Origin of the sequence: Roseibium aggregatum IAM 12614 (genome assembly GCF_000168975.1) — a bacterium.
In the GTDB taxonomy this organism is placed as follows: Bacteria; Pseudomonadota; Alphaproteobacteria; order Rhizobiales; family Stappiaceae; genus Roseibium; species Roseibium aggregatum.
Window position 1 is genome coordinate 229,486 of sequence record NZ_AAUW01000008.1, and the last position, 57,223, is coordinate 286,708.

38 protein-coding genes and 1 pseudogene (1 of these 39 cut by a window edge) are annotated in these 57,223 nt (G+C 57.7%); 18 read left to right on the forward strand and 21 right to left on the reverse strand.

Going from position 1 to position 57,223, the window contains the following annotated elements:
- The 5 genes from SIAM614_RS13000 to SIAM614_RS13020 all read right to left on the reverse strand — a co-directional run.
- A protein-coding gene (locus SIAM614_RS13000; protein ID WP_006935106.1) for a L,D-transpeptidase crosses the window boundary here: on the reverse strand, positions 1-430 show its 5' portion. It extends 164 nt beyond the left edge of the window; 430 of the gene's 594 nt are visible here — the first part of the coding sequence; it begins with the start codon at positions 428-430; its stop codon lies beyond the left edge, outside the window.
- A gap of 439 nt (positions 431-869) precedes the next feature.
- Positions 870-2,507, reverse strand: a complete 1,638-nt coding sequence (locus SIAM614_RS13005) for a fumarate hydratase (RefSeq protein ID WP_006935107.1) — start codon at positions 2,505-2,507, stop codon at positions 870-872.
- A 151-nt stretch (positions 2,508-2,658) separates the two neighbouring features.
- A complete protein-coding gene (locus SIAM614_RS13010) occupies positions 2,659-3,216 on the reverse strand; it encodes a YceI family protein (protein WP_006935109.1) in 558 nt (185 codons plus the stop codon).
- Positions 3,217-3,239: 23 nt separating this feature from the next.
- The gene (locus SIAM614_RS13015; protein ID WP_006935111.1) at positions 3,240-3,824 is read right to left on the reverse strand and encodes a cytochrome b; all 585 of its coding nucleotides are present in this window, start codon (positions 3,822-3,824) and stop codon (positions 3,240-3,242) included.
- A 52-nt stretch (positions 3,825-3,876) separates the two neighbouring features.
- Positions 3,877-4,461, reverse strand: a complete 585-nt coding sequence (locus SIAM614_RS13020) for a YceI family protein (protein WP_006935113.1) — start codon at positions 4,459-4,461, stop codon at positions 3,877-3,879.
- A 423-nt stretch (positions 4,462-4,884) separates the two neighbouring features.
- Between SIAM614_RS13020 and SIAM614_RS13025 the strand changes: the two genes are divergently transcribed.
- The 4 genes from SIAM614_RS13025 (at position 4,885) to SIAM614_RS13040 (ending at position 11,390) form a co-directional block, all read left to right on the forward strand.
- Positions 4,885-5,604 carry a glycerophosphodiester phosphodiesterase family protein gene (locus SIAM614_RS13025; RefSeq protein WP_006935115.1) on the forward strand — a complete coding sequence of 240 codons (720 nt, stop codon included), beginning with the start codon at positions 4,885-4,887 and terminating at the stop codon, positions 5,602-5,604.
- A gap of 462 nt (positions 5,605-6,066) precedes the next feature.
- Positions 6,067-7,086 carry a FecR domain-containing protein gene (locus SIAM614_RS13030; RefSeq protein WP_006935117.1) on the forward strand — a complete coding sequence of 340 codons (1,020 nt, stop codon included), beginning with the start codon at positions 6,067-6,069 and terminating at the stop codon, positions 7,084-7,086.
- Between the two features lie 391 nt (positions 7,087-7,477).
- Entirely contained in the window at positions 7,478-8,545 is a 1,068-nt protein-coding gene (locus tag SIAM614_RS13035) for a FecR family protein (RefSeq protein ID WP_006935119.1), read from the forward strand.
- Between the two features lie 79 nt (positions 8,546-8,624).
- Positions 8,625-11,390: an EAL domain-containing protein gene (locus tag SIAM614_RS13040; RefSeq protein ID WP_208983975.1), complete on the forward strand. Its 2,766-nt coding sequence runs from the start codon at positions 8,625-8,627 to the stop codon at positions 11,388-11,390.
- A 36-nt stretch (positions 11,391-11,426) separates the two neighbouring features.
- Here SIAM614_RS13040 and SIAM614_RS13045 read toward each other — a convergent pair whose 3' ends face one another.
- The 6 genes from SIAM614_RS13045 to SIAM614_RS13070 all read right to left on the reverse strand — a co-directional run bounded on the left by SIAM614_RS13045 (position 11,427) and on the right by SIAM614_RS13070 (position 22,684).
- Positions 11,427-12,884: an NAD-dependent succinate-semialdehyde dehydrogenase gene (locus SIAM614_RS13045; protein ID WP_006935125.1), complete on the reverse strand. Its 1,458-nt coding sequence runs from the start codon at positions 12,882-12,884 to the stop codon at positions 11,427-11,429.
- Between the two features lie 428 nt (positions 12,885-13,312).
- Complete coding sequence (locus SIAM614_RS13050; RefSeq protein WP_040440160.1) at positions 13,313-13,663, reverse strand: helix-turn-helix domain-containing protein; 351 nt, start codon at positions 13,661-13,663, stop codon at positions 13,313-13,315.
- A gap of 214 nt (positions 13,664-13,877) precedes the next feature.
- Entirely contained in the window at positions 13,878-18,224 is a 4,347-nt protein-coding gene (locus tag SIAM614_RS13055; RefSeq protein WP_006935129.1) for a translocation/assembly module TamB domain-containing protein, read from the reverse strand.
- A gap of 5 nt (positions 18,225-18,229) precedes the next feature.
- On the reverse strand, positions 18,230-20,212 hold the full coding sequence (locus SIAM614_RS13060; protein WP_157139836.1) for an autotransporter assembly complex protein TamA: 1,983 nt from the start codon (positions 20,210-20,212) through the stop codon (positions 18,230-18,232).
- Between the two features lie 239 nt (positions 20,213-20,451).
- Entirely contained in the window at positions 20,452-21,363 is a 912-nt protein-coding gene (gene folD / locus SIAM614_RS13065) for a bifunctional methylenetetrahydrofolate dehydrogenase/methenyltetrahydrofolate cyclohydrolase FolD (RefSeq protein WP_006935132.1), read from the reverse strand.
- A gap of 136 nt (positions 21,364-21,499) precedes the next feature.
- Entirely contained in the window at positions 21,500-22,684 is a 1,185-nt protein-coding gene (locus SIAM614_RS13070; protein WP_006935133.1) for an AGE family epimerase/isomerase, read from the reverse strand.
- Positions 22,685-22,852: 168 nt separating this feature from the next.
- On the opposite strand from SIAM614_RS13070, the gene SIAM614_RS13075 reads away from it, so the two are divergent.
- From SIAM614_RS13075 to SIAM614_RS13095, 5 genes are all read left to right on the forward strand, one after another.
- Complete coding sequence (locus SIAM614_RS13075) at positions 22,853-24,052, forward strand: SLBB domain-containing protein (protein ID WP_198137315.1); 1,200 nt, start codon at positions 22,853-22,855, stop codon at positions 24,050-24,052.
- A gap of 73 nt (positions 24,053-24,125) precedes the next feature.
- Complete coding sequence (locus SIAM614_RS13080) at positions 24,126-25,475, forward strand: capsule biosynthesis protein (RefSeq protein WP_040440078.1); 1,350 nt, start codon at positions 24,126-24,128, stop codon at positions 25,473-25,475.
- A complete protein-coding gene (locus SIAM614_RS13085; RefSeq protein WP_006935137.1) occupies positions 25,459-26,781 on the forward strand; it encodes a capsule biosynthesis protein in 1,323 nt (440 codons plus the stop codon). The genes SIAM614_RS13080 and SIAM614_RS13085 overlap by 17 nt, the downstream gene beginning before the upstream one ends.
- The gene (locus tag SIAM614_RS30555) at positions 26,778-28,517 is read left to right on the forward strand and encodes a capsular polysaccharide export protein, LipB/KpsS family (protein ID WP_081455245.1); all 1,740 of its coding nucleotides are present in this window, start codon (positions 26,778-26,780) and stop codon (positions 28,515-28,517) included. The genes SIAM614_RS13085 and SIAM614_RS30555 overlap by 4 nt, the downstream gene beginning before the upstream one ends.
- A 20-nt stretch (positions 28,518-28,537) precedes the next feature.
- Positions 28,538-29,347: an SDR family NAD(P)-dependent oxidoreductase gene (locus tag SIAM614_RS13095; protein ID WP_006935140.1), complete on the forward strand. Its 810-nt coding sequence runs from the start codon at positions 28,538-28,540 to the stop codon at positions 29,345-29,347.
- Positions 29,348-29,420: 73 nt separating this feature from the next.
- Here the strand turns inward: SIAM614_RS13095 and SIAM614_RS13100 are convergent, their stop codons facing one another.
- From SIAM614_RS13100 to SIAM614_RS13110, 3 genes are all read right to left on the reverse strand, one after another.
- Entirely contained in the window at positions 29,421-30,776 is a 1,356-nt protein-coding gene (locus tag SIAM614_RS13100) for an aminotransferase class I/II-fold pyridoxal phosphate-dependent enzyme (RefSeq protein ID WP_006935142.1), read from the reverse strand.
- Between the two features lie 26 nt (positions 30,777-30,802).
- Positions 30,803-38,413, reverse strand: a complete 7,611-nt coding sequence (locus SIAM614_RS13105; protein ID WP_040440080.1) for a type I polyketide synthase — start codon at positions 38,411-38,413, stop codon at positions 30,803-30,805.
- A 370-nt stretch (positions 38,414-38,783) separates the two neighbouring features.
- Entirely contained in the window at positions 38,784-40,322 is a 1,539-nt protein-coding gene (locus tag SIAM614_RS13110) for a trimethylamine methyltransferase family protein (protein ID WP_006935144.1), read from the reverse strand.
- A 380-nt stretch (positions 40,323-40,702) separates the two neighbouring features.
- On the opposite strand from SIAM614_RS13110, the gene bmt reads away from it, so the two are divergent.
- Entirely contained in the window at positions 40,703-41,731 is a 1,029-nt protein-coding gene (gene bmt / locus SIAM614_RS13115; RefSeq protein WP_006935147.1) for a betaine--homocysteine S-methyltransferase, read from the forward strand.
- 115 nt (positions 41,732-41,846) lie between these two features.
- Here bmt and SIAM614_RS13120 read toward each other — a convergent pair whose 3' ends face one another.
- Entirely contained in the window at positions 41,847-42,845 is a 999-nt protein-coding gene (locus SIAM614_RS13120; protein ID WP_006935149.1) for a hypothetical protein, read from the reverse strand.
- 159 nt (positions 42,846-43,004) lie between these two features.
- Between SIAM614_RS13120 and SIAM614_RS13125 the strand changes: the two genes are divergently transcribed.
- From SIAM614_RS13125 to SIAM614_RS13140, 4 genes are all read left to right on the forward strand, one after another.
- A complete protein-coding gene (locus tag SIAM614_RS13125) occupies positions 43,005-43,430 on the forward strand; it encodes a PaaI family thioesterase (RefSeq protein ID WP_040440082.1) in 426 nt (141 codons plus the stop codon).
- Between the two features lie 476 nt (positions 43,431-43,906).
- Positions 43,907-44,374, forward strand: a complete 468-nt coding sequence (rplM, locus tag SIAM614_RS13130; protein WP_006935155.1) for a 50S ribosomal protein L13 — start codon at positions 43,907-43,909, stop codon at positions 44,372-44,374.
- Between the two features lie 2 nt (positions 44,375-44,376).
- Positions 44,377-44,853: a 30S ribosomal protein S9 gene (rpsI, locus tag SIAM614_RS13135; RefSeq protein WP_006935156.1), complete on the forward strand. Its 477-nt coding sequence runs from the start codon at positions 44,377-44,379 to the stop codon at positions 44,851-44,853.
- 135 nt (positions 44,854-44,988) lie between these two features.
- Positions 44,989-46,404, forward strand: coding sequence for an MATE family efflux transporter (locus SIAM614_RS13140; RefSeq protein WP_006935162.1), 1,416 nt, complete (start codon positions 44,989-44,991; stop codon positions 46,402-46,404).
- Here SIAM614_RS13140 and SIAM614_RS13145 read toward each other — a convergent pair.
- On the reverse strand, positions 46,393-46,860 hold the full coding sequence (locus SIAM614_RS13145) for a helix-turn-helix domain-containing protein (protein ID WP_006935164.1): 468 nt from the start codon (positions 46,858-46,860) through the stop codon (positions 46,393-46,395). The two genes, SIAM614_RS13140 and SIAM614_RS13145, sit on opposite strands and share 12 nt — an antisense overlap.
- A 70-nt stretch (positions 46,861-46,930) precedes the next feature.
- On the opposite strand from SIAM614_RS13145, the gene SIAM614_RS13150 reads away from it, so the two are divergent.
- Positions 46,931-48,154, forward strand: a complete 1,224-nt coding sequence (locus tag SIAM614_RS13150) for an MFS transporter (RefSeq protein WP_006935166.1) — start codon at positions 46,931-46,933, stop codon at positions 48,152-48,154.
- Between the two features lie 43 nt (positions 48,155-48,197).
- Here SIAM614_RS13150 and guaD read toward each other — a convergent pair whose 3' ends face one another.
- The 3 genes from guaD to SIAM614_RS13165 form a co-directional block, all read right to left on the reverse strand.
- The gene (guaD, locus tag SIAM614_RS13155) at positions 48,198-49,502 is read right to left on the reverse strand and encodes a guanine deaminase (RefSeq protein ID WP_006935169.1); all 1,305 of its coding nucleotides are present in this window, start codon (positions 49,500-49,502) and stop codon (positions 48,198-48,200) included.
- Between the two features lie 172 nt (positions 49,503-49,674).
- Entirely contained in the window at positions 49,675-49,860 is a 186-nt protein-coding gene (locus SIAM614_RS13160; protein WP_006935171.1) for a hypothetical protein, read from the reverse strand.
- 96 nt (positions 49,861-49,956) lie between these two features.
- The gene (locus SIAM614_RS13165; protein WP_006935173.1) at positions 49,957-50,928 is read right to left on the reverse strand and encodes a cation diffusion facilitator family transporter; all 972 of its coding nucleotides are present in this window, start codon (positions 50,926-50,928) and stop codon (positions 49,957-49,959) included.
- Positions 50,929-51,211: 283 nt separating this feature from the next.
- Here SIAM614_RS13165 and speB point away from each other — a divergent pair, with 283 nt between their 5' ends.
- Both speB and SIAM614_RS13175 read left to right on the forward strand, forming a co-directional pair.
- Positions 51,212-52,174, forward strand: coding sequence for an agmatinase (gene speB, locus SIAM614_RS13170; protein ID WP_040440084.1), 963 nt, complete (start codon positions 51,212-51,214; stop codon positions 52,172-52,174).
- Between the two features lie 37 nt (positions 52,175-52,211).
- Positions 52,212-52,838 (forward strand): hypothetical protein, encoded by a 627-nt coding sequence (locus SIAM614_RS13175; protein ID WP_040440086.1) that lies wholly within the window; start codon positions 52,212-52,214, stop codon positions 52,836-52,838.
- Between the two features lie 44 nt (positions 52,839-52,882).
- Here the strand turns inward: SIAM614_RS13175 and SIAM614_RS13180 are convergent, their stop codons facing one another.
- Positions 52,883-53,467, reverse strand: a complete 585-nt coding sequence (locus SIAM614_RS13180; protein WP_006935177.1) for a DUF6653 family protein — start codon at positions 53,465-53,467, stop codon at positions 52,883-52,885.
- A 380-nt stretch (positions 53,468-53,847) separates the two neighbouring features.
- Here SIAM614_RS13180 and SIAM614_RS13185 point away from each other — a divergent pair, with 380 nt between their 5' ends.
- Positions 53,848-56,136, forward strand: coding sequence for a sensor domain-containing protein (locus SIAM614_RS13185; protein ID WP_208983976.1), 2,289 nt, complete (start codon positions 53,848-53,850; stop codon positions 56,134-56,136).
- A gap of 728 nt (positions 56,137-56,864) precedes the next feature.
- On the opposite strand, the pseudogene SIAM614_RS13195 reads toward SIAM614_RS13185, so the two are convergent.
- A pseudogene (locus SIAM614_RS13195) lies at positions 56,865-57,223 on the reverse strand (class I poly(R)-hydroxyalkanoic acid synthase); the annotation flags it as partial.

Here is a 57,223-nt window from a genome sequence, read left to right on the forward strand (position 1 = left end):
GTGCCCCCATCGGATTGTTCGGACCACCAGGCATGTAAGCCGGCAGGATGCGACCCTTAGCACGCTCGCGAGCACGCATCTGTGAGGGCGGGGTCCAGCTCGGCCATTCAGCCTTGCGGGTGATACGGTGCGTACCGGCCCACTGGAAACCTTCCTTGCCGACGCCCACGCCGTATTTCATCGCCTTGCCGCCAGGCAGGACATGGTACAGCCGACGCTCGGAGGTATCGATGATGATCGTGCCTGCAGGGTAGGGGCCGTCATATTTCACGCGCTTGCGCTTCACCGGAGACGGTCCGCCCGGGTGATATTTCGGTGTGACCCAGGTGTTCGTGCTGTGGTCGAAGTAGCCATATCGCGGAGCAGCCTGGGCAGTCAGCGCAAATGCGCCTGCCAGAACCGCAACCATTACAAAAAGAAGTTTCTTCATTCCGATCCCCCATCAGCATCGGGCTCGTGCCTCGGCGATGCGATTTTCAATCAAAGTGACGTTACGAAAATGTCCTTGCTTCACTCTTAATGATTATGTCGCAAAACCGAGTTTGGGAAAATCTCACGTTGATGTGAGCATGGTTCATGTCTTGTTTATGTGCTGAAATTGCAACGAATTCTTCGTGAAAAACGCGTTGGTTGCAAAGCTACTCGCTGAGATTGTGGAATTTTCCGGCCATGGCAAAAGTCGCCTGTTATTTTTGATCGGATTTTTGAATGTGCTGCCTTCAGATTCGATTCGAATTGATGCCAGACGCGTTGCACCGAGGCAGGCTGGCCGGAGACAGCTGACTGTCTGCAAATGACGACCGAAAGACAGGCAAAAAAAGAACCCGCAGCGAAGCCGCGGGTCTGTCTTTCCCGGCAGGAGAAGTCACTCAGCCGAGGTTCAGTTCCTTGAAGAAATCATTGCCCTTGTCATCAACGACGATGAAGGCCGGGAAATCCACGACTTCGATCCGCCACACGGCTTCCATGCCGAGTTCCTCGAATTCGACGACTTCCACCTTTTTGATGCAGTCCTGCGCCAGGCGCGCGGCAGGGCCGCCGATGGAACCGAGATAGAAACCGCCATGGGCCTGACAGGCGCGGCGCACCTGTGCGGACCGGTTACCTTTCGCCAGCATGACCATTGACCCGCCAGCCGCCTGAAACTGGTCGACATAAGCATCCATGCGTCCGGCTGTTGTCGGACCGAAGGATCCGGAGGGCATGCCCTCCGGCGTCTTGGCAGGGCCTGCATAATAGATCGGGTGGTTCTTGAAATAGTCGGGCAGGGGCTCGCCGCTTTCCAGCCGGTCGCGCAACTTGGAATGGGCAAGGTCGCGGGCGACGATCAGCGGACCGGTAAGCGACAGGCGGGTCTTGATCGGGTGTTTGGACAGTTCACCCAGGATTTCAGACATCGGGCGCGTGAGATCGATCTTGACCACATTGTCGGACAGATGCTCATCGGTCACCTCGGGCAGGTATTTTTCCGGGTGCATTTCGAGCTGTTCCAGGAAGATGCCGTCTTTCGTGATCTTGCCGACGGCCTGCCGGTCTGCCGAGCAGGAGACAGCAAGGCCGATGGGCAGCGAGGCGCCGTGACGTGGCAGACGGATGACGCGCACGTCGTGGCAGAAATATTTGCCGCCGAACTGGGCACCGACACCTGTCGCCTGGGTCAGTTTGTGGATCTCTTCTTCCATTTCAAGATCGCGGAAGGCATGTCCCAGTTCCGAGCCTTGTGTCGGCAGTCCGTCGAGATAGCGCGCGGACGCCAGCTTGGCTGTCTTCAGGTTCATTTCCGCAGATGTACCGCCGATGACGATGGCAAGGTGATAGGGCGGACAGGCCGCGGTGCCGAGCGTGAGGATCTTTTCCTTCAGGAACTCCACTAGCCGGTCATGGGTCAGCAGCGAAGGCGTGCCCTGGAACAGGAACGTCTTGTTGGCCGACCCGCCACCCTTGGCCATGAACAGGAACTTGTAGGCATCTTCACCTTCGGCATAGAGCTCGATCTGCGCCGGCATGTTGTTGCTGGTGTTCTTTTCCTCGAACATGGAAAGAGGCGCGAGCTGGGAATACCGCAGGTTCTTCTTGAAATAGGCGTCGCGGGAGCCTTCGCCGAGGGCAGCTTCGTCGGACCCGTCAGTCCAGACCCTGCGGCCTTTCTTGCCCATGATGATCGCGGTGCCCGTGTCCTGGCACATCGGCAGAACGCCATGAGAAGCGATATTCGCGTTCTTCAGAAGATCGAAGGCCACAAACTTGTCGTTTTCCGTTGCCTCCGGATCTTCTAGGATTTTCTTCAGTTGCTCGAGGTGGCCGGGGCGCAGGAAATGGTTGATGTCCTTGAAAGCCTCTTCGGCAAGCAGGCGGAGGCCTTCAGCCTCAACCACCAGCACCTCTTCGCCATTGAACTCGGCCGTCTTGACGTGGTCCGACGTTAGTTTGCGGTACGGGGTTTTGTCTTCTCCCTGGGGAAAAAGTGCGCTGTGCTGGTAGGCGGGAGGTGTGAGCGGAGCGTTCATAGGAGGCTTTCCTGATCTGGCTGCTTCCCGTTACATCCGGAAGCGCTGGAACGTTGAGTGCTGTTCTCATACGGCAAAAAGGCTGCGGACGCCAAGTGCCGCAGCCTGATCAAATGGTCGGAACCGAAAGTCTTGATTGCCTGGCAGAATGTCAGCGGATCGCCGTGAGATCCAGGGTCACGGTAACGATGTCGCCTACAGTGTCCGTGCCGACGCCGCTGCCAAGCTGATAGTCGAGCCTGTTGACGATCGCCGTGCCCTTGGCCGTTGCAGTATCGCCCGCTATGTCCAGGGTGAAATCCATTTCAACCGGCTGGGATATTCCCTTGATGGAAAGCGTTCCCTCTGCCCGGTAGCCGTTGCCTTCGACAAGTTCGACTGTATCTGACTTGAATCCGGCAGTCGGGAAGGCTCCCGTATTGAACCAGTCCTTGCCCGGCAGCGTTCCGTCGAACTGGGCATTGCCGGTCGTTGCGCTCATCGGCTTGATTTCAGCGCTGATTTTTGCAGTTTCCGGTGCTGCCGGATCAAAATCGATGTCAGCTTCCCAGGAAGCAAACACGCCCGTCAGCGTGCCGCCACCCTGCTTGACTTCAAAACCGAGCTTGCTCTTGTCCGGGTCGACTTTCCAGGTGTCGGCAAAGGCCGGTGCGGTAAAGGTCGTCGCCGACAGCACAGCAACGGCGTAGGTGAAATGCTTCAATGTCATCTTCGGATTTCCAGTTCGTTTTGTCAGCTCTCGGCTCTGGCGGGAGCCGTTGAAATCATGCGCTTCAAGGTAGAGTCACGCGCGATGAAATGGTGTTTCAGCGCTGCAGCGACATGAACCACGATCAACGCGATCAGCAGATAGGCGCCGTATTCATGCAGAAGCTTGAAGAAGCTTTCCGCTTGCTCCTGCGAGCCAAGCACACCCGGCACTGGAAGATGCGGCACAGGCAAGACATTGAACAGGACGGTCGGGATACCCCAGGGCGACGCAGACACCATGAACCAGCCGGTCAGTGGCAGCGCGAACAGGAGCGCGTATAGGCCGGCATGCCCCAGATGTGCCCCTGCTTTTTCAATCGGGTGCATGTTATCAGGCAGTCTCGGTGACGGGTTGAGAAGGCGCCAGACAAGACGGAAGACGGCGAGGGCCAGCACGACAAAGCCAATGGATTTGTGTAGCTGGTAGAGTTCAAACGTCGCCTGCTCGGTCTGGGGCAACTGCTGCATGTAGAGGCCGAGGCCCAGCATGCCGATGATCAAAAAGGCCATCGTCCAGTGGAACGCGATTGCGATCCTTCCATACCCGGTTGAGGTGTTGCGCAGCATGGCAGCTCCTGGAAAGCGGAGGCCGGTCAGCCCGGCCTCCGTTGGTGTTTTATCAGTTGGTCGCGTCAGCCTTGAGCGCTTCGGAATGGAAGGTCACGGTAACTTCGTCCCCTACATAGGGAACATACATGTCCATTCCATAGTCAGAGCGCTTCAGCACTGTGGATACGGCAAAACCGGCAGCTTCTTTCTTGGCCATCGGGTGCTCGCCGAATGCGGTCACATCAACGGTCAGGGTCACCGGTTTGGTGATGTCCTTGATGGTCAGGTCGCCGGTGACTTCCAGTTGGTTTTCACCGGTCTTCTCGACCTTGGTGCTCTTGAAGGTCGCTTTCGGGAAATTTTCTGCGTCAAAGAAATCCGCGCTCAGGAAGTGCTGGTTGCGCTCTGCCCAGAAGGTGTCGAGGCTGTCGACATCGATCGTGAATTCGATGGAGGAATTCTCAGGCTTGTCCTTGTCGATCAGCAGCGTGCCTTCCCATTCACCGAACCGGCCTTCGGTCGTGGAGTAACCGAGGTGGTTATAAGAGAACGACAGGTTGGCGTGGGACTTGTCGAAGTCGTAGGCAACAGGTTCGGCGAGGGCGGTGCCCGCAACGAGGGACAGGGCAAGTGCAGAAGCTGCAAGACGGATCATGATCAAACCTCATGGCTGTTTTCAGGGGCGTTCGCTCATGAACGCTGCAGCAGAAACATAGGTCTAAAATTGTGCGGTGCAACTTGACTGACTGTTCGGTAATGCTGAACAATAATTCAGTTGATTTCTTCGTTGTTAACCCCTCCAATTCTTGGAGAACGTCAGTTGAAGAGGTTTCCGCTCGGCTGCCCTGCTGCATTTCGGCAGAATCGGGATAACATCAGATGCCTGAGGCGAATGAAGACGCTGCGCAATTAATGGTTGTTCTTGCCGGTAAGCGTATGAAATCGCGGTGGAAGTTGAACTGTCATCATTTCATCAAGAATTTCAGGCACCTATCACGTCAACTTCCCTCTTAAAATTGGGGCCCGTCAGCCCCATTCAAGCTCCGGACACCGGTCTGGAGACACAGGAGATTTAAACGTGAAACAAGCCGTCGTTGTGTGTCATCGCGGAGCCAGCCTTCAGGCGCCGGAAAACACGATCGCTTCTCTGGAAGGAGCGATTGCACTCGGAGCCGAGGTTGTCGAGTTCGATGTGCGGCCGTCGAAGGATGGCGTGCTTTATGTGATGCACGACGCTACCGTCGACCGGACGACGGATGGCTCCGGACGCATTTCGGACATGACCTCCGAAGAGATCGACTGTCTTGACGCTGGTTCCTGGTTCGATGAGGCGTTCTCAGGGCAGCGTGTTCCGAGGCTGGATGCCTTTCTGGACGCTTGCAAGGGCCGTATCGGTACCTATGTCGAAATCAAGGAAGGCGATCCTGCTGAAATCCGCGATATGCTGGCCGTCCGGGGCATGCTGGCCGATGCCTGGACTTTTTCTTTCGACCAGGCGATCCGCGCCGAAGCGCGCGCAAAGGTGCCTGACCTGAGGCGGATGGTCCTTTATGCTCATGTCGGGTCTGTTGAACGCGCCGTTGCGCTTGATGCGCATATTCTGGAATTCCACGAAGATGATCTTGAAGAAGGTTTGATCAAAGAGGCAAAGCAGGCCGGTTTGATTACGCAGATGTTTTATGCCGGTTCTGACCGAACCGTATTCGAAAAAGCCGTCCGTTGCGGCATTGAGCAAATGAACATCGATCAGGTGGAAATCTTCAGAGCCGTTGAAAGAGAATTGCTGACACCCGTCTGACGTCGGAACTTGATCGGATTTGCACAAATTTGTCCGTCACGGACTGCTGTAGCCCGGAACTTTAGGGTTCCGGGCCAATTATAGGCGACATGACTGAAAAAAAATTTGTCAATACAGAACACCGTTCTGACAGAGGCGAGCAGGTATCTGTGATTGAGGAAGCGAGCTAGAAGTGCCAAAAAACAATCCTGAATAGTTTTGAAATTAAAATTTTATCTAATACGTGAAATTGTTGGAAACGTTAGAAGAAAGAGCAATTTTTACTAAAAGAATGAAGAAACAAGGTTTTCCATTATAATTCAAGTCTTGTTAACGGGCCCAGAATAGCGTGCCGGAGTTAGAAATCCGGGCCAAAAGGGGGCTCTTATGTCCAGCCGCAAGATCGTCAATCACTCAAATCAGTCAGGTTGCTCTGCGGCAATTGCTGAACGTGCTGGACATTTCTGGGAAATTAAGCTCCGCTTGGCTGCCTCATTTCTGCTTGCAGCCCTCGCAATCTTCTGGTTCTCGCAAAAGGCACTTTCTCAAGATACGGACGCCAATAGCGCTCAATGGCACTGGTCCGTGGAGCGCGTGAGTGGGCGCGTGATGGTTGAGACACGTGAAGGCGAAACCTTTGCCCTCAAGCGCGGTATGACAGTCCGAAAAGGTTGGAAGCTGAAGACCGGTGGTGGACGTGTTGTCGTTAGCCGGGGCAAGGAGTCCTTTGTCGTTTCGCCAAACTCGGTCGTAACGCTTGAACCCAAGGGCGTGCTGATCAAACGGATGGTCGTCTATCAGGACCGCGGTCAGGTGGATGTTGACGTCCAGCGCCGGTGGTACAGGCATTTCAAGGTGGAAACGCCGTTTCTGGCTGCGGTCGTGAAAGGGACCCGTTTCTCCGTTCAGGTCGGAAACACGACGGCGTCGGTCAAGGTTGGCCGGGGTGTCGTCGGTGTTCACGACTTTGCCTCAGGGGAGCGTGCGAACGTTGGCGCAGGTCAAGCTGCTGCCACCAACCCTTCGCGCCGCGTCGGACTGTCCGTCAGTGGGAAAACCAAACCGGAGGTCGAATCCGGACCCAAGCGGGCACCGGCCTTTGAAACACGTGCCGTGAAGAACGTTCCGGCATCTAACGCGCAGGCAAGAGCCGCCAACGGTATCAACCGTGGCAACGCCGCCAATGCCCGCTCAGGCAACAATGGCAATTCGGGCAATAAAGGCAACTCGGGCGGCAACGGCAATTCGGGTGGTCACGGCAACTCCGGCAATAACGGTAACTCCGGTGGTCATGGCAACGGCAATGGTAACTCCGGCAATAGCAATTCCGGCGGCAACGGCAATGGTAACTCCGGCAACAACAATGCCGGAGGCAACGGAAACGGTCATTCCGGTAACAACGGCAACTCCGGCGGCAATTCCAGCCATGGCAATAGCAATGCTGGCGGCAATGGAAATGGCAACGGCAATGCGGGTGGAAACGGCAAGGGTAAGGGGCGCTAACAGACCACGGCCCTTGATTGGTTTGCAACACGCGCTCGTTTGAACCGCTTCTTCGGTGGGATCCCGAGCCGAGTACCCAAGGTAAACTTATCGGTTTCCTTTAGGGTGTGGAGCGAGCCGTGTAGTTCCATGAATTACAAAAGAATACTTAGTTCCTTTCTACTTTCAAGATTGTGGTTATCCCTAATAGTGACGAGCATAGATAATATTTGCTGCCTGTATTCACGTTAGGTTAAGCGATAAGATGCTACACGATTTGTGTGGCGTTTGAAAATGTCCGCGGGCGTGCCGCACGACATTCATGGTCAGTCGCAACGTGTAGAAGAGTACGATGAAAAAAGACGGTATGTATTCGGCAAAGGGAAGAGCGGCTTCACTGCTGTGTATACTCTTGCTTGCAGCTCTGGTTCTGCATCCTGCTTCTGCGAATGCATCAGACTGGGTCGTGAAACGTGTATCAGGCATCGTTTATTTTGTCGCTCCCGGCGTGGAAGCCTTCCGCGTCAAACAGGGCATGGTGTTCAAAAAAGGCTACACCATTGGAACACGAGCCGGTGCCCGCGCGCTGATAGCCCGAGGCGGTGAAACCATCGCCGTCGGACCCAACACCACGTTCGCCATGTCAACCTTTCGCAGTACGGGGGTGAAGACCACCTTGCTGCAGCGAAAAGGGACGATTGAAGTCGATGTTCAAAAGCGGCAGCAACCACATTTCACCGTTGAAACCCCGTTCTTCGCCGCTGTCGTCAAAGGCACGCGCTTTGAAATCACTGTTCAGGCAAAGCAGGCCCGCGTTTCCGTCGATCGCGGCGTGGTCGCGGTGGAGGATTTCGCCTCCGGCGACAGGGTGGACCTGACTGCAGGCCAATCAGCCGCCAGTGCCCCGTCGAGCCGGGTTGGTCTATCAGTTGGTGGACGCACCAAGCCATCTGTGAAACCAGGTGCAAAGCGCGCGCCTGCTTTTGAAACACCTGCGGTCAAGAACGTGCCGCCAAATGCAGCGGCAGCGAAATCGGCCAATTCCGACAGGAACGCCCGCAAAAGCAACCGCAATGCCATTGGCAATAGCAGAGGAAACGCCAACGGCAACGCTGGCGGCAACGGCAATGGCAACTCCGGTGGCAATGGCAACGGAAACTCCGGTGGCAACGGAAACGGCAATTCCGGTGGCAACGGCAATGGCAATTCCGGTGGCAATGGCAATGGCAACGGAAACTCCGGCGGCAACGGCAATGGCAACTCCGGTGGCAACGGCAACGGCAATTCCGGTGGCAACGGAAACGGAAACGTCGGTGGCAACGGCAATGGCAATTCCGGCAGCGGCAACAGCAACGCAGGCGGGAATGGCAACGGCAATTCGGGTGGCAACGGAAAGGGCAACTCGGGTAGCAGCAATAGTAATGCCGGTGGGAATGGCAACGGTAATTCTGGCAACGGAAACGGAAAAAACAGGAATTGACGATATTCAGGAAGCACCCAGGCGGCGCAGCGCTGTTGTCACCTGAGTGAGTACTGAATGAGAAAGTGGGGCGGTGAGTGTGCTGATCGTTAGCTCGGAGCAGCGAAAAAGGATTGCGAGCGCGATTTTTATCGTGATCGGCGTCATCGCTGCCGTCGCTGTTCTGCGATCCGTCGCTCTGACGACTGCCTTTGACCGGTTTCTCTGGGAAGTCCGCTTTCAAACCATCCAGCGGCCGGTCACCGGTGATCTGGTGGTCGTCGATATTGACGCAAAAAGCTTGAACGAACTTGGTGTATGGCCGCTGCCCCGCCGCCTTTACGCAGAGCTCACGGACCATCTGGCCGAAGCCGGCGTCCGCGACATCGTCTTCGATATCGACTTCAGTTCTGCCTCCAATCCGGAAGACGACGCACTGTTCGCGGACGCCATCGAGCGCGCCGGTAACGTCAGCCTTGCCATGTTTCAGCAACCTGCTTCAGCCGAGCAAAATGCCGGTGAGGTCGTCAACCAGCCCATCGATGAACTGCTGAAGGGTGCCTGGCCGGTCGTCGTCATGGTGCCGATGGAAACCGACAGTCGTATCTGGCGAAACCTCTACGGTTATGAGATCAACGGAAATTCGGAAATTTCCGCAGCCGCGCTCCTGGGTGAACACACCGGCAAGGCGTCCGGAAGTTTTGGCCTCGACTACAGTATCTCCCTGGATGGCCTGGATCGGGTTTCCCTTGTTGATGTGCTCAAAGGCACCGCAGCCCCGGGTCTTTTTCTCGACAAGAAGGTAATCGTCGGCGCAAGCGCGCAGGAGCTTCGCGACCTCTTTCCCGTGCCTGTCTACGATGTGCTGCCTGGCAGCGTTATTCAGGCCCTTGGGGTCGAAACGCTTTTACAGAACAGGGCCATTGAGATTCGGGGCGAGGGGATTGCGGTCTTCCTCGCTGTTTTTGTCTTTTTCGTCCTGCTGTTGACCAAGGTCGAAGGGTGGGCGCTCAAGATCAGCATTCTTTCGCTGTGCGCGATCATGTTCGAAATCGCGGCCATTGCCATCCAGAAGTCGGCTCCCATTCTTTTGCCGACTGCAAGCGCACATCTGATCCTTTTTCTGGCGGCCGCCAGCATCGTTTTGCGGGAACTCGGCTTTCACAAGTTTCTCTCGCATATTGCCAACGTCAGACGCCGCAACAGCGAGCGTATGCTTGGTCTGGTGTTCGACGATAGCTTCGATGCAATCGTCGTCCTGCAGAGTGATGGCCGTGTGTCCGCTGCCAGCCAGATGGCGCGCAAGCTGTTTCAAAGCGAAAGTCTGGTCGGCAAGGCGGCAAGGACCGTCCTGCCGCTGGAACTGGTTGAAGAGGCCCTCTCTGTGCTTGCCAGCTCGGGGAGCCGGCAGCCGGTAACCAAGGTCCTGGATATGCGCCTGGATGACGGACGCCGCCGGTTCATCGAATATGTCGTCACACGCTCGGAGCACACCATCGCGAAAACGAAGAAGCTGAGCGATGTGGAAACGGAAGCGGTGGCCTGCCTCACGTGCCGGGATGTGACGGAAGAAAAGGAATCCGCCGAGCGGCTGGCCTATCTTGCGCGGTTCGACCCGAGCACTGGACTGTTCAACCGGAACGGTTTTGAAGAAGAGGTTGCCGCAACACTCAACCTTGCGCGCGGGACAGACGAGGATGTCTGTCTGGTGCAGTTCGCGATTGCCAATTTTGACCAGATCGTTGCATCGCTCGGGTTTTCCTACGGTGACCAGCTTCGTGAAACTGTCGCGATGCGGCTGAAAAGCCACCTTTCGGCACGGGCGACATGGGGCGCCATGACCGCAGACGTATTCGCCGGCGTGTTTCGATGTGAGCCGGACCAGGATCTGGCCCTGATCGAGGCGCTTCAGGAGGTCATCGGCGACGACTACAAGATTGAGGGCGCCAGGATCTCGGTACAGCTGAAGTTCGGTTACATTGTCTCCAGCCGAGATATCGCGCCCGAACATCTGATGAAGAAGTCCGGCAACGCGTTGGCCAAGGTTCGTCGCGACAACCGTTCGCCTGTCTTGCGCTTTCTTCCGGAAATGGATGTGGCACTGCAACGCCGCCGCCAACTGGAAACCGAACTCTTCAAGGCGATTGCCCGTGACGAACTTCACATGGTCTATCAGCCGTTGACCAATCTCTCCGACGGGTCAATCTTCGGCGTCGAGGCCTTGCTGAGATGGGATCATCGGGAACTCGGACCGATCTCACCCGTCGAATTCGTGCCCATTGCCGAGGAAAACGGATACATCGTCGAACTTGGCGCCTGGGCCCTGAACAGGGGAATGAAAGAGGCGCTGACCTGGTCGAACCATCTCAGGCTGTCCATCAATGTGTCCGCGGTTCAGTTCAGTCGCGGCAATCTCGTTGCCACCGTCGGGGAAGCCTTGCAGAGAACGGGTTTTCCGTCCGAACGTCTGGATCTTGAGATCACGGAATCCCTGTTCATCGATGAAACCCTCGATCTGAAATTCGCGATGGAGGAAATGCGGGCGTTTGGCTGCAATTTCTCGCTCGACGATTTCGGAACCGGCTATTCCTCGCTCGGGTATTTGCCGAAATATCCGTTTTCAAAAATCAAGCTCGACAAGACATTCGTGCGCGAGTCCATCGCCAACAAGCAGGACGTCTCGGTGATTGAGGCCGTGCTCCATATGGCGAAAGGCCATGGAATGTCTGTCATCGTTGAAGGCATCGAAACTGCCGAGCAGGCAGAAAAGCTTCGCGAAATGGGCTGCAAATTCGGTCAGGGGTATTACTTCGGACGTCCCATGAGCTCCGCCCAGCTTCAGTCGTTGCTCCTCAAAGCCGCGTAGTGATACGTCCCGGCGAGAGGCCGGGACGCTGAAGAATTATAGGCCGAGGCCGCCGATGCAGCTGTACTTCACGTTCAGATAGTCATCCAGCCCGTATTTTGAGCCTTCGTTGCCCATGCCACTGTCCTTGACGCCGCCGAACGGTGCGACCTCTGTTGTGATGACACCTTCGTTCACCCCGACTAGTCCATATTGAAGCTGCTCCATGACGCGGAAGGTGCGGCCAAGATCCTTGGAGTAGAAATAGCAGGCGAGACCGAATTCGGTGTCGTTGGCAAGTCGGATGGCTTCTTCTTCCGTTTCGAACTTGAAGAGGACGGCAAGCGGGCCGAAGGTTTCTTCACGCGCAACTTTCATGTCGGAGCTTGCATTGGTGATCAGTGTCGGCTCGAAGAACGTGCCCGGGCCATTAGGGCGACGTCCACCCGTCACCAGGTCTCCCCCCTTGGACAGCGCATCCTCGACATGGCTGGCAACCTTGTCCACCGCGGCTTCGTTGATCAGAGGCCCCTGTGTGACCCCGTCATCGAGACCGTTGCCAACCTTCAACTGCGCGTCCATCGCTGCCTTGAGCTTCTGCGCGAATGCATCGTAGACGCCGGCCTGCACATACAGCCTGTTGGCACAGACGCACGTCTGCCCGGAGTTGCGGAACTTGCTGGCAATTGCTCCCTCGACTGCCCGGTCGAGATCGGCGTCATCGAAAACAATAAAGGGCGCGTTGCCGCCCAGCTCCATTGAGATCTTCTTCATGTTCCGGCCGGCATTGCCTGCCAGCAACTTGCCGACACGGGTCGAGCCGGTGAAGGTCAGTTTGCGCAGCGAAGGGTTCTCGCACATTTCCTCGCCGATTGCTGGCGCATCGCCGGTGACGATGTTGATCACACCCTTGGGGAGACCGGCCTTTTCCGCCATAACGCCGTAGACCAGTGCCGAGAACGGCGTAAACTCGGCGGGCTTCATTACCATGGTGCAGCCTGCAGCAAGAGCTGCGCCAAGCTTGCGGGCAATCATGGAATTTGGAAAGTTCCACGGCGTGATCGAGCCGACGACACCAACCGGTTCCTTGGTAACGAGAATACGGCGATCTGCCCAGGGCGAGGGAATGGTATCGCCGTAGATCCGCTTGCCTTCCTCGGCAAAGAAACGGATGTATTTCACACCTAGCGTGATTTCACCCTTGGCCTCGGCCAGCGGCTTGCCCATTTCAGTGGTCAGCAGGACAGCCAGATCATCCAGGTCGGCCATGATGGCATCGCACAGCGCGTGCATGTGGTTGGCACGGGCCTCTGCGGTGAGCGCCTTCCAGGCGGGAAGGGCGGCTTCGGCAGCTACAATCGCTCTGGCGGTTTCAGGCCGGCCGCAGAAGGGCACGGTACCGATTGTCTCTCCGGTCGCCGGGTTGGTTACGGCAACGGTCTGGCCGCTGTCCGCGTCGCTCCATGTTCCGCCGATAAACACTTTTTCTTTCAAGAGAGCAGCATTCAATGACATGGTAGGTTCCTGAACCGTGATAGGGGCAGACGCATGCGGTCTGAGAAATCTTCCGGCTGGTGCTGCGTCCGGTCGAACACAGAAAGCGGAGCCAGAAAGTCTGATGGAGCCAGATTTCGGACAGTCACTCGAGCCCGCCAGGAGATCGTTGACCATAGAGATAGGGGGGAGGCGCGAGGTCTGGCAAGCGCTTTTCCCGGCTATGTGTACGGGTCTGCAAAAAATGAAAGACAAGACAGGAAGCTGACATCTGCACTGTCATCAAATGTCTGATCGCGTGCGGGCAGGGCACCTTCGGCTGATGGATGCTGAAGGGCTGCTGTCTCGAGGCTCTCGCAGGCTTACCGAGCGTGCAAACGCGAGCCTTCATCCGCTCACATGAGAGGTTGCGAGCGGAAGCCTAAGAAATGAACGGCCAGGAGAAAGGATCAGCCGTCGAGCCGATCCTGAAGCGCGGCGATCTCATCGGCAAGCGCCTGAGCCTGGCGTTGCACCCGGTCGAGGGCGACGCGCATGCTGTCGAGATCGGATGTCGTGTTGGTTTCCGAAAAGGGAGGTGTGCCTCGGCCCACAAGCAGCCAGGTAGGGCTGACATTCAGGACGCCGGCAAGCAGCACAAGCTTGTTGGAACGCGGCTCCGAACGGTCGCTTTCCCAGCTCTGCAAAGTGGAGGTCTTGATGCCCAGGCGACGCGCAAGCTGGGCTGTCGAAAGACTGGAGGCGTCTCGCGCCTTGCAGATCCGCTCTCCCAGAGTGTAGTCACTGCTGTTCACCGACATGATGTCACCCCCGTCATTCCCGGCTGTCTCCGTCACCGAAAAAACGGTTTCCTCCGGATGGGACGGAGTGTTTCTTCCATTTTGTTTGATCATGGGGCCACACTCGCACGAGACGCGAGGCAACCGCAACCGCTGGCAGGCAATTTGTCGCAATAGCGGTTTGCTGCGGCGGCTACACGCTCGGGCACTGTCAGAATTGCAGGGACTGGTGGCTTCAGTATTCGCGTTCAAAAAAGATGCCGGCTTTTGAAGAGCCGTCCGCACCGACCTCACCGCGCACCTTCAATCCCCGATCGAGATCAATATCCACCTTCACCCGGCTGGAGCCGGTTCCCGTTCCCTGTTCGACGCCGACATAAATGTTGTCGTTTATGTATTTGCCGACCGCGACCGAGGGACCGTTTTCTCCGTCTGTGTTGATGTCGATAGCATCCAGACCAAGGGATTTCCGGATCGTGGCGAGCGGGCCGTTGTCACTGCCACCCGTGAGCGTGGCGATGGCCGCAGCAAGGCGGGCCACTTGTGTGGGTGACAGGTTGCCGACGCTTTTGCCAAACAGAAGCAGTGCAAGCACTTCGTCCTGTGGCAGCTCGGGCGACGATGAGAACGCGATCTGAGGATCGTCTGCCTGACCGGCTACGGTGACGGTGATGGTTGTGTCGCTGACCACGGTCGCCGCCGCAAAATCCAGGATGGGGGTCAGCGAGCCCTCGAACGTGGCGTTGCCGCGCGAGAAAATCAGTCGGCGCGTGAGGATTTCGAGTTGACCGCGTTTCAGGCCGAAAGCGCCGATGGCCTGAGGAGAGGCCGTCGTGCCGACGATCTTCAGATCCCCCTGCAGCTCCGCATCGAGGCCGCGGCCGCGAATGAAGATCCGTCCGGGCGCGGACAGGACGACGTCCAGACGCGGTGGGAAAGTCTTTTGCTGGGTCTGCGTTTGCGGCACGTCCCCGCCCAGTTCGGCAACCTGTTGCTGGACGGCCTTCGAGGCATTGATATGCCGGACATCGACAGGAGGGATCGCCCCGGGCAGATATTCAGGAATGGAGACGTCTGCCTTCTTGATAGATACCTGTCCGCTAATGAGGGCGGACGCACTGGTGGACGCAAGCGGACCCGCAACCTTGAGGTCTGCATCGACTTCTGCCGTCACCAGGCCGGGATCGACATAGCGTCCATTGTCCAGTTTGAGGCTGAGGTCAGCCGGAAACCCGTCCTTCATGCCCACGGTTCCGGCAGCCGACATGGAACCGCCCGTCGCAAGGTCACCGGCAATACCGTTGAGCGATGCCTCGTTCTGGGTAAGAGAGGCAGTGCCGCGGAAATTTTGCACCGTGATACCCGTCGACAGGCTGGTGATCTTCAACCCGTTTGGCGTCGCCGTCACCTGATAGGTGGGCGCTGCCGCTGTGCCGCCGACGCTACCGTTCAAGGCAATTGTGCCGTCGCCGCGCAGCCCGGCATCAAGCATCGGGCGTCTGATAGCTGCGGTTGGAATGGTCCCGTTGAGAGTGATCGAGATCGGATTGGGTTTCTGCACCCCGACTGTGCCAGCAGCAGTCAGGTTCAGGCCATTGGGATCGCTGACGTTTGTCGTCTGGTTGATCTTGTTGTCTTTCAGGGTTCCGGACGTTGAGAGGCTGAGTGCTGCCAGGCCGTTTCTGCGCAACTCGTTTGCAGTCAAACCGGTGCCGGAAATCGACCATTTCGCTTCGGGAGCAGAAGAGCTGCCGGTGGCGGACACGTTGCCTGAAAGTGACCCGCCAAGCCCCAGCGATGGCACAAAGGCGTTGGCCAGATTGAGCGGGATGGACTTCAGGTTCGCAGTCAGGTCAAGCGTTTCACCCGCCTTGCCGGAAACCGCAAGCGACCCGTTGCCAAGCTGAAGTTCCAGAGGTTCGATCGTCGCTTCGCCGTCCGCATAGGATATCGTCGTCGGGTGTTTCAACTGGCTGGCAATACCCTGATAGCGCATGGCAAGGTCTGACAGGGCAACGACGTAAGAACCAGCTTCCGGTTCGTTCACCTGCGCGGCCAGCGTCAAACCATCCTTGCCGTTCTTGTCCAGCTTCACGTCCGCCGTGAACGCCGTCCCGCCATCTTGCGGCTGAACCTGAAGCTTCACGGCATGGACTGGCGAGGCATCTGTCAGGATATCGGACAGCTCGATATCCGCTGTGACGGTTTTCGGTGCGTAGGGTGCCTTGAGGTTTGCTTTCAGCTTTACGCTGCCAACGCTGACCGAAGGAACACTGATGTCTTTGCCGAATATATCGAATGCAAGTTGCTGTGTTTCCGGGGTTGCTGTCACCGTTCCCTGAATTTGTCCGGCAATTTCCGTCAGGAGCAGCGGAGAAAGCGACGCAAGATCCGGCGCGTCAATGTTCAAGGTGCCTTTGAGCGTTTCAACCGGCTTGTTGAGGTCTGCAAGGGAGAGGGAGCCGGTCACGGTATTGCCGGCCAGCTTGACGGAAAGGGGGCTGACACTTGCCCCCCCGTCCTTGCTGGTAAGCTCTACATCGACTGCAATGGGCTGCCCGTTCAGGCTGGCGCTACTGATAATCTTGGCCGTTGGAGCAGCAGGGTTGGCGACGGCCTCGGCAGAAAGGTCAAGGTCGTCCAAAGGCGTACCGGCAAGCATGATCTGCTTCGAAGAGGCAGCGGCCTGCACTTCGAGTGCGCTGAGCGGCCCGGCCGTGCTGGCTTCAAGCTCGAGCGCGCCTGCAAGCTGTGGATCGACCCTGGATAGATCGGCAAGGCTGGCCGTCAGGCTGGAGCTGAGTTCGTTCTGCTGGTAGCGGGCGTCGCCTTTGGCTTCCAGCGCCTTGTTGGAAACGGAAAGGCTGGTCACGGAAATATCGTCCGTACCTTGAAGATCGACGGAAACGTCGATGCGTGTTTCCCCTTCCAGAAGGGCGTCGGCCTGTGGGATTGCCGTGGTGATGTTATTGGTGACGATGGCACTGGTGATCGTGCCTGACAGTTGCGAGGGATCAAGATCCACCGAGAAGGTGCCGTCCAAGGCGCCTGTTAGGTCGCGGCCAGCCAGGCCGGACAGACGGGAAAGGTCGGCAACGGAAAGCCTGCCGGATCCGGCAACGCTTTCGGCCGAAAGGCGTGTGTCCGACAGAGCAAGCCTGCCGACTGCGGTCGACAGGGTCAGGTCCTTGATGTCAGCCGACTGGGCTGCGCCATCCAGGGTTCCATTGGTTTTCAATTCGAGTGAGCCCGACAATGGCTCTGTCTGCGGCGTGATGCCTTCCAGTTTGTCGATGGCGAGCGTCAGCGAAAAGGGCGAGGTCAGCACCTCTTCGGACAGGTCTGCACCGTTTCCGAAAGCCGTCAGCGTGAGAGCTCCCGTCCTGGCTTCCGTGGTCTGGAGAGACTTCAGATCGACCTTCGTCTGCCAGTCGACGGCGGAACGTTGCCCCGAAACACGGACAGATCCTTCCAGCGGGCCAAACGCAATGCGCCTTTCGCCCAGATCAAGCGCGATCAGCGCCTCGTTCCCGGCACTGACGGAAAGATCTGCAGTCGCGTTTACGGCTTCGTTTTCCAGATCCGCCTTTGCGTCCAGGGAAACGGTCTGCGTTTTCAATGTCAGGTTTGCCGCCAGAGGCGCAAACTCCGTTGAGAACCTGGCAGAACCTTTCGCATTCGTCGTACCGAGAAGAAAGGCTTGCGCCGCGGGCGGGGCAAGGGGAGCGAGATCTCCGTCCAGATCGAAGGCCAGATGCCGTTCGGACGCGCTTTCCTCGATCCGGGCAGAGCCGGTCACCGTGGTTCTGCCGTCGAGGGCAAGACTCAGCTTTGCCGCCCAGTCGGTCAGCGGTCCATCGCCTTTGAGAGAGAGGTCCAGCGCCGGAAGGTCAGGCACCTCAAGCAGTCGTGCCGCCAGGCCTCCACGCGGCTCGGAAACTTCGATATCGAAGGCAAGCGTTTCAGCGGCAGGCTCAAACTGCGCCTTGGCCATGAGACCGGCTTCGATACCGTCGATCCGGTGGACGTCAAGATCTGCAGTCACCAGGGCCGGATCGAGGGCGAACGAGCCTGACCCGGCAGCGGTAAGGGATACCGGGACACCCAGAAGCGGAGCGCCGAGATTGATTTCGTCGAGGCTCAGTCGGTCGAAGGTGACGTTGAAGGGCAGTGATAAACCAGCAGACGCACTGCTATCCTCCGCTGTTTCGGATTCTTCAGCCGTTGGAGGGACGGGTGTTCTCTCCAGGTCGATCCGGTGTGCGGTAAGAGAAGAGATGTCGAGGTTGCCGGAAAGGAGACGCAACGGATGCCAGTCGGCTGCAATAGTCTCGGCATTCAGCCAGGTGCCTTCCTGGTCCGCCAGCGTGACCTTGCCGACTTCGGCCTTCAGTCCGAAACTGATGTATAGACCTTCAATTGTGATGGTCTGACTGTCGGAAGAGGCAAGCGAGCTGACGACATTCGACACGAAGGTACGGCCCGCCGGAACCTGAAGGGCAGAGAGGGCGAGAACGGGAACAGCAATCGCAAGCGCGATCAGGAATCCGAAGATCCGTAAGGAAAGTTTTAGAAAACGCATGTGCGTTAGAACGCCTGGCTCAAACCGACATAAAGGGCAAAATCCGGATCGTCCTGTTCCGGATCCAGAGGCACCGCAGCATCGACTCGAAGCGGGCCTATTGGTGTAAAGTAGCGCAGACCGGCGCCGACGCCCACCTTAAGGCTCTCGGAAAAATCGGGAATGCTGTCTTCATACGCATTGCCTGCGTCGACAAATCCAACAATTCCAATGGTTTCGGTCACCATAACCCGAACTTCGCCGGAAAGCTCGATGATCGAGCGACCGCCGGTAATTTCGCCGTCCTTGCGTGGACCAACGTTGCGATAGGCGTAGCCCCTGATGGAACCACCACCACCTGCGATGAAACGCCGGCTGGCAGGGACGGATTCCACGGACGGCGCCAGGATGGTGCCGGTGGAGACGCGGCCTGCAAGAATAAAGCGTTTGGCCTCATCGAGCGCGTAGTAACTGGAGACAGTGCCTTTGATGAAACCCATCGCGTTGCTGTTCAGGGCATCATAGGCAGGCTCCGCAAACAGCGCTGCGTAGACGCCCTTGGACGGATTGAGCTTGTCATCGCGATTGTCGAACGTCAGTTCAGCAGGCAGACCAACCAGCAGATAATCCTCATTGCCGAAGGCATCTTCCTCGTTGGCGTAGTAGATTTCCGCTCCAGCTCGTCCCTTCAACTGCTCGGAGAATTCCCGGTTGAGAAAGGCGTCATACGTGATTGACCGGCTCTTGTAGGCGTCGGGATGTTCCTGGCGTGCCTGCAGGCTGGTCGAAAAACTCGTAAGCGGGCCGAAGACGCCCGGTTTTTCAAAGGCAATTCTGACGGAATACTCCATGTCGAGGACGCTCTCGTTGCCGATTCTGCCTACAGAGCCTTCTACAGAGAGCAGTTCGCCTCTTCCGAACAGGTTACGTCTCCGCCAATAGGATTCGACACCGAACCCTTCTGTGCTGGACCAGGAAGCGCCGGCACCAATGACATGGCGCTTGCGTTCGCTCACCTCGATAGTGACCGGCATGGTTCCGTCGGGGCCTTCGATTTCTCCTTCCACGAGACGGATGGACGAGAAGATACCAAGTTCGTTCAGGCGCTTGCGTGCCCGCGCGAGATCTTCAGGCGAATAGACGCTTCCGACCGGCAGCATCGCTTGCTGGACGACGAAGTCCGGCTTGGTAACTTCCGTACCTTTGACGGTGACTGGACCGAACCGGGCCTGGTAGCCCGCGTCGGCAATGAGCGTAACGGCAAGTGTTTTGGTGCTGTGATCCGCGGTGATCCTGCGTTCGGCAATCCGAGCTTTCGGATATCCGCGATCCCGCAGAACCCCGATCATGCGCTTTTCCGCCGTGAGGATCTTGCCGGAGGCCGCAACGTCGCCCTTGGTCAGTCCCCAATAGGCCGGGTCGGTCGAAAGGTCACCGTCCTCGGAAGACACATCGATGTTGCCGAAGGTGAACACCGGGCCTGGATTGACCAGAATTTCTACCTTTACGGGGCGGGCATCCGGAAGGTCGCTCTGTTCAAGAGCGGTTTCCAACGGAATACCCGCAAGGGTGATGTCGACAGTTCCACCGTATCGGCCATCGGCATAGAGTTGGGCAACAAGACGTTCCCGATCGGAAAGGGAGCGTGCAAGCAGACCAGCTTCGCCGGAGGGGGGCTTTTTCTGCTGCTGAATCAGCAGCGAGGCGCCTTTCAACTCCTCTGTGAGGTCATCTGCACCATCGGAAATTGAAAGGTCTGCTTCATAGGGCAGGGGATCGGGAACCGCGTTGGCTTCGTCTTCGTCCGATTCGAAGAACTTCCAGCCGAAAATTTCAAAGGAATTTGCGGGAAGGGGGGCAGACAGAAGAAAGGCGCAGGCCAAACCCGCACCCACCGGGCGCAAGGCAACAAAAGAAACACCGCCAGCCAACCAGGCTGCCAATGAAGACAATGCGTTGAAACGCGTGCCGACGACTTTGCCGGACTTGCAAGACGGTAGACCCTTCACTCACTGCCGCCTGTTGAATTGGCCTGTTGAATTGCGTCTGGTCACTGAGCAATTCAACAATCTGCTTTTGCAGCCCCTACGTTCCACACCTTAAGGGGCCATGGTTAAACGAATGCAAACACGATAGACCATGGCACCGGAGCGAGTTCAAGAGAGAAGGTGGCACAACACTTTAGAGGGCGAGTCTAATGGCTGCGCGGAAATTTCTTGTCCGTGCCTCTTTGTTTGCCAGTGATTACTCAAAAAAGCGCTTCTTCCTCTGGAAGACCAAGAAGACGTCGGGCAGCCGTCAAGGTGTTGACCATCAGCATGGCAATGGTCATCGGGCCGACACCGCCAGGAACTGGTGTGATGGCTCCGGCAACGTCGACAGCTTCAGAGAAAGCGACGTCGCCCACAAGCCGCGCCTTGCCTTCGCCCAGTTCCGGGGCCGGAATTCTGTTGATACCGACATCGATAACGGTCGCCCCCGGCTTGATCCAGTCGCCCTTGATCATTTCCGGCCGGCCCACCGCTGCAACGACGATGTCCGCCGAGCGGACTACATCCGGGAGATCTCTGGTGCGGCTATGGGCGATCGTCACGGTGCAGCTTTCCTGAAGCAGAAGGCTGGCCATGGGTTTTCCAACGATGTTGGAGCGGCCCACCACCACAGCGTTGAGGCCGGAGAGCGTGCCGCCGAGGGTGCGCTTCAGCAGGATGAGGCTGCCGGCCGGGGTGCAGGGTACCAGAGCGCTGTCCAGCTCACCGGCCGTCAGCAGGCCGACATTGATCGGATGGAAGCCGTCAACATCCTTCTCCGGGCGGATCAGCCGCAACACCTTGCTTTCATCGATATGGTCCGGCAAAGGCAACTGCACCAGAATGCCATGAATGTCGGCGTCATTGTTGAGCTGGTCGACAAGCGCCAGCACATCGGCTTCGCTGGTATCGGCCGCAAGCGTGTGTTTTACCGAATGAAAGCCGCAAGCCTCCGCCGCCCGGTCCTTGTTGCGAACGTAGACCTGACTCGCGGGGTCTTCCCCGACGAGGACGACCGCCAAACCGGGGCGTTTGCCGCTGGTTTCCAGCAGCTTGGCTGCCCGGTTGGTGATTTCTTGCCTGACACTTTCCGCGATAGCCTTGCCATCGATGATCTGAGCCTTGGGCATTCGGCCTCCTCATTGGTCGCGCACTTTTCTTAAACCGGCGACAAGCTATAGAGGTCTGTCTCGAAATGAAAAAGACCGAATGCGTCTTTTCCTGCTCTGGTTTCGCCATGTGTGTTGTTAAAGGCGACCGGTCAGGTCAAAGCGTTTCCGAGAAGTTGTGGAGTTCAGCAATCGCGCAGACGATATGATAGAGCGAACTTGCCGGTGCCGCCTCATCGGTAAAGGTTCCGTCAGGTGCCAGTTTGTCCCGCCAGAGACCGGCTGGAACGCCCGCAAAGTAGATCTGCAGTGCCTGGACGGCTTCCGGGATATCGGCAAGATACGCATCCCGCTCCGTGCCGGTGGAAACCTCTGCCAGTGCGATCGCCGCCTTGATCCATTCCGTCTGGCCCCAGAGGCGGGCCATCGGATCACGGACGGAAAAGTCGTCGTTCAGAGCCATGAAGGCAACGCCGCGGCTTTCGTCTATCCCGTAAGTCCAGGCGATATCGTAGAGGCGCCGTGCCGCGATCAAGGCACCTGCGTCCTTTCGCGACTGCCCCCATCTCGCCAGAAGCCAGGCCCATTCAAACTGATGGCCAGGCTCCATGACGCGGCCCTTGTCCCCATCAAACGGCGTCCAGTCGCCGTTGAAGAATTCCCGTAGCCCTCCGGAAACCGGATCAATGAAGCGTGTCAGGGCGAGTTCGGCAATTTCGTCGGCCAGGTCTGCCCAACCGGCGTTTTCCGAAACGGTTTCCCACGCAAGGCATGCTTCGAACATGTGCATGTGGGGATTTGAACACAGAGGTACCTGGCTCGGCGAGGCTTCCTGAAAACCTGCTTCCGGATGGCGATAGGTCGTCATCAGGTGGCGCAGCAAATTATCCGCATGTTCTGTAGCGCTCTCTGTGCATGCCGGTACATTCGCAGCAATCTGCGAGAAGCCGAAAAGAGAGAATGACTGATTGTAGAGGTCGAAGCTCGGATCGGTGACCTTGTTGTCGATGTCGACACAGGCGGCGTAATGTCCTTCCGGCATCAGAAACGTGTTAGTGTACCAATCGAAAAGCGCAGTCGCTGTTTCTTCTGCCGGGCCGGTCCATCCGAGTTTTCTGCCTTCCAGAAACGAATAGATCTGCCTGTTCACGACCCTTGCGCGCCGTGGAACGGGAAGTCCGGCCAGAGACTTTGGGTCGATGACGTCGAGAGTGGTGTTGGTTTGCTGGTCGAGGCCTGCGGTTGACCAGAGTGGCAGGGCCGAATCTCGGAGCCAGATTGTCAATTCTGACGAGAGTTTTTTTATGTTTTGAATGTCGTCGTGCCGGTTGCTTGCGGTCATTAGATACCCCGAAAAGAGAAGGTGGAAGCTCGGACGGTGATTTCGATTATCGACGCTCACATGCCGAACAGAAGACGATAAATTGGAATTTTATCAATTCACTAGGAAAAGCCGGTGTAGTGTTACAGCAAAGTCACAGGTGGGAGGTTTCTCCCGGGGAAAGCTGCGATGCGTCTTGGACATCCTCGCAAGAGGGTGTTACCAGACTTGGCAGCAATTTGGGTGGATTGGGTACTAATGCGTTTTTTGTCAGTATTGGCGGCTGCCGGAGTTCTGTTTGGGTGCTCCGCCCTGCCGGGCGAAGGTCCGGCTGCAATAAATATTTCGTCGCAAGACGTCGAGAACAACGCGCAGGCCGGTGATTATACTGTCGTCGTTGTTGACCCCGCCAATATTGACACTATCAAGAGTTATCGCCCGCTCGCGTTCGCCAATCAGTTCCACGGTGTGGGGAGTGGTGGTTCTTCAACCCTTCTTGGCGTTGGCGATACGTTGAACGTCACAATCTGGGAAGCGTCGCCCGACGGCCTTTTCAGCAGTGGCGGTGGCGGATCGAGCAACATTCCCTCCGTCGTTGACGAGAGCGGCTATATCTTCGTTCCCTACGCCGGTCGTATCCGGGCTGCCGGTCTGAGTATCGAAGGTCTGCGCCAGTCGGTGCAGCAGAAACTCGTCGGCAAGGCCGTTGAACCTCAGGTTCTCATTTCGTTGCGGGACAAGTTGAGTTCCACGGCTGTTGTCGTAGGAGATGTCGCAAAGCCGGGCGTTTATCCGCTGCCACTGAGAAATACGCGCCTGCTCGACCTCGTCGCCCAAGCAGGCGGCGCGCGTGATGCGACCTACGAAACCGTGGTGACCCTGAAGCGTGGCAACCGTTCTGGCACCACCCGCCTGGAAGACCTGATCGATTATCCGGAAAACAACGTTCTGATCGCGCCGAACGACAATATTTTGTTGTCGCACCGCCCGCGCACCTTCTCTGCATTCGGAGCTCTCAAGGCGAACCAGCTTGTTCCGTTCAAAACAAAGACGGTGACGATGGCCGAAGCCCTGGCAACGGTGGGTGGTCTGCGGGATGACCGTGCGGATGCCAACGGTGTCTTCCTGTTCCGCTTCGAGGACGCGGCACTGGTTCGGAAGCTCAAGCCGCTTGTTGCCGACAAGTTGACAGGCACGCAAAGCGTACCGGTTGTCTACAAGTTGAGCCTTCGTGACCCAAGGGGCTTCTTCATGTCGCAGAAATTCGAAATGAGGGACAAGGACATCCTGTTCGTTTCGAACCATCCGACTGCTGAGCTTGGCAAGTTCCTGCAAATCATCGCACCGCTCATCAGCAACTACTCTGTGGTAAGTAACATCACGGATTAACAGTTGCCGTACGAAGATTTAACGGCTCAGATAAACAACATGGGCCGTTAAAGCCGGTAGGTTGGCAGATTGCATGGTTTCAGTCAGTTCAATGGTGGTGCTGTTTCTGCAAGGGCCGCCTGGTGTTTTTGCGCGAACCATTGCCGACAGTCTTGAAAAGGCGGGAGCGTCGACACGCCGAGTCAACCTGTGTGCAGGTGACTGGATCGCTTGGCACGACCGCAGGTGTACGTCCTATAGAGGGTCGTTGCGCAACTGGCCCGACTGGCTGCGAGCCTACTGCCAGGAACAGAAGATCACCCACATCGTTTATTACGCGGACCGCGTGCCCTATCACGTGGCCGCGGCGGAAGTGGGGGGCGAACTCGGAATTACCTGCCTGACCTTCGAAAACGGGTATCTGCGCCCGGACTGGATAACGCTGGAACATTGCGGAATGTCCGCGCATTCCAGGTTCCCGGACGATCCGGACCACATCATGCATGTGGGCAGTAGTCTTCCGGACATCGACCGTCAGCCACTCTACAAATACCCGTTCATCAACGAAGCGGTGAACGAGGTAACCTACAATATGGCCAACGTGATCTTTGCGTTGTCATATCCGAGATATGTCCGGGACAAGCTTTACCACCCGCTGATCGATTACCTGAGCAACATTCCGCGGTTCGCACGGGCGAAGAGCCGGAACAGGCATGCCCACCACGTAATTGACGACATCATCGCAACCGGCTTGCCCTATTACGTCTTTCCCCTTCAGCTCCAGAGCGACTATCAGCTTCGCTACAATTCCCAGTACGACCATATCGCCGATGCCGCGGAAGAAGTGATCAAGTCCTTTGCCGGAAACGCTCCGTCCTCGGCACGCCTGGTTTTCAAGGTGCACCCTCTGGACAATGGCATTGAGCCTTGGGGACGTATCCTGCGGACGCTTGCCAAAAAGTACCGGGTGAAAAAGCGTGTGTTGCTCGTGGATGGGGGCAACCTGAACCGACTTCTGGAACACGCATCAGGTTCTCTGACAATCAACAGCACCACAGGTCTGCACGCTCTCAGAGCGAATTGCCCCACGAAGGTCCTCGGGATCGCGCTTTACGACATCGCAGGCCTGACGTGTCAGAACCCTCTCGATGAGTTCTGGCGGAACCCGACGATGCCGAATCAGGAGCTGCTGGATGCGCTTGAGCGGCTGCTCGCAGCGTCCATTCAGGTCAAGGGGTGTTTCTACACCAAGGAAGGAAGGGAAGCGGCTGCCGATCTTATGGCAGAGCGGATGATTGCCGATACGGTGAATCTGCCGCAAGCCTTCTGCGAAACACCGCCGCGCTTGCAAAAAGCACAGGCGAGAGGGATCGCGACAACTTTTTCCGAACAGTTGGAGCGGCGCGGAAAAACCGAAAGGTGGACGCATGTCTGGCGTGGCTGAGCACTCTCCGGCAACGGAAATTCGCTCGAACGCTGAAAGACAGGTCCTTTTTCTGCAAGGACCTTTATCTCCACTCTACAAGCTGACAGGGGATCGCCTCGAAGCCTTGGGCTTCGGTGTTCACCGGATCAACTTCTGCGCCGGTGACTGGCTGCATTGGCATGGAAAGGGTTGCGTCAGCTTCAAGAGGCGGCCGACCGAATGGCCGGCCTTCATAGAAGACTATCTGCGCACTCACGGAATAACCGATCTCGTCCTTCACGGAGATCAGCGCCTTTACCATCGCGTCGCAATCGAAAAAGCGATCCAGCAGGATGTCTATGTCGCCGTCACGGAGCTCGGGGCTTTGCGGCCCGGTTGGATGACGCTCGAGCGCAATGGGCTTTCCACCCTCAGTCACTTCCCCTCCGATCCGGTTTCAATAATGCGCATTGCCGAAGCCGCAGGTCAGGTGGATCTCACACCTAAGTATCCTTCCAGCTTTTGGCTGCAGACAGCACCTGATGTTGTCTACAATCTGACCAATGTTTTTCTGAAGCCTCTGTTTCCTGCCTATCAGCGCCATACGATCTATCCGCCCATTCAGGAATATTTGAGGGGGGCGGTGAGGCTGTTAAAGGAAAAACGGAGAAACCAGGCTGCGGAACACTTGCTTGCAAGTTTGCGGGAAAAGGCGGTTCGTTATTATGTGCTGCCATTGCAGCTTGAAGGAGATTTTCAGCTTCGCAGACATTCGCCATTCGACAGTTTCGAGCAGGTCCTCGAGATCGTGTTCCAATCCTTGGCCGAAGAGGCGCCGGAAGACGTCCATATTGTTCTGAAAAGCCACCCGCTCGACGTCGGCTTTGAAGACTGGCCGGGCGTTTCAAAAAGGTTGGCGGACCGCTTTGGCGTCGGGGACAGGGTTCATTTTCTCGATGGTGGAGGCCTCGCGAAGCCATTTGAAGAAGCATTGGGTGTCGTGACGCTGAATTCAACCGCCGGACTTGAAGCCTTGCAGGCAGGCCTGCCGGTGAAGACACTGGTGCCTGCCCACTACGATATAGCCGACCTGACCCACCAGGGCGATCTTGCAACCTTCTGGCATGACCCGGTCTATCCGGATACCGATCTGCTTTCCGCATACATTCAGGCCCTCGCTGCCTCGACGCAGGTTCGTGGGTCGATCCACAATGCCGAAGGTGTGGTGGTTGCTGCGGACAACATTGCCCGCAAGGTTGCCATAAGGGACTTGAATTCCTTCGGTTCCTATGTCGATCCTCCACCGAGGCTTGCAAGGGCGCGTGCGCTCGGGGTGCCGTTATGATCGGTTGGTTGAAACGGCAAGGATCGATGGTCAGGATCGTCGACCCTGACCTTCGTCCATTGGCAGACCGACTGCAGGCGGCTGTAGAGGCTCGACTTGTGGAGAGCATCGGCAGCAAACCGTTCGAAGCCAGGTGGCTGAGGAATGTTCATCTGCCCGGCAAGGCGAATTCTGATGCCGGCGGCGCTCTTCTGATCCTGGAGGGGCCGACACCGCATCAAGCCCGTCGCCTGCCGTCCAGCCTCATCCTATTGCCGCTGAACGATTCAGACCAGGAAGGCCGGTCTCTGACGAGCATTGCCTGTGATGAATTGCTTCGGCAGTTCAATAAATCAGACGAGAACAACACGTCGGTCTGCGATTTCACTGGGACTTGGCGCGAGCGTTCGCTTTCCTGCGCTGCGGCGGGCGAAACCGGCAGGCTAGGAGGCGATGGTGTAATTCTGGAGAAGATACTGGCTGGCGGAGAAGGGCAATCAGAGGGGGGGACGTTCTGGACCGAACTTCTGGAGAAGGCAGCTCGTGAGCAGATAACCATCGACAGGCTGTTGAACTGGGTTCTCTCGTGCCGGACCGCCTGGTTCTCTCCTTATACCAACGATCTTCTGCGCCCTGATGAAGCGATAGAGATCTTCACGCTGATGCAGGAGCACTGGCAGGACAATTCTGTGCCCGGGCATTGCTACGGCGCGCAGTATTGGAACCATCCCTCCATCAATGCCACCTTTTCCGGAAAAGGCGGTGCTGTCACATTTCATGATACCCAAGAGGCCGCCGTCTCAGCTGCCCGAACCGACGGTGGGCGCATATACTCCTGGGCTGGCCGAACCGATACGACCTTCGAGGCGCTTTGCAAACGCAATGCAGTGCCGCTGTCTCGCATAGAGGATGGTTTCTTGCGATCTGTCGGTCTTGGAGCAGGCCTTGCGAGGGGCGCAATGCTGGCGGTCGACGACCTCGGGATCTATTATGACCCCTCACGGCCCAGCCGGCTGGAAGGTCTGCTGAAGGAATACGAGCTTTCGCCTGCCGAGCGACGGCGGGGCGAAGCACTGATCGACCTCATCATTCGCGCTCGGGTTTCGAAATACAACTTCGGCAAATCGCAGAAGTTTGCCTATCCGGCTGGCAGGGAAAAGATCCTGGTGCCGGGTCAGGTAGCTGACGATGCGGCTATCAGGAAATCCAGGTCAGCAACAATCGACTGCGCCAACACGCCGAACGTCAATCTTGACCTGTTGCGTCTTGCGCGAGACCGTCACCCGGACGCGTTTCTGGTATTCAAGCCACATCCCGATGTCGAAACAGGTTTGCGCAAGGGGCGGGTGCCCCGCGAGACCGCCTTGCAATACGCCGATGACATCGCCGAAGATGCAAATATCATCGATCTCATCGAGGCTGTGGACACCCTTGAAACCTTTTCGTCTTTATCCGGCTTCGAAGCCCTTTTGAGAGGCAAGAAGGTGTGCGTTCATGGAGCGCCCTTTTATGCAGGTTGGGGGCTTTGCCAAGACCTGACGGAAATTGAGGGCAGAGGCAGGAGCCGCACCTTGCCTGAACTCGTCTATCTGGCGCTTGTAAAATACGCCCGCACAATCGATCCGGTGTCCTTGTTGCCTTGCACCCCTGAATTTCTGGTAACGAGACTTGCTGAGCAGAGGACGGACAAGCGGCATCTTCTTGTGACCTCGATCAAGCGGCATTCGTCTTGGCTGGGCAGAAAACTTGGAATCTAACCCTTACGGGAGAGGCGAGAATGGCAGGCGAAACGCAGAAGGTCATCGTGTTGACCGGTGCCAGCGGAGGCATAGGACAGGCGCTTGCGCGTGAATTCGCTGGCCCTGGCATATATTTCGCCCTGATTGCACGTGACCAAACCCGGCTTGAAGCGCTTCTGAAGGAAATCCGGACGCTTGGAGCCGACGGAGAGATCAACGCTGTCGACATTCGTGATCGCGACGCACTTCACGGCTACCTGAGCGATCTGGAAAAACGGCATCCACTGGATCTGGTCATTGCAAATGCCGGCGTTACGGCAGGGCTTGGTCCGGACCGGACGCGGGAATCGGACGCAGACAGCGATCGGCAGATCGATGTGAACTATCGCGGCGTGGTCAACACCATCTCCGGGGTCGTCGATGGGATGCAGAAACGCCGCAAGGGACAGCTGGTGCTCATTTCCTCACTTGCCGGAATGCGTGCCTTGCCGGATATGCCAAGCTACAGTGCCTCCAAGGCGGCGCTTATTGGCTACGGCCATTCCCTGCGCGGCTGGTTGAAGCCCTTCGGTGTCTCCGTGACGATCATCTGCCCCGGTTTTGTGACGTCACCAATGTCCGCCCGCCACAAGGGCGCAAAACCTTTTGAAATGCCGGCCTCGAAAGCTGCAACTTTGATGCGGCGGGCCATTGACTGTCGCAAGCCATTTTACGCATTTCCGTTTTTGCTTGCCTGGGGAATCCGGCTTCAAAACCTGCTGCCGACGAAGATCGGCGATCTGTTCATGGGCGGTTTTGACGTGACGATTGATCAGGACCCGCGCTACCGGGAAGGTTCGGACAAGTAGTCTCCGGATCCGTCCGGACACGACAAAGACGCCGTGTCCGGGAATTGCGCCAGGAGTTCTAACTCCTGCAAGATTAGCGTGTCGCCTTGATCAGCCTGTCGACGGCCGTTCCGTCTGCACGCATCGCGTCCAGTTCCGAAGCAGTGGTTTCAACGGCACGACGGATCTGGTCTTCCGTGTGTTCGCTCGTGATGAAGAACCGAATTCGCGCGGATTTCTCCGGAACCGCCGGGAAAATGATCGGAAGAGCGTTGATTCCCTTTGCGAGCAAACGATTGGAAAGCGTTGCCGCACTTGCAGAATCGCCAACGATAACCGGAACGACCGCATAGCCTGCACTGGGGCCGGTGTTCAGTCCGGCTTCCTTGGCGAGCTTCAGAAAGAGTGCACCATTCTTCTGCAGTTTTTCCACCCTCTCAGGCTCCTGCTCAAGCAGTTCGGCAGAGGCAATGGCCGCCCCGGCGAGCGCGGCGGAAAGGCCGACGGAAAATACGAAGCCCGGAGCCGACACCTTGAGATAGTCGCACAGGACCTTTGACCCGGCGATATAGCCGCCACAGGACGAGAAAGTCTTGGAGAGGGTGCCCATCCAGATCTCGACTTCCGTCGGGTCTATTCCGAAATGTTCGGCAATGCCCTTGCCGGTCTTGCCGAGAACGCCGATGGAATGTGCTTCATCGACCATCAGCCAGGCGTCATACGCCTGTTTGAGCTTCACCACACGTTTCAGATCCGGGAAATCTCCATCCATCGAATAGAGACCTTCCACGACGACCAGCACCTTGTCGAACTTGTGCCGATGATCTGCGAGCATCTTTTCCAATGCATCGAGGTCATCATGCGGAAAATTCATGCGGGTGGCGCCGGACAGGCGAACGCCTTCGGCGATGGAATTGTGGACAAAGGAATCGGTCAGAACCAGATCGCCTTTGTTTACCAGATGGCCAATTGTCGTGACGTTGGTGGCATGCCCGGACACCATCACGATCGCTGATTCAACACCGTGGATTTTGGCCAGTGTTGCTTCAAGCTCTGCATGGAAGGGCCGCTCGCCAGCAACGATCCGGCTTGCGGAAACGCTTGTGCCGAACTTATCGACATAGGCTTTTGCAGCTTCGTTGACTTTGGGATGCCCGTTAAGGCCAAGATAGTTGTAGGACGCGAAATTGTCGTAGTTGCTGCCGTTTATGAAACTGGTTCCCGCAGCAAGCCCGTCGTGGGGGCGGAAGAACGGGTTTTCAATTCCCATCATGTCTGCCGCAGCCCGGTGCATTTGCAACTGCTTGACCTGCGGAAGCTCCTTGAAGTCATAGACCTTGCGCTTCGGCGCTGGTTGCGGGCGCGACGTCGAAGACGCCGTCCGTCCGCGCGCTGAACGGCGGTTGGCTTTCAAGCTGTCCATCAGCTTGGCGCGATCATCAGCGGCCATACCAGTTTATCCTTTTATGAGGCCGCTTACAGGAAAGAACCAAGTTCGCGGCTCTTGTTCTCAACTTCAGTGGCGATATCGGAAAGGTCTTCCGTTTCCTGACGCTGGTCATCCACATGCAGGCTGGCAAGCTGCTGTGCCTCATCCGAAATTCCGGAGGCATTTTCTTCGCCCAGAACCCGGTTGGCAACTCGGCCAGACAAGTCGATCAGAGTTGCGCCGTTCGCCAGAGACATCAACGGAATGTCGATCCCAAGCTGCCGTTCCGCACTCATGCGCAGTTCGAGAGCCATCAGCGAATCCATGCCGATATCGGACAGCGGCTTGTGCGGATCAATTTCCTCGGGAGCAATCCGCAGGATCTTGCCGATTTCTGCAGCCAGAAGCTTTGCAACTGTCTGAGCGGCGGTGACCTGATCCATGCCTTCGAGCATGGCTGCCAGGTTGATCGCTCCGTCCGCACCGGTCTCGTCCTCGTCGCCAAGACCAAGCAGGCCGACAAGAGGCGTTCCTACGAGAGCCAGATCTTTCCGCGCTGCCTGCCAATCGATACGTGCATAGCCCAGGGCGGCAAGGCCGGTGTCTTCCTGTGACGGCTGCACCATAAGCGCCATCAGGCCATCGAGCGCTTCCTTGGCGGTCAGGGCGTGGCGTCCGAGCTTGCGGGACAGCATCTCGTTGACATCTTCGTTGCGGGCAAGATAGCCGGCGTCGGAGATCGCTCCCCAGGCAACGGCAAGCGCTGGTCGGCCTTCGGCGCGGCGTTTGCGTGCAAGCCCTTCCAGGTAGCCGTTGGCGGCAACATAGTTGGCCTGACCAGGATTGCCGACAAGCGTCGTAGCGGAGGAATACAGCACGAAGTGGTCGAGCGGATCGTCGGCCGTCAGCCTGTCCAGAAGCTCCGCACCACGCACCTTGGGTGCCAGCACTCTCGTCAGGCCATCGTGATCCATGTTGGCGATCAAAACGTCATTCAGCACCATTGCGGTGTGGAACACGCCTTTGATCGGGCGTCCTTCTGTCCGGATTTCCGAAAGCGCTTTCTTGACGGCAGCTTCGTCCGTGATGTCGCAAGCGTACCCCTTGATGGAGACACCGCGCTTGGACAGTTGCCCAATGACTTCTTGAGCCTCTTCGCTGGAAGCGCCGCGGCGGCTGAGAACCGCAAGCGACTTGGCGCCGTGATCGGCAAGGCGATGAAGCAGTGCGGCACCGAAGCCACCGAAACCACCGGCAACGAGATAGACAGCGTCACCGTCAAACGAGATTTCACGCTTGGTCGGAACGTTTTCGGGAACTGCCGGCGGGCGGATGACGATCTTGCCGATATGTCCGGCCTGCTGCATCAGGCGGAACGCATCGACCACATCTGCAGCTTCAAAGAGGCGATGCGGCAAGGGCCGCAGCGTTCCGGCTTCGAAGAGCTCGACAAGCTTGACGAACAGATCGACGGCCAGCTTCGGTTGGCGCGTCAGAAGCTGGTCGGCGTCGATACCGAAGTAAGTCAGGTTCTGACGGAACGGACGCAGACCGATCCGGGTGTTGCCGTAATAGTCGCGTTTGCCCAGTTCCAGGAAGCGGCCGAACGGTTTCAAAACCTCGATGCTGCGTTCCATGGCCTCGCCAAACAGCGAGTTGAGAACCACATCGACGCCTTCGCCGGACGTTTCCTCCATGACAGCATCAACGAACGCCAGGCTCCGGGAATCCAGAACAACGTCGGCCCCAAGCAGTTTCAGCGTGTTGCGCTTGTCTTCCGAGCCGGCTGTGGCGATGATTTTTGCACCGCGCCACTTGGCGATCTGCAAAGCCGCCAGGCCGACACCACCGGCGCCGCCGTGGATCAGGACTGTCTCACCCTCGGAGAGCGCTGCCAGATGCACAAGGGCATAATAGGCCGTGAGGAAGGTAACCGGGATGGTAGCGGCTTCTTCTGCGGAAACCGTGCTCGGCATCGGCGCACAGCCGCTTTCGTCGACCGTGACATGAGAGGCAAAGCAGGCCGGAGCGAAGGTAATGACCTTGTCGCCCGGCCGGAACCGGGTCACGTCCGGCCCGCAGCCGACAACATGACCGCAGCATTCCATGCCCAGTGTCGGTCCTGCAAAGCCATCCTCGAGGGCTTCTTCCGGCAGCAGGCCAAGTGCCCACATAACATCGCGGAAATTGAGACCGCTGGCTTCAACGGCGATTTCCACATCCTTGCCTTCAAGCGGCTTGCGCTCAACTGCGTGCCAGGCGAGCTGGTCCAGGGAACCCTGGCGCAGGATATCCAGCCGCATGGCCGGTTTCGCGCCTTCCGGCAACGTAACGCTTGAAAGGACACCACCTTTGACAAGGCGGATGCCGGAGCGCGTCTTGCTGTCGAGAACGATTTCCCGTTCGCAATTGGCCACCAGGATCTCGTCGGCCACACGGGCCGCGGCTATCCCCGGTTCCAGATCCGGCGAAACGTCGATCAGCTTCAGGTTCGCGTCCGGGTATTCGTTCATGACCACACGGCCGAACGCCCAGATACCGGCCTGCTCGGGAGCGGCGGGTTTGCCGCCGGCAATATCCTGGGCACCGGCAGGAGCCAGAAGCGTGAATTCACCACCATTTGGACCCAGCGCCTTGAGCAAGGTCATCAGGCTGAAGGCACGGCTATCGACAGAGGCGAGAGCATCAGCCGGAGCGGCATATGCGCCGAGCAGATGAACGACACGGCCATTGTGTTCAGCTACGAGCGCGTTGAGCGCTTCGTCTTGCGCGTGGGCGTCGCCCTTATCGCCAAGCGCAACGCTCCAGATGTCGTCGCCGAGCTGTTCGGTAACTTCGCCTGGAACCAGAAGGGTTGCCGCATGACCTTTTCGGTTCAGACAAGCCTTAAGGCCTTCTGCGAGGCGGTGAGACGCACCCTCGGAGCTGGTCAGGAGCAGATACTTCTTCTCCTCGGCCTCAGCTTCGGGTGCTTCCTCGCCGGTGTTGTCCGTCGCTTCCTCGACACGCTCGCCAGCACGTGCGCAGATGAGATCAGCTTCGATCAATGCGCTCTTGAGTGGTACGGTCTGAACGTCTGTCAGGCCGGCAGTTTCCAGGGCCTTGGTCCAGTCAGCCTGCTGCTTGGAAATCGGGAATTCGGCAGTTGCGCCTTCGTCCCACCAGGAAGAGCCGACCCCCATGATAAGGTCGGTGAGCGGGTGCGGCAGCGGTTCTGCGCCCAGCACAAGCCCGCCGGGGACGATGGATTTCGTGAAACGCTTCAGCGTGTCGGCATCGATTTCGGCAAGAGACGTGTCGAACAAAACGATGTCGAAATGCCGGTCGAAGGTGAAAGAAGTCTCTCCCGGCTCGACAAATTCGGTCGCCGAGCTGCCCTGCCAAAGCCGCTCGCCGCGTCCGACTGCAGACGAAGTGGCGTCTGTCACCGTCAGCGCCATGTAGGTGGGATCAAGCACCGCGTCGATCGCCGCCGCGACTCCGCTGCTGGCACCAACCAGAAGCACTCTGAGTGCCTGGTCACTCGGCCAGCCGTCGATCAGGCTTTCTACGCCCGCTTGCAAGGCGGACGAGAGCGCGCGCTTCGCCGGAGACGACGTGCGGTAAGCCTCGAACAGGCTTGAAGAATATTCCTTGCCGGAAGCTTCTTGCAGACCAAATTTGAGAATATCTGGCAACCCGGTCCAAAGACGGGCGAGCAAGGCTGCTTCGGCAATATGTTCGCCGCCACCATCGGTCAGGGCTTGCAGAAGCTCAGATGCATCCGGATTGCCGGACGGGTCCGTAAGCTCGAAGCCATCGTCGCTTTCCGTGCAGACACCGCTCTCGACCAGCCAGCCGAAGAGGCTTGCTGCCAGAGGGATCGCGCTTTCGTGCAACTCTCCAGCCTCGACAAGCGCGCCCAAATCAACCTGTCGATCCGCAAAGAGATCGAAAAGAGCCTTGTGCGCAATCGTTCGTCCAAGAGCTTCGATGAGAACCCTGCTGTCATCGAGTTCCTGATCGTCCGAGCCCAGCAGATCTAGGTTGCCGGCCAATGCGGGCAGACCTTCGAAGGTCTCCTGAAGCGGGGAAACGCGGTCCTGTGCGGGGAGAAGTGTTGCAATCTGTCGGTAGACCAGATCGTCGGGGCGCGTGTCCTGACCAAGGGTCACTGCTTTGAAGCGGGTCTTGGTGAGGCGGGCGATTGTCAGGCCTTCGGCATCCAGGAACTCGAAGCTTGCCTCGATCGAACGCGGCGAGGCCTTGGTCACCTCAATGCGCACGGAAGCCGGAAGAGTTTCCGGTGCCAGAAGACGCAAGGTGCCCAGACGGATCGGCAGGAAGGAGGTGTTTTGCGGTACGTCCTTGACGCCGTCCAGCAACGCAAACAGGCCGTGGAAACCGGCATCCACCAGGGTCGGGCAAAGAGAGAACTCGTAATCGGCAAGGCACTCGTCCTGCGGCAGCAGCGTGACGGTCGCGCTTGTGTCCGAGTGTTTGACGACTTTTTCCGCGCGGCGGAAAGCCGGCCCGTAGTTAAGACCGAAGCTCTTGGTGACCGTATAAAGCGTCTCGTGATCGAGTTCCGAAACGACGCAATCACTTGTCTTCACCCACGGGATTCTGGATGTCGTCGAGGGCGTCAGGAACGTTCCACGGGCGTTCAATGACCAGTCGTTGTCGGACAGGCGCGGACGCGACAGGATCTCGATCACATGGTCGTCTGGCGAAATGCGGACCTGGGTCTCCCACACTTCGTCGCCTTCGATCACCAGCGGGCGCAGAATGTCGAAATCACGCAGTTCGATCTGGTCGCTCCGGCTCCAGCGGAGCGCGGCGCGCAGACTCATCTCGATGTAGCCCGCAGCCGGAAAGACGATGCTTTCCTCGACCTTGTGATCCTGCAGGAAGGGGAGGGCGCCGCTGTCGATATGGCTGAACCACTCGGCCGTATCCTGACGCAGCCGGTATCCGAGCAACGGCCAGGTCTGACCGAACATGAAATCGACGCGCTCGGGGCTGTTTTCCGGGCGATACTCGGAATTTTGCCAGGGATAGGACGGCAGCGGAGCCAGATGGCCAGGCCGTTCCCCGACGAACCGGACCAGATCGGTCTGACCGCCATGGGCGAGAACGGACGCCGCGATCCGATCAAGCGGATTGCCTTCGCTCGCAACCGCCTTCTTGGAGGGCTCTTTCAGGGTTTCCAGAACCTTGGCCTTCTTGCCCTTCGCCCGGAGAACATCGTTCACATAGGTGCCAAGGACAGGCTTCGGGCCGATCTCGATCAGGACGGAGAAATCATCTGCTGCCATGTTTTCCATAGCGGTAGCAAAGCGTACAGGCTGACGAACGTTGTGCCACCAGTATTCGGCATCGACGCGCACATCGCGCTCATCCGGCGTGACGGTCGAGTAAAACGGCAGGAAAGCGGTGGTGGGCGAAAGGCCTTCCAATGCCGTAAGAAGTGGCTTCTCGATCGGGTCGACCAAGGCACTGTGGAAGGGGTACGCCAGGTTGAGGCGGCGCATGGCCCACTTTTTCTTGCGGGCAAATTTTGCGAAGGCGTCAAGGCTTTCGCTGTCGCCGGAAATGGTGACGCTGCGGGGGCTGTTGTCTGCGGCAAGTTCAAGCTTGGGCAGACCGCTTTCCTTGATTGCGGCAATCGCCTGATCCGCCGGCAGAAGCAGGGCCGCCATCGAACCAAGGTCGCGAACGACTTCCTGTTCACTGGAACGGGCACGGATGACGCGTACCGCCTGTTCGAGGTCCAGAGCACCAGCACACCAGGCAGCGGCGACTTCACCGACCGAATGGCCCGCTGTACCGGCTGCGGTAATGCCCCGCTGGCGCAGGGATTCCACAATCCCGACCTGGATTGCGAACAGAAGCGGCTGGGCGATTTCGGAGCGCTCGAGATCGGCTTCAAGGTCTTCTGCAAAAAGCGTCGTGACGAGAGACCATCCGCTCAGACCCATGAAGATCTTGTCGACCTTGTCGAAAGCAGTCCGGAAGGCGGTGTCAGCCTGATAGGCTTCCTGGCCCATGCCTGCCCATTGAGAGCCGTTCCCGGAAAAGACAAATCCGACCTTCGCATTTGCCTTGATGACGCTGCCAGAGACGAGATCGGTGTTTTCTTCGCCGGTTTCTGCAAACGAACGCAGCGCGTCGAGTTTCTCTGCTTTCGTCTTGCCGAGCACGACCAGACGCTCGGACAGCAGATCGCGGCCATGAGCGCTCGAGGCAATGACGTTCCCCGCGGTTTCATCCGCTTCGCTGTCCAGACGGTCGGCGAATTTTCCGGCAAGTTGCTGCAAGGCTTCCTTGGACCGGGCACTGATCACGAGAGGCGCTTCGACCGGCGCTGCCGAATCTGCGCTGGAAACGGGATCCGGATCGCCGATAACGGCGTGCGCATTGGTCCCGCCAAAGCCGAAGGAGTTGACCCCTGCAAGTCTGCGGCTGCCGTCGCGCTCAAGAGTTATATTTTCGCCGGCGACCTTGAGGTTCAACTCGTCAAAGGGAATATCCGGGTTGGGAGTCCTGAAGTGTAGCGATTGCGGCAGCAGATCTTCCCGCAGAGCCATGAGCGCCTTCAGAAGACCGACGAGGCCCGAAACAGGCTCAAGGTGTCCGACATTGGTCTTGACGGACCCGATGGGCAATGCCTTTTCGCGCTTCTGGCCGATAACCTTGCCAAGTGCATCGGCTTCCGCAGGATCACCAACGCGGGTGCCCGTGCCGTGTGCCTCAACGAAGGCGAGGTCCTCCGGATTGATTTCCAGGCCTTCGTAAATTTCGCGCAGAAGATCTGCCTGCGCGTACGGGGAGGGCAGCGACAAACCGACGGTTCGGCCGTCTGCGTTGATGCCGGTTGCCAGAAGCTTGCCGTGGCTTTTTGCGCCTTCCGGGATGCCCGCACGGGCGGAGCGCAGAACAACAACTGCACCGCCTTCCGAGCGAACGTAACCATCACCATTGGCATCGAATGCCTGGCAGAGGCCGGTCGGAGACAGCATCGTGGCGCGGGAGAAGCCGACGAAGGCAAAAGGGCTGAGCAGAAGACTGACGCCGCAGACGATGGCGGTGTCTATCTGACCGGACTCAATGGCGGAAACCGCTTCGTGCAGGGCAACGATGGACGAGGAGCAGGCGGTGTCGACCGTGAAGCTCGGGCCACGAAGGTCATAGATGTAGGAAATACGGTTGGAAACGATCGACAGTGTGTTGCCGGTCATGAACTGCATGTCGGCCATGGCCGGATCGACCAGGAAGCGATGGTGGTAATCCAGCGAGGACGCACCTACATAGACGCCGGTATTTGATCCTGCCAGGTCGCTCGGACGGATGTTCGCGTGCTCGAGAGCTTCCCAGACCAGCTGCAGCAGCAGGCGCTGCTGCGGATCCATCTGCACGGCTTCACGCGGGGAGACGCCGAAAAATGACGGGTCAAATCCCCAGACGTCGTCAAGCTGTCCGGCGGCCCAGGTGTAGCTCTTGCCCGAGGTGCTTTGAACCGGATGGCCGAACCGGGCAAGGGGCCAGCGGTCATTGGATACGGTTGTGACAGCACATTTGCCGTTTTTCAATAGCGACCAGAATTCGGCAGAATCATTGGCGCCGGGAAGCCGAGTAGAATAACCAAGAATATCGATGTTTGATGTAAGCGACGCCACAGAACAACCTGTTTTTATTAGTTAGGAACAGTCAAGCTATTGAGTTACATGAGGAAACTTAAAAATTGTAAACAGTCATTCGTGCAAGCTCCCTCGAGATAATTCGAAGACCGGCGCGACCCAGTCCCAGTGCTGCCTTGCGTAAGCTTATCCCATGCCAAACAGCGTTTCCAGCTACCTTGCGAACGCAGGGTTTGGCAACCTTTATCCCATGCAGAATTGCTGGAAAAGGCTACATACATAAAAAAACGTAGTTCTTCTGAGTGTTGTTAAAAAGCGTGGCAGCTTTGCAAGAGCAAATTTAGAAATTCACCATGAAAACAAACGCCCCGCGAAATCGCGGGGCGTTGCTGGTTTATTGAGCAGAGTATCAGACGTTGCTGTCTGGGAAGGAGGCTTTGCGCTCGGTCATGAACGCTATCAGGGCCTCGTCAATGGCAGGGTCCAGTTCAGGGCCGGTATAGCCCGCCAACTGTTCCTTCCAGCGGGCGTTGGCCCGTTGCGCGGCATTCAGTTGCCCGTCGGCAAGCCATTGCTCGTAGGAGTTGTTGTCCGCGATGGAGGACCTGAAGAAAGCGCTCTCGAAATTACGCTGCGTGTGCGCGGCCCCAAGGAAGTGACCGCCCGGACCAACTTCCTGAAGTGCGTCCATCGCAAGGGTTTCATCGGAAATCTCGATGCCCTTGGCCAGGACATGCATCATGCCGAGCTGGTCCGCATCCATCACGAATTTTTCGTAAGACGAACACAGACCGCCTTCCAGCCAGCCGGCCGCATGCAGACAGAAATTCACACCCGATTGCAGCGTGGCCAGAATGGTCTGGGCCGATTCCTGCGCGGATTGGGCATCCGGCGTCTTCGAGGCTGTGAACGAACCGCCCGAACGGAACGGCAGGTTTAGCCTGCGGGCGAGTTTGGCAGCACCGTTGAGAAGCAGGGAGCCTTCCGGGCTGCCGAAGGTCGGAGCGCCGGACTGCATGGAAATCGAGCTGACAAACGCACCGAAAACAACCGGGGCACCGGGACGAATCAACTGGGTCAGCGCACAGCCTGCCAGGGCTTCGGCCAGTACCTGCGACAGTGTGCCGGCGACCGTAACCGGGCTCATGGCGCCTGCCAGGATGAACGGTGAAACGATACAAGCCTGATTGTGCCGGGCGTAGACCTTGAGAGCGCCAAGCATGGTCGCATCGTAGACCAGAGGCGAATTGGCGTTGATCAACTGGATCATGACGCAATTCTGGTCGACGAACTCCTCTCCGAAGGTGATCTGCGCCATCTTGACGGAGTCTTCGGCGCGCTCCGGCGCGGTGACCGAGCCCATGAACGGTTTGTCGGAGTATTTGATATGGGAATAGACCATATCGAAATGCCGCTTGTTGACCGGCAGGTCGACAGGTTCGCAAACGGTGCCCCCGGAATGGTGCATCCAGGGCGACATATAGGCGAGTTTCACGAAGTTGCGAAAATCTTCAATCGTGCCATACCGCCGGCCCTTGTCGAGATCGGTGACGAAGGGGGGACCGTAGACCGGTGCGAAGACAAGATTGTTGCCGCCGATCTCAACGTTGCGGGCAGGATTGCGTGCGTGCTGGGTGAATTGCGAGGGAGCCGTCTTCACCAGCTCCTGCAGCATGCCTTTCGGGAAGCGGACACGTTCGCCGTCGACTTCGGCACCAGCTTCCTTCCAGATGCCGATGACTTCCGGATCGTCCCGGAATTCGAGGCCGATTTCGGCAAGGATTCGGTCGGTATTGGCTTCGATACGTTCCGCGCCTTCGTCGCTCAGAATGTCGAAGTTCGGAATATTGCGCGAGATATATGGAATGGCCAGGCTGGCGGGGCCGGCTTGCCGGCGTTCGCGGCGTGCGCTTCTTCCTCGACGGCCAGATGGGGCGGCGTCTGACATCTTATGCTCCCAAGATGAGTTTGGTTGCGCTTAGTCTTTCTCAGGAGCCCTGACAACCCGGCTCCATAACCGTCGCGCAATACCGTAAAAGCGTCATGGCGCTTTGTTGCTTCATTTTGACTGGAAAGTCCATTGACTTCGCACCCTGAAAAGTGATTTCGGAAACGGCAGAGAGGCGCGGGAAGACGGTTTACTTCAGACACGTCTCGGCCACCGTTTCAGCGGAGCGATCCGCTGTAAAAGGCTCACCCGGCGATCGCGTTCGGGACCGGGCGCTTTGGAAGAAAAGGCTGCGTATGGATTTCCTTCCGTGGTCTGATATTGCAGGAACAAGCCCCGTATCGGGTACAAACCACACCAACAAGACGAAAGACGACTGAATGTCCAAGCTTGAAGAGCTTCTTGCCGAAAGGGGAGCGTTGCTTGCCGACGGTGCAACCGGAACCAATTTGTTTGAAATGGGCCTGGTTTCCGGTGATGCACCGGAACTGTGGAACACAGACGAACCGGAAAAGATCACCGCGCTTCACAAGTCCTTTGTCGATGCCGGATCCGATATCATTCTGACGAACACTTTCGGCTGCAATCGTCATCGGCTGAAGCTCCATAAGGCGGAAGATCGCGTCAGGGAACTCAATATTGCCGCCGTAAAACTGGCGCGAGATGTTGCGGAAGCCTCGGGGCGCACGGTTCTGATCGGCGGATCTGTCGGACCGACGGGAGAGCTTTTTCAACCTCTCGGCGCACTCAGCTACGAAGAGGGTGTGGCTGCCTTCAAGGAGCAGATGGCAGGGCTTGTCGAAGGTGGCGCCGACATTCTGTGGGTGGAAACCATGTCTGCCGTTGAAGAAATGAAGGCGGCTGCGGAAGCTGCGCAGAATTTCGACGTGCCGCTGGTTATTACCGCAAGTTTCGACACGGCTGGCAAGACGATGATGGGCCTGTCCCCCAAAGGCTTGGGTGACCTTCAGGCGCAATTTGCCTGTACGCCTGTTGCAATCGGGTCCAATTGCGGGGTCGGAGCCTCGGATCTGCTGGCGGCCATCATGGACATCACCGAAGCCTATCCGGATGCCATCGTCGTTGCGAAAGCCAACTGCGGCATCCCTCAGATCAAGGGCGATGAGGTGATCTACACGGGCACCCCGGAACTGATGGCCAAATACGCGCATATGGCACTTGATGCGGGCGCGCGGATTGTCGGAGGTTGCTGCGGCACGTCGCCGGTCCATCTTGCGGCAATGCGTGCGGCGGTCGATGCGCATCAGGCAGGTGTCCGGCCCACGCTTGATGAGGTCATTGCCGAAATCGGCCCGCTTGTGTCCCCACCGAACAAGGAAGCCGATGCAGCCCGCGCAGAAAACGACGGATCGGGTTCCGGACGGCGCAGGGGCCGCCGGCGCGGCTAGAGTTTGCCTTTGAGCTACAAAACAAAGCTCTCGCTTCTGTCTGCGGCCAGAAGCGAGAGCTTTTCATTCAGAACGGATCACGACCTGCGGGAGATCCGCAACCGCGTCAGGCGCATCACTGCAGCCAGGGTGCAGACGCGCTCCAGAAGATGATGTCGACCCCGAGATATCCGCTGGCAAACTCGATAAATTCCGACCGGGTAAAGGTCTTGCCAGTTTCCGGATTGACGTATTTCAGGGTTGGTTCCTGGATCGCCATGGCGATCACCGGCAATTTGTCCTGGTACTCGTGGAAGAACGGGTAGGCGTTCTTCATCTGCGCCTTCCGGTTTGGAACGATGTCCGGCCCGCCCAGGCCGATGCCGAGTTCTGCCGCCGTCTCGAAGCTGCGCTGCATATAGCCTTCGCTGTTTTCCCATTCGCAAGGCCAGAAGTTGACGTATTGCACCACCTGCGATTTCTGGAAGGCGTTTCGGGCAAAGGCCATGTTCTCCAGGGTCGCATTGAAATAGGCATCGCAGGTGAAGCCTGTCTTGTCCTTGCGTCCGTCGATGTTCACGGAGCTTTCCGGCAGATTGAGGCCTTCGATGCGGCCGTCGAAATTTTCCGCCAGAGCGCTCAGAAGGGCCTGAAACCGCCCGCGTACGGCTTCGTTCCACTGAATTGCCACCCAGCCTTCCGGCTTCGGGTCCTTTGCCTCGCTGTCATCGACCTGACGGGCCAGGCCTCCTGCATAGACAGGGTCCTCGAGAAGATAGTCCGGCACGTAGCGGGCGCCTTCCCAGAAAAAGCGGTCCTGAAGCTGCAGAAAGAAAGCCTTCCCAGATTTCTCGGCAACGGCCAGGTCCCGTTCGATTGCCGAGAAATCATAGCGCCCTTTTTCAGGTTCGAGCATTCGCCAGTTATAGAGGATCTGAACGCCGGAAATCTGAGGGTTGTCCAGCAGTTTCTGTGTCTGGGAAAACGCACCCTCACTTGTGTAGAGATAATGCTTGATCTCGGCCAGGGCGGCGTGAGGGAGGGTCGCGGCGGAAACCGCTGCTAAAAGTGGTGGCAAACAGCGCAAGCTGCGAACGGAAAAGACTTTGCGCAAGGCTGCAATCAGTTTGGTCAACAGAAGACCCCTTTGTCTGAAAAATGAAGACAACCCGACAACGGCTGGAAGTGAGGCACTTGTGTGACCGGAATTGGTTTTGCCCAAGAAACAAATTGACGCAAACGTAAGATAAAATCAGATTACAGGTTGAAAAAGAGAAGGATAGGGAGGGGCTGAATGACGCCGGTTATGACAGGGCCTGAAATAATGGAGATGCTGGACAGAGAGTTCCCGCAGATTCATGCCGGTGGGCGCGTATATGCAATCGACAGCGTCTCGCCCGGAGAGGCGGTGGTGCGTCTGTCCGCAAATGAGTTGCATCTGAGGCCAGGTGGCACCGTTTCCGGTCCCGCGATGATGGCCCTTGCCGACCTTGCCGCCTATGTCGTGATTCTGGCTCACATCGGCCCGGTCGCGCTTGCAGTCACCACAAACCTGAACATCAATTTCCTGCGCAAACCGGACGCGGGAGATCTTCTTGCCACGTGCCGGCTACTGAAGCTCGGCAAACGTCTTGCGGTGGTTGATTGCGCAATTGCGGGTGAGGGGCAGGAAGAGCTCGTTGCCCACGCGACGGCAACCTATTCCGTTCCGCCGCGCTGACTGCGCTACGTTAAGTTGGCATTGATGCTGGATTTCTGCCTGAACGGAGAGACCTGTCAATTCAATGACAGGTGCCCCTTCAAGCGGAAGCCAAAAAGTAGAGCTGCCGTTCGCGTTTCGGCCGCGTCGTTGTCACTTGGAAAAAATGGTGCGAGCACAGTTTTTGAGGTTGGTTTGATGCCAATACTCACCACAATCAGGCTCCAATTTGAGGGGAAGCTCACTCAGGAAGACGCGACCTGCCTTGAATTGCGGGATCTTGATGTGCCTAAACACACAAAATTATGCGGTATTATGATACCGTTTTTTTAAGATATTGAAAAATATAAGTAATTAGGAACATTGCCGGAAATAAGGTGCTTGACGCCCATTCTGGGTGAGCGTATAAGCGCCACCGAACGAAATTTTGGTCCGTTCGCTGGCTTGATACAGGCCGCGCGGGCCTTTTCTTTAACCGACCAGTACGGATCAATCTCATGAAGACCTTCTCTGCCAAGCCGGCTGAGGTCGAGAAAAAGTGGATCTTGATCGACGCAGAAGGAATGGTTGTCGGCCGTCTTGCCGCATTCATCGCCAATCACCTGCGCGGCAAGCATCTGCCGACCTTCACGCCTCACATTGACACCGGTGACAACGTCATCGTCATCAATGCCGACAAGGTTGTGTTCACCGGCCGCAAGTACGACAACAAGAAGTACTACTGGCACACCGGCCACCCGGGCGGCATCAAGGAGCGCACTGCACGTGCAATCCTGGAAGGTCGTTTCCCGGAGCGCGTCCTGGAAAAAGCCGTTCAGCGCATGATGCCGGGCGGCCCTCTGTCCAACAAGCAGCTTAAGAACCTCAAGGTCTACGCTGGTCCGACCCACCCGCATGAAGCTCAGTCGCCGGAACTCGTCGACGTCAAGGGCCTCAACGCAAAGAATGATGGCAAGAGGGCTTAACGATGGCTGAGCTGCAATCCCTGGAAGAACTGGGCGGTGCGGTCGAAACCGCTGCCCCCGAAGCTCCGGTCCATGTCCAGAAGCTGGACGCCAATGGCCGGGCCTATGCAACAGGCAAGCGTAAGGACGCTATTGCCCGCGTCTGGATCAAGCCGGGCACCGGCAAGATCGTGATCAACAAGAAGGACTACACCGAGTATTTCGCTCGCCCGGTTCTTCAAATGATCCTTCAGCAGCCGATCATGCTGACCGACCGTGCAGGCCAGTACGACGTTATCGCAACGGTTACCGGTGGTGGTCTGTCCGGTCAGGCTGGCGCCGTGCGCCACGGCCTGTCCAAGGCTCTGACCCACTACGAGCCGGAGCTGCGTGGCGTTCTGAAGAAGAACGGCTTCCTGACCCGCGACAGCCGCGTTGTTGAACGTAAGAAGTTCGGTAAGCGCAAGGCACGCCGGTCGTTCCAGTTCTCCAAGCGTTAATCGCTGGATCTGGAAGTTACCAGTTCGAAAAACCCGCCGGAGCGATCCGGCGGGTTTTTTGTTGGCATCGATACCTGCTGGGGCTTTGGATCGGTTGGTGTCACGCAAGACGAGGGCAAACCGCTGAATTCGAATGTGAAAGATCAGGAGCCTGCGACAGAGGCAAAATTCCTGTCCGGCAGTCTGTTTCGCCATGTGACCGTGATGTCTCTGACCGCTTCTGTTGGTCTGATGGCGATCTTTGCGGTCGACTTTGTCGACATGATCTTCATCTCCATGCTGGGCAAGGCGGAACTGGCGGCGGCCGTCGGATATGCCGGCGCGATCCTTTTCTTCACGACTTCGTTCAACATCGGGGTTGCCATCGCTGCCGGCGCCCTTGTGGCCAGGGCGCTGGGGGCAGGGGACAAAGAGGACGCAAGACAGCAGGCTTCCAACGCCCTGACAGCGGGCGTTCTGTTCAGCGCGGTCTTTGCCCTGGCCGTCTGGTTTTCGCTAGGCCCGCTCGTCACGCTGATGGGCGCGACGGGGCGGACGCATGATCTTGCGGTTCATTATCTGGCGATCATCGTACCTACCTTGCCCCTGCTGTTGCTGGGCATGGCGGGCGGGGCTGTTCTGAGGGCACATGGCGATGCCCGTTGGGCAATGATGTCGACCATCATCGGCGGCCTTGTTAATGCGGTGCTCGATCCGATCCTGATCTTCGGCTTCGATCTGGAGCTGACAGGAGCAGCAATAGCCAGTGCCGCGTCCCGCGTTGCCATTGCCGTGTTCGCGCTGGTGCCGATCGTTCGTTTCCACGGAGGCCTTTCGCTGCCCCGGCCAATGGCCCTTGTCAGAGGGATGCCATCGATTACAGCAATTGCCTGTCCTGCAATCCTCACCCAGCTTGCGACACCTGTCGGGCAGGCCTGGGTAACGCGGTCCATGGCCGAATTCGGAGAGGAAGCCGTGGCCGGAATGGCGGTGGTCGCCCGTATGACACCACTGGCGTTTGCAACCATCTTTGCCCTGTCAGGAGCCGTCGGGCCGATTGTGGGTCAGAACTATGGGGCCGGCAGGTTCGACCGGGTGCGCGACACGTTGCGCGCAGCGCTATTGTTTACCGCACTTGTGGTCGGCCTTGCCGCACTTGTTCTGTTCTTGCTCCGCGGTCCTGTTGCACATCTGTTCGAAGCTGACGGCGTCGCCTTGACCCTGATATACCTTTTCTGCGGTCCGTTGGCCTTGGCGTTCTTTTTCAACGGCGCGATTTTTGTCGCAAATGCCTGTTTCAACAATCTGGGCCGTCCATTCTATTCCACCCTGCTCAACTGGGGGCGGCATACAGCCGGTACCATTCCCTTCGTTTTGGTTGGCGGAATGCTTTACGGAGCGCCCGGGGTTCTGATCGGGCAGGCGGCCGGAGGTGTTCTGTTTGGCGTTGCCGCCGTCCTGATCGTTCGCAGTGTCATCCGGTCCGTCGAAGAGCATCACGAAAAGCCCGCGAAACAAGGGCTCTTCCAGAGGCAGGCGCGTCAGCTCATTCTGTTCTTTTCAAGAAGGTGATGGTCTGCGGCGAGCGGGAAACGATCTGGCTGGTTTTGCATGGCGAGCAGCGCGCTCATCTCGTTTTCTACGGCCACTGATCCGGATTAGCTGCTGAAACTTCGGGCATTCCATGTGTGACGGAGCCGGACAGTCGGCGACATGCCGGATCATGTCTCGAAGGGCTTCAAGGGTATGGATTTGCCTGTCGAGGTCATCAGCTCTCTGGTGAAGCCCGGGCCGGGAGAGTGCAGGGCGGCCGTCCGGGCCGAACATCGCCTTGATCTCTTCCAGCGAAAACCCGCCGGTCTTGCCAAGCGTGATCAGGGCAAGCTGGTCCAGCACCTCCGGCCCGAACAGACGCTTCAGCCCCCGGCGGCCGACGGACGTGATCAGGCCTTTTTCCTCATAGTGGCGAATGGCCGACGATGCGATGCCGGTCTGTTTCGAAACTTCGGAAATATCCATGAATTTCATCTATTGACCTCAAGTCGACTTGAATTTGTAGGCTGTGCTCCTCGCTTTCAAAATGCAAGGAAAAACGCCCATGTCGGCTCAAGCTTCGCCATCAGGAAAACCGCTCTGGCTGGAAACGGCGGCAATCGCGCTGCTGATGACGGCAACTTTGAAAATCATGGCAAATGCCACCATCAGCCCGGCCTTGCCGGCGCTTGAAGCCAGTTTCCCGGATGAACCGGCGGCAGCTTATTTGACCCGCTTTCTGGTCGCAGCCCCGTCGTTGTCGGTTGTCCTGGTCGCACCGTTTGCGGGTCTGGCCGCCGACAGGTTCGGCAGAGGTCCGCTACTTCTGGCCGGCGTTCTTCTGTTTGCGTTTGCCGGCAGCGCCGGCGCTTATCTGCCGGATCTGCAGTCGATCCTGGCAAGTCGTCTTTTGCTGGGTGTGGCGGTCGCGATCACGATGACGGCGCAGGTTGCGCTGGTGGGAGACCTGTTTTCCGGTCAGCGCCGAAGTGCCTTCATGGGATGGCAGACCGCGGCGATCAATTTCAGTGGCTTCCTGTTCATCGGCTTTGCCGGCTGGCTCGCAGGCCTGTCTCCCCGATTGCCGTTCCTAGTCTACATGTTGCCGGTCCTGCTTGTGCCGCTGCTGCTGCCAATCTTGAAGCGGGAACGAACCGCGCGGAGCGACAGCGCTTCCGAAAGATCCATAAACCGGGTTTCCGTACCGCAAAAAGGCTGGATCATTCCGGCTCTGGCGGTGGGGTTCCTGACTATGGTCACCGTTATGTTCTTTTTCCTGATGCCCAGTCAGTTGCCGTTTTATCTTGATGAAAACGGCATTGAGAGCGCTTCTGGCACCGCGGTGGGGTTGGGAGCACTGACGCTCACCGGAGGCGTCGTGGCGATCGCCTATCGTCGGATCAGCTCCATTGTTGGTCTGTCTGCTTCGTTCGGTATCGGCTTTGCGCTGATGGGGCTGGGCTTTGCCGTTCTTTCGATCGACGCCGTCTGGCCGCTCATCCTCGGCGGCGCAGCGCTGGTCGGGGCGGGATATTCTCTGGTTCAGCCGTCGTTTCTGCTGCTTGCCTTGCAAGTCGCTCCTGAAGAACGGCGCGGCAGTGTTTCGGGCATCGTGACGACGGCGATGTTTCTGGGGCAGGTCGTCTCGCCGCTACTCCTGACCATGCCCATTCAGGACTGCGGTTTTGCCGCTGTCTACCGTGGAACGGCGCTGGCGTTGTTCCTGTTTGCCGCTACAGGGTTCAGCCTGTTGCTGTTCCGCCCATTCAGGGCTAGGCACGCTGGCTAAGGCAGCCAAAAGCCGGGGCATTTAGGCGTGCCCCGGTAAACTGTCAGGACTTCAAGGCCTGTCCGGCTGCGTAGGTTTCAACGACTGCACGATCATCGCCAAGGGTTTGCAGCACGAAAAGCTCTTCCGACAGAGTCTCAGCAGTTTCCATCCGCAAGGCCATCGGCTGGGTCGCACGCGCATTCAGGACCACAAGGTCGGCATCGGTGCCGGGCTCCAGGGTGCCGATCCTGTCTTCCAGGGACAGCGCTTTGGCGTTGCCGAGCGTTATCCAGTGGAAGCAGTCTAGCGGGTGGAGGCGCTGACGCTGAAGCTGCAGAACCTTGTAGCCTTCATCAAGGGTGCGCAGCATGGAATAGTTGGTGCCGCCGCCAACATCCGTTGCAATGGCTGTGCGGACGCCGGCCTGCTCCAGCCCGGCCTTGTTGAAGAGACCGCTGCCGAGGAAGAGGTTGGATGTCGGGCAGAATACGGCAACAGAACCGGTCTCCCGCATAACACCCAGTTCGCGGTCATTCATATGGATGCAGTGACCGAGCAAGGTCTTGCGGCCGAGAAGGCCAAACCCTTCGTAAACGCCAAGATAGTCCGCTGCTTCCGGATAGAGCTCCAGCGTGTAGGCGATTTCGTTGTGGTTCTCGTTGATGTGGGTCTGCAAATGGCAGTCCGGGTATTCCTGCAACAGTGATCCGGCGGCTTCAAGCTGCCCGGGTGTCGACGTGATTGCAAAGCGCGGGGTGATGACATAATGCGCTCGACCGCGTCCGTGCCAATTCTCCAGCAAAGCCTTGCTGTCGTCATAGGCGCTTTGGGCGGTGTCGCACAGGTCGGCTGGCGCGTTCCGGTTCATCATTGTCTTGCCGCCAAGCATCAGCATGCCGCGCCGTTCGGCTTCCTCGAAATAAGCGTTGACCGAGGCTGGATGACTGGAACAATAGGAGGAGGCCGTGGTGGTGCCGTGGGCAACAAGCGCGTCAAAAAAGGCACCCGCGATCCGGTCCGCATGCGGCTTGTCCGCAAACTTCATTTCCGCAGGAAACGTGTAGTCGTTCAGCCAGTCCAGAAGTTGATCGGCCCAGGAGGCGATCACCTGTGCCTGCGGAAAATGGATGTGCGTGTCGATGAAGCCGGGAAGGATCAGATGTGGCCGATGATCAATGATGGCTGTTTCTTCACCCGCGGAGGAGGCAACGTCCGCAAACTCGCCGCAGGCAGCAATCTTGCCGCCGTCGATCAGCAGGGCGCCGTCCTCGATATAGCTGTAAGCCTGCGTATCGTCTGGCCCCTTGGGGGCGGCTGAGAAGGAGAGCAGCCTGCCGCGCAGGATCTTCTGGGTCTTTTTTGCCACGGCAGGAAATCCTCATGGAAATGGACCAGCTTGCGCTGGTCTGGTTCCCCGTTTTAGTCCCGGGGGCCGAAGGCGACAACGCCCCATACTTATTTGCCAAAGGGAAATTGGCGCACTTGCGGGAACGCCGGAGAATATTCCTGAGGACAATACGTTGTGTGGCAAGCAGGGATTATGAACCGAATCCTGTCAGCGCAGACAGGGCTCCGCCCAGGGCAGCGAGCGTTCCCAGAATGGCAAGGCACACGTAGATCGTAATTATGCCGGCTGCACCGTCCGGGGGAGCGGTGTTCTCGCTTCTGGCGTTCCAGCCCGGAGGTGCCGGGTCCTGCGCCAAATTTCTTTCATAGCCAGCCATCCTGGAGATACCTTACCCGACAAGATATAATCCGGCGTAAACAGGCTGAATTTTAGGCCGAAACCAGTATTGACGACGAAGCCTGGGCCTTCGGCCTCAAGAACCCTCGGTAATCTCGATGGTCACATGGCCAATTCCGTGCCGGGATTTCAGCCGTTCGCGGATCTGCCTCAGTACGTTTTCCGCATCGTCCTCCGGCTTCAATGTGGCATGCATTGTTGCGTTGATCTTGCCCTCGGCAAGCGACCAGAGATGGATATGATAGACGTCGACCAGACCCGGGACTGCGTTCAGCAAATCGGTTTTCAACGTGTCCCTGTCGATGTCAGCCGGTGCCCCTTCAAGCAGAATATGGGCGGACTGGCGCATGACCGAGACAGCGGAGCGCACAATCAGCAGGGCCACGAACACCGACAGGATCGGATCAATGGGATACCAGCCCGTGAAATAGATCACGACGGCGGCGGCAATTGCTGCAACGGAGCCGAGGAGATCGCCAAGCACGTGCAGGATCGCGGATCGCATGTTGAGTGATCCGTCGCCGCCGCGCTGAAGGATGAAAAACGCACCTATGTTCACCAAAAAGCCGATGACGGCGATGATGAACATCGGTCCTGCAAGCACTGTCTCGGGTTCCATAAATCGGCCGGCGGCTTCAACGCAGATCCAGCCTGTAACCACCAGCAGGAAAATGGAATTGGCAAAGGCAATCAACACCGGCAAACGGTCTCGGCCATAGGTGAGCCGGGCATCTGCCGGTTTCTTGGATTGCTGGAACGCCCACCAGGCCAGTCCCAGCGAGGCGGCATCCGTAACCATGTGGACGGCGTCTGCCATCAGCGCAAGGGACCCCGCAAGCCAACCTCCCACCAGTTCGGCAAACATGAAGGCGGCGATCAGCAGACCGGCCAATGCAACGGCGCGCGCGTTCCTGTCGGTCACTTCCGGCGTGTGGTCGTGCCCGTGGCCATGATCATTGCCATGACCGTGGCCGTGATCGTGGCTGTGACCATGAGAATGTCCGTGGGGGGCATTCTCGGCATGGTCGTGATGGCCACTGTCGCTCATCGCAGATTTCCTTTGGTCGGAGGCTAAGACCGCACAATCTTTCGACATATGCCGCCGGTTGACAAGAACCGCAGCAGGACTGGCCCTGCATCGCAAGCGGACAATTCAGGAGCAAGACAATGCGACGGGCTTTGCCGCACGGGATTGGCGCGACGAGACATCGCTGGTAAAACCTGAAACACCGTCCTCGGGTGTCCGGTAAATGACACACCCGGCAGTTCGTACCGCTTGATCCGCAGCGGTACACCAAGATCCTGCCACATAAGACTTCAAGGAAATTGTCATGTCAGCAGAATTGCCTCGGGAAACCGACAACGCATTTCTGGGGAAATCGGTCAAGGGTGGTTCGCATGAACCGACGTATGCCGGCGCGCTGTCCTTCATGCGCCGCCGCTACAGCCGCGACCTGACAGGGATTGACCTGGCGGTTTGGGGCATCCCGTTCGATGCTTCCGTTTCCAATCGCCCCGGCGCCCGGTTCGGACCACAGGGCGTTCGCCGTGCCTCCGCCATTTTCGATGGCGATCCGCAGTACCCGTTCGAGATGGATCCTTTCGAGGTGCTCGCCTGCGTGGACTATGGCGATTGCGTCTTCGATTATGGCCGCAACGCCGACATTCCCGGACACATTCAGGCCCAGGCAGCCGATATTCTTGCCTCTGGGACTCATTTGTTTTCCATCGGCGGCGACCATTTCGTCACCTATCCGCTGCTCAAGGCGCATGTGGCCAAGCATGGACCGCTTGCCCTGGTACAGTTCGATGCACACCAGGACACCTGGAACGACGAAGGAGACCGGATCGACCATGGCACCTTTACCGGACGAGCCGTTCGCGAAGGCCTGATCGATCCGGACAGGTCGATCCAGATCGGCATCCGGACCCATGCGCCTGAGACCTGCGGGCTGGACATCGTCTACGGCTACCAGATGGACGATCTGGGAATCGGTGGCGTGATTGACAGGATCAGGGAACGGGTTGGTTCCGGGCCGGCCTACATGACCTTCGACATCGACTGTCTGGACCCCGCCTTTGCCCCCGGCACGGGAACGCCGGTTGCGGGTGGCTTGTCATCCCGCGAGGCGCTCTCGGTCCTGCGCGGGCTGGGATCGTTGAACTTCGTGGGCGGTGATGTCGTCGAAGTCGCTCCGGCCTATGACCATGCTGATATCACCTCCATTGCCGGCGCAAGCGTTGCACTGACCTACATCGGCCTGCTTGCGGAAAAGCGCAAACAGGCTGGTTAGACCAGAGCAGGGCTGCAACGTGGAAAAGGTCCTCAGTTTGCGGTTTGTGAAGACGCCGGGCAGCATTCCCTTGCCGCCCGGTGTCTCCAGACAGTTCAAGGTCTTTTCGGGAGAAGAGAGCCTGGATGGTGCTCCAGCGATGACGTTTGATCTGGATAAAGCGCACATGAGAGGCGTCACCAGCATTCACCTAGAGGCAGGACCTGATTGGTCACTCGGACGCACAGCCAAGGTCGGCACAGGAAGCTGGGATCTTACATCCGAGACCGGTGTCTGCATCGGTCGGGTCTTGGGGCGGGGATCATTGAAAAAAGGCTGGAAACTTGAACTGCCGGGTGGCGGCGTAGATTATGAACTGGCCGATCCTGACAGCGTTGCCAGACAGACCGTTCGAGCCATGCTGGGCGGTGACACGGAAGCATTGGTGCTTCTGGAAAACGGTGTCCTTGCAGGAACATTGACCCGCAAACACCGGGACCAGTCACAAGGCAAGAAAGCCGGGTTGCTGGCAGGGCTGAAAAGGTTTGTCACCGGCAGGGACTGGGTGCTCGACATTCAGCAACAAAATGGCGGCCGCGAGCTCGCGGGCAGGGAAACCCTGATTGCGTTGGCATCCCTCGGGCTGGTCGCCATAGTTAATCTTGATTTGAGTACAGCAGACTGAACCCGAAAGCTTCACTGTGACAGGAGCCGAGAGCGAACCGGGCGTCAGTGCCGGTTGCTGCGCGCGATGTCGTTCGGAAGATTGTCGTTTTGCGGAACGGCAGTCCAGAAACGGTAGAGCGGGGTTTTGTCCTTCATGGTCCGATAGAGCTGAACCAGCTTGACGAAGCTGACGAACTGGGCCGCGTGGGCGACGAGCAGGCCGGTCAGCGAGAGGATCGGCGACATCAGGAAGCCGCCAAGCAGGGCGATCAGCCCACCCATCCAGAACACGAGGTAAAGCGTCGTCAGCCTGGCACTGTCAGTGGCCGGAACCGGAAGAAACAGTCTGTTGAGCCAGACCTTCTCGCCGAAACTCACCTGTTTCGCCCAAGCGGTTGTCTTGCCGGTTTCTCCGACGAGGCTCGGGAGGGTGATGACACATGCCAGAACCCCGATCGCAACCAGAAGCGCGCCCCAAATTCCAAGCCAGACCTGCGTCCACAAGGCGGCGGTCAACAAACCCGGGGCAACGATCTTCATCACCGTCGACAGGGCCGGTGCCGGCTTGCCCGATGCAGCTTTCGGCAGAAGAACGGGAGCCTTCAGTCCATTGGCATCTTTCAATGCCGGACGGGCAAGCGGACTCAAGTGACGTCGCGAGGTTTGCATATGCTGCAGCCAGCCTTTCCAATATGCATTAATCTTACTCGGCGACATGGGCGCTTGGCAAACGACAATCTGTCTCAAGCAATATCAATTTACGTAAAATTCTCAATGAGAATATGTCGTGCAGGAAAGTATTGGGTGCGATATCGTGCAGAGGAATTGGTGTATCTTCAAAGTGGTTGGCCGTAATTGCCGTCTGCTTGAATAAAGAATGAATAGCCAGGGGGCTAAAAGGCCCAGGTTCTGTCCGGTTCATTGTTTTTTAGTCTAACATCAGTGAAAATAGCCAAATACTTGAGTTTATTAATTCCTATCAATTGGGCTGGGGCATGGTCTTACAAACGAGCCAAGATGAAGGTGGCGTGGAAAGCAGCGACATTATTTCGTCTCTGGGTTCCGAGCTTGATCGGCTAAACCGCATCGCAGCGTTGTCCGCAAACGATGAACTGCGGCTGAGCAAGGATTCACTTCACGCGCTTCTTAACGAGGTTTCCGATTACCTCTACGTAAAGGACCGGAGTTCGCGCTTCGTCATGGCAAACCAGCAGGTTGCGCTGGATGTGGGTCTCCTTGACGTTGCGCAGTTGATCGGCAAGACGGATCTGGACCTTCACCCAAAAGAGACGGGCTTGAAATTCCACGCCATCGAACAGGAGATCATGGCGTCGAATATTCCGCGCATCGATTTTGAAGAACCCTTGATTCTGGAAAACGGCAAACGGAAATGGTTTTCCTCGTCCAAGTATCCGGTGACAAACAGCGAAGGTGAGGTTGTCGGCATCATCGGTTTGTCGAGGGACATAACCGAACGCAAGAGAGCCTTGCTGCTGCAGCAGGGTCAAAACAAGGTCCTGCAGCAAATTGCGGCGGGCAAGCCGCTGGAACAGGTCCTGACAACCCTGGTGCTGACCATCGAGGACCAACTGGATGGTGTCATGGGGTCGATCATGCTGTTGGATGATGCCGGCGAAAACCTGTTGGCGACCGTGGGCCCCAACCTGCCGCAGGAATACCTTGACCTGACGGACGGTATACCCGTGGGTCCCAAAATGGGGTCCTGCGGTACCGCGGTTTTCCGTCGGGAAAGCGTTATCGTCGAGGATGTACTGAAAGACAGCCTTTGGGAGGATGTGCGCGATCTCATCGCGCCATATGATCTGCGGTCCTGCTGGTCGGTGCCGTTTTTCGGCAAGGACAGCAAGGTTCTGGGCACCTTCGGGCTCTACACAAAGTCAACACGCAGCCCGACCGACCACGAGTTGAAACTGGCCCTCGAAGCGGCCCGGCTCGCGTCCGTGGCCGTCGAGCGGGACCGTGCCGAACGCAAGATTCGCTATCTGGCCAACCATGATGTTCTGACCGGTCTACCCAACCGGCAGGAGTTCAAGACAAAGCTGGAAGAAAAGGTTTCCGAATCCGACAGAACCGGTGCACCGGTTGCCGTCGTTTTTGTCGACCTCGACAATTTCAAGTTCGTCAACGACAGCTTCGGACACGGGATCGGCGATCAGGTGCTGATGATTGTCGCCGAGCGCATCATGTCCGTTCACAACGGCGCACATCAGGCCATCCGGTTCGGCGGGGATGAATTTGTCCTGATCGTCGATGGCGAGACGGCGCAGAAATCCGCACTGAACGAGTTCATGGCGCGGCTGCGCAACGAGATTACCAAGACGATCCAGATCGATGACCTGTCATTCCACGTGACCTGCAGCATAGGTGCCGCCTGTTATCCGCAAGATGCGGACAGTGCAGCTCAGCTTTTGAGGAATGCCGACAAGGCCATGTTCGACGCCAAGTCTGCGGGGCGCGACAGCTACAAGGTTTTCGAGAAAACCCGCCCGGAACGTTCGGTCAACAAGCTGACGCTTCTGGAGGAAATGCGGAAGGGCATCGAAAGCGGTGAATTCTTCCTCGAATATCAGCCGCAGTACAATCTTGTCAGCGGACGCATCGTCGGCGCGGAAGCGCTGGTCCGCTGGCAGCACCCGGATCTCGGTCGCATGATGCCCGGCGAGTTCATCACTCTGGCTGAAGAAAGCGGCCTGATCGTGCCGCTCGGCAGATGGGTGACGCGGGAAGCATGCAGACAGAACAAGGAGTGGCAGGATAGCGGACTGTTGCCGATCACCGTCGGGGTCAACGTATCTGCCCGGCAATTCCGGGATGGAGGCCTGATTTCGGACGTCCGGGAGGCGCTGCAAGAAACCGGTCTCGACGCGACATATCTGGAACTGGAACTGACGGAAAGCCTGTTGATTCAGAATGCGGACCAGGCCGTCGAGCTGATGGATGATTTCCGCCGGCTGGGTGTGAAGCTTGCGATAGACGATTTCGGCACGGGGTATTCAAGTCTCACCGCATTGAAGATCTTTCCGCTGACAAGGCTCAAGATTGATCGTAGTTTCATCAGCGATCTGGATTTTGACGAAAGTGACCGCTGTATCGCCAAGGCGATCATCTCTCTTGGAAGGGAGCTAGGCCTTTGCGTGGTGGCTGAAGGCGTGGAGACGGCAAAGCAGCAGGCGTTTCTTGCCAGTTGCCGTTGTGAAGTCGTCCAGGGTTATCATTTCGGTCGTCCAATGGCGGCGAGCAAATTCGGAAAGCTGCTGGCGATGACGCTGACACCGCTGGACGCACATTTCGGGTAAGAAATTCAGATGCCTACAGGGTCTTCGTTTCAAAACCGCCCATTAATGCTTAGAAATTCGGTTAGAATGTCCGCGCGAATTTCTGGCGTATGTCTTGCGCCGTTGAATACCCACCATATTGCTTTCGCGTGATCGTGAGAGTTCTTTCGCAGACGTAGCCCGTTTGCACCGCAGCGAAATTTATGCCAGCGATGGACAATTCGACTTTCATCAGAGCCCTCTGAGGATGGAGCCGCAGCATCCACATTCATTGGCCTAGGAATCCAAAGCTTGTCCAGAACAACAGTGTATCCCTCGCCAATTTGTATCTCTGGCTCCGGGCCGGTGCTGTATCTGTTTGGATTGAGTGGATACTGAAATGCAATGTCTCGGACGTCTCCTTCGGAAAAAGAGCCGATAAAAGAATAGGTTATCCGGAACGATAAGGTTTGCTCATAGTAGCCGTCTTCAAGGGCGAGGATTGGCCCAGCCGCAAGCAATTCGCCTCTGAACACAAACTTTGAACTTAGCACACTTCGCAGTTCTGTTCCCCGACCTGACATGCAAGCCTCGGATGGTCCGGAAATCAACCAAGCTGCTAGAAACACGGTCAAAAACTAGAACAAAGGCAAAGCGGTTCTCGTTGATGTCGGGATTTCTATATATTTTGCATAACGGACTATGGTCGTTTGTTATGCCTTGTACGCGCTACCAAATGAACTGCGGACAGAAGAGGTTCTGCTGGTTCGCTAGACCTTGGTCATGACATAGGAGCCGGGGGCATCCTCCAGGATCTTGATCCGGTTTGCTCCCGGTTTGCGGGCCTTGACCTTGGTGTCGTCATGCGAACGGATCCACTGATCCCAGTACGGCCACCATGAACCCGGATGTTCCTCTGCATTCTTGAGCCAGTTTTCCAGCGTTCCCTTGGCCTCCGGGCCGGTCCAGAACTGATATTTTTTCTTTGCAGGCGGGTTGACCACACCGGCGATATGTCCGGAGCCAGCCAGCACGTAATCGACCGGACCGCCGAAGCAGCCGGAGCCTAGAAACACCGATTTGGGCGGGGCAATATGGTCTTCACGTGTTGCCAGGTTGAAGATCGGGA

Bases quoted from the DNA above. Each gene is read 5' to 3' on its own strand.
- SIAM614_RS30555 (WP_081455245.1), top strand. From the start codon at position 26,778: ATGATCGGTTGGTTGAAACGGCAAGGATCGATGGTCAGGATCGTCGAC.
- SIAM614_RS13095 (WP_006935140.1), top strand. From the start codon at position 28,538: ATGGCAGGCGAAACGCAGAAGGTCATCGTGTTGACCGGTGCCAGCGGA.
- SIAM614_RS13055 (WP_006935129.1), bottom strand. From the start codon at position 18,224: ATGCGTTTTCTAAAACTTTCCTTACGGATCTTCGGATTCCTGATCGCG.
- SIAM614_RS13160 (WP_006935171.1), bottom strand. From the start codon at position 49,860: ATGGCTGGCTATGAAAGAAATTTGGCGCAGGACCCGGCACCTCCGGGC.
- SIAM614_RS13070 (WP_006935133.1), bottom strand. From the start codon at position 22,684: ATGACCGCAAGCAACCGGCACGACGACATTCAAAACATAAAAAAACTC.
- SIAM614_RS13145 (WP_006935164.1), bottom strand. From the start codon at position 46,860: ATGAAATTCATGGATATTTCCGAAGTTTCGAAACAGACCGGCATCGCA.
- SIAM614_RS13075 (WP_198137315.1), top strand. From the start codon at position 22,853: ATGCGTCTTGGACATCCTCGCAAGAGGGTGTTACCAGACTTGGCAGCA.
- SIAM614_RS13100 (WP_006935142.1), bottom strand. From the start codon at position 30,776: ATGGCCGCTGATGATCGCGCCAAGCTGATGGACAGCTTGAAAGCCAAC.
- SIAM614_RS13080 (WP_040440078.1), top strand. From the start codon at position 24,126: ATGGTTTCAGTCAGTTCAATGGTGGTGCTGTTTCTGCAAGGGCCGCCT.
- SIAM614_RS13085 (WP_006935137.1), top strand. From the start codon at position 25,459: ATGTCTGGCGTGGCTGAGCACTCTCCGGCAACGGAAATTCGCTCGAAC.
- SIAM614_RS13050 (WP_040440160.1), bottom strand. From the start codon at position 13,663: ATGTCGGTGAACAGCAGTGACTACACTCTGGGAGAGCGGATCTGCAAG.
- bmt (WP_006935147.1), top strand. From the start codon at position 40,703: ATGTCCAAGCTTGAAGAGCTTCTTGCCGAAAGGGGAGCGTTGCTTGCC.
- speB (WP_040440084.1), top strand. From the start codon at position 51,212: ATGTCAGCAGAATTGCCTCGGGAAACCGACAACGCATTTCTGGGGAAA.
- SIAM614_RS13005 (WP_006935107.1), bottom strand. From the start codon at position 2,507: ATGAACGCTCCGCTCACACCTCCCGCCTACCAGCACAGCGCACTTTTT.
- folD (WP_006935132.1), bottom strand. From the start codon at position 21,363: ATGCCCAAGGCTCAGATCATCGATGGCAAGGCTATCGCGGAAAGTGTC.
- SIAM614_RS13165 (WP_006935173.1), bottom strand. From the start codon at position 50,928: ATGAGCGACAGTGGCCATCACGACCATGCCGAGAATGCCCCCCACGGA.
- SIAM614_RS13110 (WP_006935144.1), bottom strand. From the start codon at position 40,322: ATGTCAGACGCCGCCCCATCTGGCCGTCGAGGAAGAAGCGCACGCCGC.
- rplM (WP_006935155.1), top strand. From the start codon at position 43,907: ATGAAGACCTTCTCTGCCAAGCCGGCTGAGGTCGAGAAAAAGTGGATC.
- SIAM614_RS13020 (WP_006935113.1), bottom strand. From the start codon at position 4,461: ATGATCCGTCTTGCAGCTTCTGCACTTGCCCTGTCCCTCGTTGCGGGC.
- SIAM614_RS13125 (WP_040440082.1), top strand. From the start codon at position 43,005: ATGACGCCGGTTATGACAGGGCCTGAAATAATGGAGATGCTGGACAGA.
- SIAM614_RS13015 (WP_006935111.1), bottom strand. From the start codon at position 3,824: ATGCTGCGCAACACCTCAACCGGGTATGGAAGGATCGCAATCGCGTTC.
- rpsI (WP_006935156.1), top strand. From the start codon at position 44,377: ATGGCTGAGCTGCAATCCCTGGAAGAACTGGGCGGTGCGGTCGAAACC.
- SIAM614_RS13010 (WP_006935109.1), bottom strand. From the start codon at position 3,216: ATGACATTGAAGCATTTCACCTACGCCGTTGCTGTGCTGTCGGCGACG.
- SIAM614_RS13150 (WP_006935166.1), top strand. From the start codon at position 46,931: ATGTCGGCTCAAGCTTCGCCATCAGGAAAACCGCTCTGGCTGGAAACG.
- SIAM614_RS13045 (WP_006935125.1), bottom strand. From the start codon at position 12,884: ATGTCATTGAATGCTGCTCTCTTGAAAGAAAAAGTGTTTATCGGCGGA.